The sequence below is a fragment of the Dyella choica genome, assembly GCF_003977665.1.
Classification (GTDB): Bacteria; Pseudomonadota; Gammaproteobacteria; order Xanthomonadales; family Rhodanobacteraceae; genus Dyella_B; species Dyella_B choica.
In genome coordinates, this window is the sequence record NZ_RYYV01000005.1 from 115344 (window position 1) to 173014 (window position 57671).

Here is a 57671-nt window from a genome sequence, read left to right on the forward strand (position 1 = left end):
AGCAACACCTGGTCGAGCAGCTGAGTGTGGCGGAGAACGGCCGTCTGGCGCTGATGCATCAAGCGCTGCAGCGTTTCCAGCACAACGATCGTGCCGGTGCGGAACAGGCACTCAAGGACGCAGATGCTCTGTTCCACGTCGACGAGGTAGCCAATAAGGTGGTCGCCGGTGCGTCACTGGCCCTGCAGCAACGCCGCGAAGCAGCTCGTAAGCAATCGGACGACAGCCGCCTGGTGCTTACCCTTACGTCTGCGGCGCAGTTGCTGATGCTGATGATCGTGGTGGTCGTCTCCGAGCGGCAGATTGGCCGGCGCTTGCGGGCCGAGGTGCGCGAACGTCAGGCCGTACAGCGTTCCCAGATGATCCTGCAGGCCGTGCGCGAACCGATCGCGCTGCTCGACCATAACCTGCGCAGTTTGTTGGTGAATGCGGCCTTCAGCGAGCTGTACGGCGTATCCGAGGAAAGCCGTGCGGAATACCTGGAAAACATCGGCCAGGGCGCCTGGGCCGACGAAGTGCTGCTGCAACGCCTGCGCGACGTGCTGCTGCGCGATCGCGAGCTGTGGGATTTCGAGCTCACCCAGCGCACCATCGACGGTGTCGAGCGGCACGTGGTGATCAACGCGCGCCGTCTGCAGCAGCAGGACAGCGATAGTCCAGTCCTGCTATTGACGGTCAGCGATGTCACGGCGCGTGCGCTGGTCGAGCAGCAAGTGAAGGAACTCAACCACCAGTTGGAAAACAAGGTGGCGCAGATTTCCGACGTCAACCGCGAGCTGGAGGCGTTCAGCTATTCCGTGTCCCATGATCTGCGCGCGCCGCTGCGGCATATCACGGCGTTCGCGCAGAAACTGGAAGATCATCTGGGCGAACAGGCCGACACCACCAGCCGGCATTACCTAGGGGTGGTGCGTGATGCCTCGCACCGAATGGCGCAGCTGATCGAAGACCTGCTGGTGTTCTCGCGCCTGGGCCGTGGCGCGTTGCGCCTGCAGGCGGTGGACATGCAGGCACTGGTGGAGGAAACCTGCACTCTGGCCGAGTCGGAAGTGCCCGGGCGTAGCATCGTCTGGCGAACCGATCCGTTGCCAACGGTGGTTGGCGACGAAAACATGCTGCGCACGGTCTGGCAGAACCTGATCGGCAATGCGGTGAAGTACACCGGCCAGCGTGAGATCGCGCATATCGACATTTCCGTGCGGCACGAGGACAGCGGTGATCACGAATTCACCGTCGCCGATGACGGCGCCGGCTTCGATATGCGCTACGTCGACAAGCTCTTCGGTGTATTTCAGCGGCTGCATAAGGCCAGCGAATTCCCCGGCAACGGCATCGGCCTGGCCAACGTGCGACGCATCGTGATGCGTCATGGGGGGCGGGTCTGGGCTGAAGGCGAACCGGGACAAGGCGCTCGCTTTCATTTCACGTTATCGGCCATCGAACCGCCACCCGCAGGGAGCGTCTGATCTCCATGAAGCCCCCCGCCCTGCGCCCCATTCTGCTGGTTGAAGACAGTCCGGTCGACGCCGAGATGACGCTGGACGCGTTGCGCCAGGCCCACCTGGCCAATCCGGTGATACATCTGGAGGATGGCGTGGATTGCCTCGACTGGTTGTACGCGCGCGGTGGCTTCGCGGGCCGGGAAGAGGAGGAGCCGGTCGTCATGCTGCTGGATATCAAGATGCCGCGCTTGAACGGACTGGACGTGCTCACGCAGATGCGTGCGGACGAACGTTTCCGCCATATTCCGGTGGTGATCCTGTCCTCGTCGCGCGAGGAGAGCGATCTGGCGCGCAGCTGGGATCTCGGAGTAAACGCTTACGTCATCAAGCCGGTGGACGTACAGCAGTTTTTCCTGGCGGTACGTACGCTCGGCCAGTTCTGGGCGGTGCTGAATCAGGCGCCGGAGCCAGGGTAAGGGGGCTCTGAGGCGTAGGCTGGGATGACCATCCCAGCATGGTCATGCATGCCACGTCCCGATGCTGGGATTGCCATTCCAGCCTACGTACTGTTTGCGGTTTACCACCCTCCCGATTGAAATATGATGATCGGGTCACTTGGAAAGCCTTTCGAATGCCGGACAAACCCAGTCAACAACGTTCGTTGCCCCGGATCCGGGTGCTGCAGGTCGAGGACAGCCCGCTCGACGCGGAACTGATGCTGACCGAACTGCAGGCCGACGGTATCGACTACGAGGTGCGCCTGGTCGACGATGAACCGTCGTACGTGGAGACGCTGAAATCTTTCAAGCCGCATATCGTGCTCTCCGATCTGAGCATGCCTGGCTTCTCGGGACAGCGCGCGCTGGAGTTGTTGCGCGAACACAGCGAGGACATTCCGTTCATTTACGTGTCGGCCACGCTGGGTGAGGAAGCAGCTATCGCGGCGCTGCGTGAAGGTGCCACCGATTACATCCTCAAGCAGAATCCGGCGCGGCTGGCCAGCGCCGTGCGTCGAGCCCTGCGCGAGGCAGACGAACAACGGGCGCGTGCCCGCGCGGAGGCGGAGCTGATCCGCATCCAGCGTTTTGAAAGCCTGGCCATGCTGGCTGGCGGCTTGAGTCATGATTTGCGCAATCTGCTGCAGCCGCTGCTGTTGGCCGGCGAAAGCCTGCAGGATTACCAGGATGATCCGCGTTTGGCACGGCTTGGTGCACTGGTGCGCGACTGTGGTCGGCGCGGACTGGAAATGGTGCAGTCCATGCTGTCGTTTGCGCGTGGAGCGCGCCGCGCCGAGCAGGTGAAGGTGCAGGCACTGATCGAAGCGCTGTCTCTGTTGTTGCAGGGCAGCGTGCCGCGCACGATAACGCTGGACATCGAAGTGACCGATCCGCAGCTCACCTTCGAAGGCAACCACACCGAGTTGCAGCAGTGCTTGCTCAACCTTTGCCTCAATGCGATGCAGGCGATGCCCCAGGGTGGCGTGCTGCGCGTGACCACCGGCAGGGTAAAGTTGGATGCGCGCTTTTTCCTGGAACACGAGGAGGCGCAACCTGGCGATTTCGTGCGCTTCTCGGTGAGCGATACCGGCATGGGCATGACCGAAGATGTACGCATGCGGCTGTTCGAACCGTTCTTCACCACCAAGGAAGGCGGCACCGGCATTGGATTGCACTCATGCCGCCGTATCGTGTACAGCCACGGCGGCGTCATGCGTATGGACAGCATCGTCGGTGAAGGCAGCTGTTTCGATCTATACATACCGTTGGTGCGTGCGGTCAACGAGGTCGCCGACCTTGGCCTGATTGAAAATGATGCCGCCCTGCACGGCAACGCCGAGCACGTGCTGCTGGTGGTGGAAGAAGCCGGCCAGCTCACGCTGCTGAGCGATACGCTCGATGCCTGGGGCTATGAAGTTCACGGCAGCCAGAGCGGTACCGCGGCGCTGCAGTGGATCGAAGCCTGCGGCTTGCCCGACCTGGTGGTGATGGACGGCGACATGAGCCTGTTCACCAGCGAGCGTACATTGGCGGCATTGAGCCAATATGGTTACCACCGCGGCGTGCTGGTGCTATGCCGTGCAGATGATCCGCCGGATACGGCGAAACTGCATATGCCGGACGGCAACCGGGTAAAGCGCTTGAACAAGCCGGTGGGGACGCGGGCGCTGTTGCATGCGGTGCGAGATAGCCTGCGCGAGGGCGGTAAGGGGAAAACGCGGCATTAGTGGCCTCACCCCTTTCGGAAGTCAACGGAAGGTCAGATCTTGCTAGAACGGAACGGCGATTTCAGCGTTAGTAGGACTTGTCCGAGTTCCGGTTACACAGCGCTTTCACGTTTAACATACAAAGATTGTGGGATGGCCCGATCGGTCAGGCCACATCGAGGAAACGAGAAGCATCACTTCTGACGGCAAGGGTAGGGCGCATGGAGAAGGGATCGTGGCGTATCGAAGGGTTGAAGCAGATTGCTGTCGCGCTCGGATTCGTGCTTGCCTATGAGGCGGCACATCCACTCTCTCCTCCGCAATTCGGCCTGGGCTCAGCGCTGAGATTGTTGTGGTTGCTGTTTTTACCCTATCGCTACTGGCCCGCATTGCTCGTCGGCGAGTTCGTACCCAATTTCCTGGCCGTCTATCCGTGCCTGGATCAATTCGGTGCGTTGTGGGTAGTGTTTCGAGCTAATCCGCCGCTCGCCTTCATGATGCCGATCGTGTGGTTCTGCCGTGCACGCCTGGCGCTCTTTCCAAGCAGGCGTTTGATTAACGTCAAGACGCTTCTAATTTGCGTCATAGCATGTTCGCTTGTGTTGACTGTGTACGGCAGTGTGGCGATGGTGTTGGCGCACATGCAACCTGATACTTTGCCACTTACGCCCGTAGTTGCTGTTTGTTATTTCATAGGCATTTACTTCGCCATGCTTGCCATCGTGCCATGGCCATTGATCGCGCGATTTGAGCTGCGTGCGGGCCGGTGGCATGACAAGTTCCTGCGTGCGCTGCGTAGTCGCCTGTTGCTTGAAGGTGTAGCGGTTCTACTTCCAGTAACGGTGTTGCTAGCCTTTTCAAGTTACCGCTCAAGTACCAGCTATGCGCAGTATATGTTGATGGCAATGTTCCTACCGGTCACGTGGCTTAGCCTGCGGCATGGTTGGCGAGGAGCTGCCTTGGGAAGCACTTTCACTCTTGTGTGTGCAGCCTGCGTATTGCCCAGCGAGATGCTCCAGGCGAACGTGCTGGTCGTCCAGACTGAGGTGTTCCTCGCTCTTACAATCACCGCTCTGTTTGTCGTGGGAGCGCGCATCACGGAGCAGGTGCAGCTAGGACGGTATGGGAACGATGACCGGTTACTGGCGAGGCAGAGTTACCAACAAGGCGAACAACGCCTTCGACAGACCGCTCACGCGCTGGACATCACTGCCGGGCGGCTTCATCTCTCGATCAGTCGTCTATTGCGGCAGATGCATCGTTTTCATCCCCACATCGAGAACGAAATCTACTATCAGCAGGCTATGGCTGCGCACCTGGAGGTGCAGCAGCTAGCCGAAAGCTTGCACCCAGCCGCGTGGCGAGAGCGTGGCTTGCCGGCTGCGCTGCAGGAGTCGATTGGGCGTGTCCTCGATGAGGCGGGTATCAGCTACCGTTGCGAAATCACGGGTCGGGGGTTTACACGCATGCACCCCGCATTGCTCGCTGCTGCTTATCGCGTTGCCTGCGAGGCTGTGGTGCATGTCAGTGGACGCCTAGCATGTTCCAGTGTCCGCCTTACGTTGCGCGGAGGTGAAACCCATCGCATGCGCTGGCTGGTGTTGCGCGTGGAGGGGGCGATGGACGATGCAAAAGTGGCACGCGCCATTCATAACGTGGTAGATCGCAGAAGCCTGGCCACCAAGCTCGGGGCTAGTGGTATGGACCGCCATCGGTTGCGGGAACAGGTACGTATATTTGACGGTGAGTTGCACTATTGCTGCAGGCCAGAGCGTGTGCGTTTGACCGTGCTGTTGCACGACGCACGGAAGGCGAGCACTGATGATGCAGCCTCCATGCGTCTATGGGTACATTGAGCTAAGGGGTTTGCGACGTGAAACCAGGGCCACTGCAGCCAGTTTGTGGGCAAAATTGAACTAAGAACGCTGTGGCGCCGTTGCTCTGCGTGGATGCCGTTACCGTTGTACTCGCATCACGGTAGACCACTTGTGCCGCCGATGGCGCGGGCGCCGTCGTTTCCGTGACATTCTGCGCATCCACGCCCATTGGCACGACGAACGTGACCCCGTCGACCAAGCCGATGACTGCATGGATAGTGCCGTTGCGGGTGAACTGCAGATATTTGATGCCGTGCAGGCGGAACTCATAAACGTCCCAGTCCGGGCTCCTGCTTACGTTGCGGGCATGTTCCGGCCAAGGCTGCCCCAGCTCTGGCTTGGTGTCGGTGGCAGGCGCATCTGTCTGCGCGTTGGCGATAGACGCCACGGCAAAAGCGATCAGGCTGGTTGATATGGCTTTCCCAATGAGCTTGCGCTGTGTGCGGGCCATGGTTTTTCCCTGGGTGATGGTAGCTGCCCTACCGGAAGCCCGAATGTATCAAATCAAGCATGTAAACCTGCATGAAGGTCTCACTGCAAGTCGCATCCATCGACCCGTCTGGGAAAGCCGTTCGGATGGGCATGTCAATCGCAAGCTTCTTCAAGGGCGTAGGCTGAGATGAAATCCCGGCCTACGCCGGCAGCAGGCATCAATCGATGCCCAGCTTCTTCAACTTGTAGCGCAATGCCCGGAACGTAATGCCCAGCTTCCGCGCCGCCGCGGTCTTGTTGTAGCGCGACTCTTCGAGCGCCTTCATGATCGCGCTGCGTTCGAGGTTGCTGATGTAGTCGTCCAGCGGCAGTTCGCTGGAAGGCGTTTGGACAGCTGGCGTGGCAGAGGGAGAATGCGCTGCTGCGTAGGCAGGTTGCGCGTGATGGGCGCTGTGCGCGGAAACTGCTGCTTCCGCGCCCTGGCGCGTGGGCCGCTGCGGCAGCATCAGATCGCTGGGCTCGATGCGGTCGCCATCGCACATGGCTACGGAGCGTTCGAGGATGTTCTCCAGTTCGCGTACGTTGCCGGGGAAGTCGTAGTCCTCCAGCGCCTGACGCGCTTCCGGCAGCAGGCGTACAGGGGTGCCTCCGCCGCTCTTCGCGGCCAGCTGGCGCAGCACGAAGTCGGCCAGCAACGGCACGTCGCCGCGGCGCTCGCGCAGGGGCGGAACGCGCAGTTCGATCACGTTGATGCGATAGAACAGGTCCTGGCGGAACTGGCCTTGCTCCACCAACGCGGCAAGGTTCTTGTGCGTGGCGGAAAGAATGCGCACGTCCACCGCGATTTCTTCCCGCGCGCCGATTGGGCGCACGGCTTTCTCCTGGATCGCGCGCAGCAGCTTCACCTGCATGTGCAAGGGTAGCTCGGCCACTTCGTCGAGAAACAACGTGCCGCCGTGCGCGGCCTGGAACAAGCCTTCCTTGTCGGCGACGGCGCCGGTGAAGCTGCCCTTGCGGTGGCCGAAGAACTCGCTTTCCATCAGCTCCGAAGGAATCGCGCCGCAGTTGACCGGCACGAACGGCCCGCTGGCGCGCGGACCTTGTTCGTGAATCAGCCGCGCCACCAGTTCCTTGCCCACGCCCGATTCGCCGGCGATGTAGACGGGGGCCTGGTTGCGGGCCAGCTTGGTGATGGTGTTGCGTACCTGCTGCATGGCGGACGAGTCGCCGATCAGCCGTTCGCTCGAACTGGACGCGGCCGGACTGGCGCCGCCGCCGGTGCGTTTTTCTTCCGCCAGCTTCAATGCGGTGCGCACCAGCCGGCGCAGCATCTGGATGTCCACCGGCTTGGATACGAAGTCGAAGGCGCCGGCCTTCAGCGCCGTGACGGCGGCATCCACGTTGCCGTAGGCGGTGATCATCGCCACCGGGGTTTCGTCATGCTCGGCCGCAATCAGTTCGATGATTTCCTGGCCGCTGCCGTCCGGCAGGCGCATGTCAGTGAAACACAGGTCGTAGCTACGCTCGGACAGCGCCTGACGCGCCTCCGCGACCGTACCGACGGCATCGACCTTCAGGTCCATGCGGCCGAGCGTGATCGTCAGCAGCTCGCGAATGTCGCGTTCGTCGTCGATGACCAGGACGGTCTGTTGGCTCATGTTCCGGGGGCGAAGGCTGGGTTTCCATTCAGGATACTCGCCGCACCCGCATTCGCAAAGCGCGGCGTGTTCGTATCCATCAATGGCTGAGGTGCGCGAGGAAGAACCTTACCATCACGCGGTAGGCGTCCTGGGATTCGGGCAGCTCCGGATCCGAGAAGAACGAGTGCCACATGCCTTCCCATACGTGAAGTTCAGTTTTCGCCCCCGCCTTGTCGAGCAATTGCTGGCTGGCCAGCACTGAACTCATCGCCATTTCGCGGGTGCCGGTAATCAGCAGCGTGGGGGGGAACCTGGCCAGCGGGACCGGTGACAAGCCTGGCTGCACTAGCGGATCGCGAGGGTTGGCACCGCGGAAATAGGGCAGGTCGGTAAGCATCAGGCGATGCGCCGGCACGCCCTGGCCGTTCAGCAACGGACCCATCAGGGACGAGTCGCCATCGATATCCAGGGCCGAAGCGCAGAACGTGCCGATCGCCGCGGGCACCGGCACTTTGTCGGTGATCAGCCGGGCCACCGATTCGGCGGTAAGGACGCCGCCGGCGGAGCAGCCATAAATGCCGATCTGCCTGGGTTTGTATTGCTTGAGCAACGCGCGATAGACCGCCTCGACGTCCTCGCTGGCGGCAGGGAAGGTATGCTCGGGGCCTTGCCGGTAGTCGACGGTGATCACCTTGATGCGGCCGATGCCCGCCACTGGAATGGCCTCTACCAGGCCGCCGCTGTGGGCGCCCCACAGGAACGCGCGCCGTGCAGATTGACCAGCACCCGGTGCTCGTTCTCCTTGGAGACGCCTTGTGCAGGCATCACCACGTCCGTGCCCACGCCGGCGATCGTTTCGCTGTGGATCTTCACGGCAAACATCTTCTCCAAGCGTGCGGCGCGGTTGCTGTTCAAGCGGTCATAAAAAGCGCGGCTAGGCTCGATCGGTCCCTCGATCGACGGCGGCGCCGGACCGTTCATCAGCTTTGGAAAGAAGGCGCGCGCCTCCGGCGACGCGAAGGCCGAGTAGGGGATGCTGAAGGCGGGAGAGGTGACGCTGCCGTCAGACTTGACGCTAGGTGAAGCGCCTTGCGCGGAAGCTGCCGCGCCAAGCAGAGTGGCCGCTGCAAGCCATAATTGGCGCGATACGCCCATAATCTCCTCCGATAAGCGTGGCGAAGGTTGGAAACGGACTCCAACCTCGTGATGAACGCGTGCGGGAAATTACGGCACGGCAGCCTTGGTCTTCGTGCCGGTCAAGATATCTTTCATCATGAGGTACACCCCGTTGGTCCAGCCAAAGCCGATCACGTTGGTGGTGTAGCCAGTACTGACCTTCACATCCGCGTTGCCACTGGCCATGTTGTATTTCTCGCGGATGGTGCCGTCGGCCGCCAGGCTGCGGTCGATGGTGGCGCTGAACTTGGCGGCGATGCGGTGCGCGTCGTCATGGAAGCCGTAGGCATCCAGGCCAGCCACGGCGAGCCAGTTGGTCGGCGCCCAGCCGAAGGGCGCATTCCATTGCGCGCCGCTGGGCCGTTGGTCCATCGCCAGGCCGCCGGGCAATTCGAAGGTGGAAAGCTTGCCGCGAACGGCGGCGCCCTGCTGCGGCGAGGCCGCGCCGGCCCACAGCGGGTAGAAGGTGGTGAGATAAGGCGCATCGGACGGCTTGCCCGCAATGAAGTCGTAATCGCGATACATGCCGAACTCCGGGCGCCACAGGTATTTGTCGATCGCTTGCTTGCGCTCGGCGGCAGCTTGTGCCCAGCGCTTCGCGTCATCGGCCTTGCCGAGCTGCTGCGCAAAATCGTGCAGGTCCATCTCATAGCGATAGAGCAGGCTGTTCAAGCTCACGTCGGCGTAGTGATGGGTGGAGCCTCCGAACGGACCGTAGTGGAAATTGGTATCGAAGCCGGATTCGCGCATCGCCCGATCACCGTGGTAGTAGTCGGCTGTCAGGCGATAGCCGCCCAGCCAATTGCCGGCGCAGACCTTGGAGGCGAGCACGTCGCAGCTTTCGGTTTTCAGGCGTTCGGCCTCGGCGGCATCCGGATGCCGGCTAGCCTTGATCAGATAGCCCGGGTTATCGGTGGGGTGCGCAATCAGCCACTTGATCACGCCGTTGTAGAATTCGCTGTCCTGGGCTTCCAGTACCGGCCCGCTGCCGAAGTCGTAGTAGCGAGCCAGGCCGGTGTTGCCGGCCAGATGCTCCGGCCGTGTCCAGATGTCATGATTGCGCACCGCCAACGGATAGGCTTTTTCCAGCCACGCGCGTTTCTCGCCGGTACCGGGGAAGCTGGCTGGATCATTGAGCACCGACACCATCATTTGGGTCAGGAACGGCGGTTGCGAACGACTGAGGTAATAGCTGCGGTTCGCGTTCAATACGCCGCCGTAGTACTGCACCTCGAACAGCGCGTTGTCGACCATATTGCGGGCCAGTTCGTTGCGATGGTCGGCCACCAGGCCCAGCAGGATGAAGTAGCTGTCCCAACCGTACATCTCGTTGAAGAAGCCGCCAGGTACCACGTAGGGATGCGGTAGATAGAGCAGGCCCTGCACGGGCAGCTTGGTCGCGTCGATGTCACCTAGCTGCTCGATACTGCGCGGCAGGGTGTGCACGTCGATATTGCAGCGCCTCTGGGCTTGCAAAAGATCTTGTGGTGCGGTGAATTTCGCCGGGACGTAGAGTACCGGACGGGCTCTTATCTTCGGATCGAGCAGCGATTTGCACTCGTCCTGGGAGCGCGTAAGCGTGCCCCAGGCTTTGTCGATGTAGGCGCGAGTCTTGGCCGGGTCGGGCTGGGCGGCGGAGGCGGTCGCGACCAGCGCCGAGGACAGCAGCAGCGCGAAAATTCCGCACTTGATGAAGTTGCGGCGGTAGGAGTTTTTCATGTGTATTCCCTATCCAATACGATCGACGTGGGGGGTAATCCAGCCCGCCAGGAGCCTTTCCGAGTCTCATGGTCATTCCGGCGAAGGCCGGAATCCAGTCTCAATATGCGTCCGAAGGACACAACACCTCTTAGGTTGAGTGCTTCGCACCACGTATTTAAACTGGATTCCGGCCTTCGCCGGAATGACGGTACTGCAAGATCGAGGTTCGTTGGCATAGGCGGGCGCCGTTATAAAGCCTTGCGCACCAATGTGGCTTTCCCTTGTACGTCCCGCTTCACCGTTATGTCGTACTGCTTGCCCTGAAAACTCACGCGCTTGAGCGTCAGCGAATTCCAGTCCGGCGGCAGGGTTGGCGAGTAGGCGGCATCCAAGCCCTTGTCATCGATGCGCAGCCCGGTGAGTCCGTAGATCATGCTTTGCAGGAAGCCCGCCGAGGTGGCGAGGATGTAGCCTGCGTTGTTTGCCACGGTTTCGGTGCGCACGTTGAACGGCGGCTTCAGGAAGCCGACCCGATTGCGCTCGATCCAGTCACCCGCGGATCTTGCATCGCCAAGCTCGGAAGCGCCAACGGCAAGCATCACCATCATCATCTCGTTCGGATCGTCGCCGTGTACCTTCAGTTCGTGCAGTTGGAACTCGAAATCATGGCGGCGCACGGTCTGCGACATCGGCAAATCGAGGTTCGGGTACATCAGCCAGGCCAGCGACGAGCCCATCCAGGTGATCTTGTCATGCGGGACGGATGCGTCGAAATCCAGATGACGCTGTTCCTGGTCGAGGAACGGGATGTACATCTTGGCGGCGATCGTCGACCACTCGGGATCGGCCGGCTCGTCGACTTTTTTTGCCGCTTCGATGGCGATCTGCAGTGCTTTGCGCGCGGCGGCGTTGGTGAAGGAATCATTGGGTACGTCGTCGTACGCTTCGTCGGGCGAAGTGACGTGCATGATTTCGTAGCGATCCGCTGCCTTGTTGTAAGTGACGCGGCTGGCCCAGAATTGGGCGACCTCACGGATCACGGGCCAGCCGTATTGCTTTAGCCAGGCGTCATCGCCGCTGGCGAGGTAGTACTGCCATTGCGCGATCGAGATATCGGCATTGACATGGATCTCGCGGTACACGCCATAAGCGAAGTGCGGGGTGTTGTCCACGCCGGTCTGCGGATCGGATTCCCATGGATACATCGTGCCCTTCGCGCCGTACCGGATAGCCCGTTCGCGCGCGGGCTGCATGGTGCGGTGGCGAAACATCACGATCGGCTTGGCGCGCTCGGGGTGCAGCAACAGCAGCGCAGGAAAGACCCAGGAGTCGCTGTCCCAGAAGGCGTGGCCGGCGTAGTTCGGCGTCAATGCGCAGGCGCCCATCGGCCAGGCGGTGCCGACGGTGCTGTTGGAGAGCAGGTAATACAGATCGGAGTGCACGGCTTTCTGTACGGCCGGGTTGCCGTCTATCACGATGTCCGACTTCCACAATTCATGCCACGCTGCCTGGTGTCTGGCGAGCAGGCTGTCGAAGCCGGTCTTGCGAGCTTGGCTTGCGAGCGCGACGTCGGCCTTGGCATCGCCGCCCCAGTCCTGGCGCGAGGCGGCAAGATACTTGGTGAAGGTATAGGTCATGCCTTGCTTGACCTTGGCCGTGATGTGCAGGGAGAGCAGCTCGGAAGTCTGGTCGAGCTTCACGCTCTGGATGGCCAGCGATTCCGGCAGTTCGATCGCCGCCGCCTCGGCCATGTTCAAGCCTTGCTTGGCGCGGCCGTCGAGCCACAACGTCATTTGCTTGGTGTCGCCATCGCTAGACAGAACGGCTGTATAGCCGGGATACCACACGGCGGCACGATCGGGTGTCGGCACCGGCTTGTTGTCGAGATTCTGGCCGCTCGCGATCACGCCGGCGATCATCTGGTCGCCGCTCATGCTGCCGATCGGAAAGCGCGGCTGATGCTCGGTCCACAGGCGGATCGGAAAGCTGAGTTCCACGTTGCCGTCGAAATGCGGCGTGATGGTGAACCGCGTGGCGGCCAGATGCGTATCGGCCTGGCTGACGAAGGTGGTGACCTTCACGTCGGTGGACTTGTTCGCATACTCGAAGCGATAGCCCGTCGTGAGCGTGCCGTCGTACATGTCGAGCGTTTGCGCGTAGCCCGCGAAGATTTTCTTGTCCAGGCGCGTGGCATTGATCCAGCCACCGCCCGGGTTGTAGTCGATCTCGCTCCAGCCCGGAATGGCTGCAGGCCGCGAAATGTCCCGCTGGTCGTAGTCCATGAACGCGACCATGTACGCGCGGGCGGGCTCGGTGCCGCGTGGCGAGGTCATGGTCGAGAAATAGCCGTTGGCCAGGTAGCCGGGGAAGTAGTTGCCGAAGTTGTCGGAGGACGCCGTAAGCACAAAGCTCGGGTCTGTGGCCGCGTAGGATGTGGAAGCGCCCGCGATGGCGGCGAGGAGCAGACCGGACAGGCGCAGGTGGCGAAAACTCATGGAAACTCCAGCGGTAGTTCTTGATGCCCCCTGACGGAAAGCGCTATTTGACGGCCAGGGTGATGCTTGCCGCGGCGCTGCCGGCGCGATCGGTTTCGCGCTTGAAGAAAAACAGTGTGACCAGGATCAGCAGCATCGGCACCAGCGAGAAGTAGAACGCATGGATGCCGTCGAAACGCGAAAACACGATCGCCGTGATGCGCGAGCCCAGCGTGCCGCCGAGGGCCGAGAAGATTACGATGAGGCCGGTCATCGCCGCGTGGGATGGCTTGGGCAGCGAGCTGAGCGCCACCGAGTTGATTACCGGGTAGATCGGCGCCATCAGTACGCCGATCAAGGGAATCAGGTAGGCCGCGATCGGTGCGTTCAGCCAGCCCACGTCGGCACGCGCTACCACGCCATGGGCCAGGGGCAGGGTGAGGGTAACCAGTAAACCCATCCCCAGCACGCAAATGTTCAATAGCGCATACCATTGCATGCGCCGCAGCAGTTGGCCGGCGACGATGCGGCCCACTGCCGAAGCGCCGGCGAGGATGGTCGCAACCTGGATGCTCATCGCATTGGGCAGCTTCAGGATCTCGTTGTTGAAGGTCGGCAGCCAGGTACTGAAGCTCTGCTCGATCAGCACATACAGAAACGCGGAAGCGAGGAACACGTAAACTAGCGGACGCAGGAACAGATGAAGCATTTCCGCCAGCGACCCGCGCATGCTCTTGGTTTCTTCGGTGCGTGCGGCCGACTCGTCCAGCCGCGACGTGGCCAGCAGAGTGATCACCAGCACGCAGAGCAGCGCCAGTATCCAGTAGACATTCAACCAGGATGGATTGGCCGGCCTGTCGCGATCGACGAAAGCGCTGAACAGCCAGCCGGCGAGCAGCACGCCGATCATGAACAGCCCTTCGATGGTATTGGTGAGCCGGCCATGCTCGTTGCGGTTGTCGGTCAGCAGGCCGATGGACGAATACACTGCCACCTTGGTCAACGCGAACGACACGCCCACGCAGGTGAACAACAGCTCGGTGGTGCGGAAGCCGGGATACAGCGGCATCAGCACACAGGCGCCGGCAACGATGCCGAGTGCGATCATCATCGCGCGCCGATAGCCAAGTAGAGGAAGGAACGATGCGACCAGGAAGGACGTGACGGCGATCGGCAGGTCCTTGAACAGTTCCAGCAAGCTCGCCTGCGGCTTGTCGACGCCGAAGGTAGAGATCGATTGCAGAATGACCGTGCCTACGCTGTTGAGCAGGATCGCGAACACCATATAGATCAGGGCGAGTGCGGCAATCATGCGGAATCGGTTCATGGCGACCTGCCTGGTGATCCATTGCATGGCGAAATAAAACCCCCTCACCGGCCGTAGTCACCGCAGCAGCGCAAGGTCCTTTGGACTAGCCGCGACGGCGACAGACAGTCGAACTCTACAACGTGTCATGGAAGGAAAGTCCATGGCCGGAGAGTAACGCCCGGCCATGGGTGCCCAAGGGAGGGGAGGGCGGCTAACCACCAAAACCCCCTCCCCGCAGGGAGGAGGGGGGACGCGTATCAGAAGTTGTATTTGATCTGACCCTGTATCTCGCGGCCTTCGATCGAGCGGGCCAGGATCACGCCGCCGGAGCTGGCAAAGCCGAACAGGCGGGCATTGCCTTCGGTGATGCCGATCTGATTGGTCAGGTTGGTTCCCTGCACGCTATACACCCAGTGCTGGCCCACGTTCGCCTGCACGCCGAAGCCCAGGTCGTAGTAGTTGCCCAGTGGCTGCTGCTGGATCAGGTCGCCGTAGCGGTCGCCCACGTATTCATAAGTGAGCCAGGCTTTGACGCTGCCCCAACTGGTCGGCAAGGTGTACGAGGGCGTCAGGCGGAACTGGAACTTCGGCTGGCGTTGCAACTGCATGCCGTTGATGCTGGTGCAGGCGTTGGCGCCGCTCTGCGTCTGATAAGAAAGGCAGCCAACGTAACGGTAGTAGTGGCCGTCCATCCAGTCGCCGGAGAAGGTGATCGCGGCATGTTCGATCGGCTTGACGGTGGTGGTGAAGTTCACGCCCTTGGTCTGCGAACCGTATACATAGGTCTGCTGTCCGGTATCGGTCGTGATGGTGTACGGCACGTTGTAGAACAGACGGCGGTAGGCGCTCACGTCGGCGTAAATCCAGTCGGCCTGGTACTTGAAGCCGACTTCGTAGTTCTTCACCTTCTGCACCGGCGTATTGGGCAGGCCGCGCAGATCGTCGAAACCGGGGAAGTGCACGCCAAGGTTCGCGCGGATGTAGGCGCTCATGTTCGGGTTGAACTCGTAGTTGGCGCCCAGTGTCCAGGACCTTTGCGTCTTCAGGTAATGGATGTACGACTCGCCGGGGACGAAGTATTGCGAGTTGTTGTTGTAGAGCGTGTACTGATTGTTATCCAGATCGCCCTTCGCCGTATTCTGCAGGCCGCCACTGGACTGCTGGCGCTCCACGCGGATGCCGCCGTCGATCAGCCAGTTGCCCACCTTCCAGGTATCGGTGGCGAAGAACGCGGTGTTGAAGCCGTTCCAGCGCTCACGCAGGCCGAAGGTGGAAACGGCGCTGACGAAGCCTTGCGGATCGGTGAGATTCCAGGTGTTGGCGCCATTGCTCAGCGACACCACGACCGGGCTTGGATTGTTGATGGCCTGCAGCAGCATGTTGTTGCCCAGGTACCAGATGTCGTGGTCGTTATAGACCGCGCTGTAGTTGCCCAGCGTCAGCGTATTGCCTTCGAACAGCTCCTTGCTCACGTGAAATTCGTTGCTGATGGCATTGATCCGCTTGTGCACGTACCACAGGCCTTGCACCGTGACATTCTGGTTCATGTCCGCCGCCTGGCCGTTGGTCAGGGTGGCGGTGGCGGTGAGGCCGGCCGGCAGGCCATCGGTGGTTTCCTGCTGGGCAATGTAGTTGGCCAGCGTCGTGGGGTTGGCGCCGGTGCTGAAGAATGAAATGGTGTTCATCTGGCCGGCGGTGAAGCCCAGCTTGTCGGAGATGGTCCAGCCGTTGCCGAAATCCCAGTCGAAATTGGCGCCGAACAGGTGGATATCCGCACCACGGCCCTTGGCCAGATTCACGTCTTGGCCGCCCGGCGTGCAGCCGGGGGTGGAGCAGGGTACGGTTTCGATGAATTCACGCTGGTCGGCCTTGCTGCCAAACGTACCGGTAAGCGCATCGAAGCCCGGATAGTTGGAAAAGTTGCCCTTGCTCGCATTGAGCAGCGGCATGTCGGTGACGAACTGGTTGTGGTCCTTCAGCCAGCGCGCATAGAACATCAGCGAGCCGCTGTCCCAATCGCGCGTAAGCGTGGCGGTGAGCTGACCACCGTTGTCGGCCGGGAACTGCGGATTGCGCACGCCGTCCGAACGGCGCCAGAAACCGCCGATGCTGGCATACCAGTTGTTGGCGAGCTTGCCGCCCAGATAGCCGTCGAGGCGATACAGGCCTTCCGATCCGAAGGTTACGCCGATATCGCCGGAGGGCACGTCCGTGCCTTCGCGCAAGATGAAGTTGGCGGTCACGCCGGGCTGGCCGTTGCCGTACAGCACGGACGGGCCGCCCTGCACAATCTCGGCGCGGTCAATGGTGTCATCCAGGCGGAACATGGACGAGTTTTCCATGAACGACAGCGTAGCTTGGGGAAACAGCGGTGTGCCGTTGAGCTGGTAGGTGGCATACGGTGCATCGCCACCGCCCGGGAAACCGGCGACCTCGATGTTGGCACCGGTCTGGCCGCCGGAGGATTCCGGGTACACGCCGGGCGAATTCTTCAGCAGGTCCGCTGCGCTCTTGGGGTTGGCTTCTCTTATCTGTTGTGCGGTCATCGAGGTGATCGAATAGCTGGCGTCGATCTTCTTGATGCCCGCGGTTGACGCCGTGCCGGTCACCACCACTTCCTGCAGGGTTTGCGCATTCTTGGCATTGGCGGCCTGCTGAGCGCCGGGGCTGGCCTTGGCCGCGGTGGTCGTCGTGGGTGTCGCCGTCGAACTTTGCGCCTGGCCGTTGTCCTGCGCCAAGGCGGCGCCTGATATGAGCGTGGCGGTAATGGCTGCCGATAACGCTACCCGTGTGAATGGCTTGGTCTTCATCAAACGTTCTCCCCAACAGTTTGTTTGTGATTCGGCGCGGCGTGACCGCGTCTGTTAGCCGCTTATGCCGTAAACAACCTGATGTCGAACGCGGCAACGTTCGGCACCAGCAGGTCCGCCTCGGCCAATGCCTGTGCCTGGCCCACACCCACAGCTTTCATTCCCGCTGCATGAATGCCGGCGATTCCTGCCGCGGCGTCCTCCACGCCGAGGCATTCGCTCGGCTCCAAGCCGAGGCCGCGCGCAGCGGCCAGGAAAATCTCGGGATCGGGCTTGGCGCGACCGATGTGGTTGGCGTCCACCACGTAGTCGAACAAGTCGGCGATGCCAAGCCTTTCCAGCAAAAGCGGTGCGTTGCGGCTGGCGGAAGCCAGCGCGGTCTTCAAGCCTGCGCGGCGCACCGATTCGATCGTGTGGCGCGCGCCGGGGAACAGGTGCTGAGGGCCGAAGGTCTCGATCTGCTGCCGGTAGTAGTCGTTCTTGCGCGAGGCGAGCGCTTCCTTCTCTTCCTCGGAATATGCGCGCGCTGTGCGCTCCAGCAGGATGTCGAGCGAACCGCGGCGATCGACGCCCTTGATCCGTTCGCCCACCGAGTCGTCGAACGCCACGCCGATCTCCGACGCGAGCCGCTTCCAGGCGGCGTGGTGAACGACTGCGGTATCGGCGATCACGCCGTCGAGATCGAAGATGACGCCCTTGAGCACAGATTGTGCCGGTGCATGCAGGGGAAGGCTGACGGTATGGCCAGCGTTTAGCCGCACCGTCTTGCCGCAGTGGGAGATTTCCAACTGTGCGCCTTCGGTGAGTGCGTATTCCACCCGGTCCTTGTTCACCGTGACGCGAACATGCTGATCGCGCCAGCGCACGCCGAAACGATAGCCGCCCCACGACGCAGGCAGCGTAGGTGCGAAGGCCAGGCGGCCGTCGGCGATGCGCATGCCGCCGAAGCCCCAGACCAGCGCCAGCCAGCTGCCGGCCATCGCCGCCATGTGCACGCCGTGCGAGGTGTTGCCGTGCAGGTTGTCCAGATCGACGCGCAGCGTGTCGAGGAAATAGCTGTATGCCTTTTCCGCGTAACCCACTTCGGCGGCGACCACGCTGAATGTGGAAGCCGATAGCGTGGAGTCGTGCACGGTGACGCCTTCGTAGTAATCGAAGTTGCGCCGTTTGGACGCCTTGTCGATGGCGTTGCCGGCGAGCACGAAGGCTTGCAGCACGTCGGCCTGCTTGCACACCTGGTGGCGATAGATCGTCAGCGGATGCAACTGCAGCAGCAATGGCCGGTGACCATGTTCGCTCTGACGCGCGATCGGCAAGCGCGGCTTGTCGAGGAAGTCGTCGTCCTGCGGAAAGATGCCCAGTTCAGCATCCACTGGCAGATACATCGCATCGGCGGCGCTCAGCCACGCGGCGATTTCCTGGTCCGACAGGTCCAGCTGCATGGCTATGCGGGCGTAGTCATGCGGACGTTCGCGTTCCAGTTGCGAAGCGATCGAAGCGGCGTAGCGTAGATGCTGCTGCGCCATGTGATTGGTGTAGTAATTGTTGTCGACCAGGGCGGTGTATTCGTCCGGACCGGTTACCTGGCAGATGCAGAACGCGTTGCCGCGGCGAGGGTTGTAGCTGCCCACGTGTTGCCACAGGCGCGCGGTCTCGAACAGCATCTCGGCGCCGCCGTGCACCAGGAAATCGATATCGCCGGTGGCTTCCATATAAAGGCGGATCGCGAAGGCGATCGCCGCATTGATGTGGTATTGCGCCGAACCGGAGGGGAAATAGGCCGAGCATTCATCGCCGCTGATCGTGCGCCACGCGTACAGTGCGCCGGCTGGATGGTTCATCTCGCGCGCGTGATTGCGTGCGCGGTCGAGCGTGCGAACTCGGTATTGGAGCATGCTGCGGGCGCGCGAGGGCGACGTGCACGCGAGCACGGGCAGGATGAAGGCTTCCGCATCCCAGAAATAATGCCCTTCGTAACCTTCGCCGGTGAGGCCCTTGGCCGCGGCGCTGCCACTGCCATCCTGCGGCGTGGACTGCATCAAATGGAACAGGTTGAAGCGTAGCGCCTGCTCGACCGCCGGATCGCCATGGATTTCCAGGTCCGCGTCTTGCCAGAAGGCAGCATAGGCCCGTGCCTGGTCCGAGCGATGGGTGTCGAAATCCACGCTCAGCGCGCGTTCGAGCGTCGTGGCGACGCTATCGAGCAGGGACGCTTCGCTGTCGCCTCCTTCGGGGCGGCTCCAGGCATAGGCCACAAATTTTTCCAGCACTACGCTGTCGCCTGGACGCAAGTCCGCCACGTAGTGTTGCTGCACGCTGCCATCGTCTTCGATGATCGTGCGGGCGAAGGCAAGGCGGGTTTGCATCACGCGATGGCGCTGGCCGCAGGCGAGGCGGATATGACTGTTCTGGGTGCGCTGGCAGATCGAGGCCAGCGTTGGGTCGGCATCGGAAGCCGTAATGCTCAGGCCGCCCTTCATGCGTGTACCGATACGCGGATCGTCGCCCTGTTCGGCGGCGTTGACGCTGGCTACAAGGGCCGATTCCAGTGTGATCGGGCCGCTGTAATCCACGGATGTAACGCGGTAGTGGATGCACAGCAGGTTTGGCGTGTCGAGGGGAACTATGCGCTCGGCCTGGATCTCAAGGGTGGCGCCGCCAGGGGAGCGCCAGCGCAGTGTTCGTTCCAGGCGGCCGGCGCGCAGGTCCAGTGCTTGTTCGAACGCCAGCCATTCGCCTTTGCGCAGATGCACCGGCGCATCGCCCAGGCGTAAGCCGATGCGCACGCCATCCGGCACCGGGATGCGCGTATCGGTGCTGCGGGCAAAGCCGGGAAAGCGTTCGTGGTATTCGATCGGCGTGCGCTCCCAGACGCCGGTCAGGAAGCTGCCCTGCGTAGGGCTGTGGTCTTCTTCCAGGCCGCCGCGGACGCCCAGTGTGCCGTTGGCCAAGGCGAACAGGCTTTCCAGCTTGGCCCGTTCGAGTCCCAAGGGGCGCTGCGCATGGACTACCCGCCATGGAGAGGCCTGGTCCGCCGGTTCCACGGCTATCGCTTGCGCATCGTGGCTCTGCACGCATTCTCCCCTAGGCATCTTCGGATGGGTCTTGGCAGCGGCCGCCCCGGCCGTGATGGGCGAGGATAGGATCGAATGATATCGATATCAAGATATCGATATCATTGTTGCGTTGCACCGTGAAGCAACCGCCGGCGTGACGGAAATGGGGCCGGTGCGGGTCCGCATTGGAGGAACCAACAGTCCTCGGGCACACTTGCCGAGCCGTACCGATCACTGCACCGATGCACTCATCAGGGGATCACCGCTTGACGCAGGCCAAGAAAAAACAACCCCTTGCGCAACGCCCTAGTCTCACCATGGCCGATCTGGCCGAGCTGGCGGGGGTGTCCAAGATCACCGTGTCACGGGCCTTGAGCGAGAGCCCCCTGGTCAATGCCCAGACCCGTGAACGGGTCCAGGCCTTGGCGCGCAAGCATGGCTACAAGTTGAACGTCAGCGCCCGCAATTTGCGCCTGCGCCGCAGCCAAACGGTGGCAGTGATCGTGGAAATGAAGCCATCCTCCGAGCGCACCATGTGGGATCCCTATCCTTTGTCGTTGCTCGGCGGCATTTCTCAGGAGCTCACCTCGGCCGGCTACAGCGTGCTGCTCACCACCCGGCAGGGCGCATCCCACGCCGCTGTGCAAGCCGCGGATGGCCTGATTCTGCTGGGCCAGGGCGTGCGCCAGGATGCGGTGCGCCTGTATGGCAAGCTGGGTTTGCCGATGGTGGTGTGGGGAGCGGCTGGCGAGGGTGGGGACAACCATACGGTCGTTGGCAGCGACAATCGCCAAGGTGGCGTCATCGCGGCCGAACGCTTTCTTTCCATCGGCCGGCGGCATCCAGTGTTCATCGGCAACCCCGATCACCCCGAGATGGCGCAACGCCTGTTCGGCTTCGTCGACGAACTGGCCCGGCATGGCATCAAGCCGCTGCTGTTGCGCAGGGACGATTTCACGCTGGAGTCGGGCGTCGACGCGGTGCGCTCGCTGGCGGCGCGCAAGGTACGCTTCGATGCTATCTTCGCCTGCAGCGACTTGCTGGCGATGGGGGCGATCCGCGCCCTGGTCGAACTTGGGCAATCCGTGCCGAATGATGTATCCGTGATCGGCTACGACGATACCCCGCTGGGTGCGAGCTTCCTGCCGCCCTTGAGCAGCGTGCGCCAGAACTGGCAGGAAGGTGGCGTGCTGCTTGCACGCAAGGTGCTGGCGATGATTCACGGGCAGCCGGTGCAGTCGCAGATGATGGCGACCACCTTGGTGGTGCGCTCGACGTAGGCTTATGTTGCTAAACCCAGCATCGCCATGCATGCCACCGCGCGATGCTGGGATTGTCATCCCAGCCTGCGGGTCAAGCCGCCGGCTCGATCCGCACCGGCGGTGTCAGCACCAGTCTGAAACAGCTGCCGCCGCCGGCTACTCGTACATATTCCAGCGCCGCCTGGTTCGCCTCCGCCATCTGTCGCGCCAGATAAAGCCCCAGCCCGGTGCCGTACTCGTGCGTGGTGTAGAACGGCTCGAAGATCTGGGCCGCCACTTTCGGCGCGATGCCGGGGCCGCGGTCGATCACTTCCAGGATCGGTACACCGTGTTCGCCGTGCCGCACCACCACCAGTACCCGGGCCGGCTCGCCGGGCATGCGGCCGTAGCGCAAGGCGTTCTGTACCAGGTTCCATACCACTTGATGCAACTGTTGCGAGTCGGCTACCGCGATCACCGGCTGCGCGCTGTTGTCGATCACGCGCAGCGAATCGTTGCCGAGGTCGTTGCCCTGCTTGTATTCGTCGACGAAGCCGTGCGCCCAGTCACCGAGGTTCAGCGATTCGGGGCGCGAGCGTTCGCGTCGCGACAGCTGCAGAATGTTCTCGATGATGTCGTTTAGGCGGCTGCAGTGGTTGTTGATGATCTCCACCATACGCAGATCCGTGGAGCTGATCTCGTTGGATTCGGCCAGCAATTGCGCAGAGTAGCGGATGGCGGCGAGCGGATTGCGGATTTCGTGCGCAATCGATGCCGAAAGCCGCCCCAGCGAGCCGAGCGTGAGTTCTTCCGCGCGACGCGACACCAAGGAGGTGTCGTCCAGGAAGATCAGCACCAGCGAATCGTCGTTTGGTGCCAGGCGGCTGAAGCGGGGTACCACCTCCGGCACGCCATCGGCCAGCTGCGTGGCGGTTTCGTCCAGCTTGCCCGAGGTGATCCAGTGGTACAGGCGCCGCGACAGTTCCGGCGCCACGCGGCCCAGGTCGCGCTGGTCAGAAGAAGGGTTGCCCAGCAGCATCCAGGCCGATTCGTTGATCTGGTGGATGCGATTGGCATCGTCCACCAGCATCACCCCGGTTTTCATGCGGCGGATGATCAGTTCGTTGACCTGGGCCAGGTTGACCAGGTCGATGCTGCGCTGCTCGGCCAGCGCTTCGCTGGCGCGCAATTGCCGGCCGAGCACGTTGCAAAGCACCACGATCGCGAAATAGGCCATGCCGAACAGGCCTGATTCCAGGAAGTCGCGGTCGTCGCCTGGCGTGGGGCCGGGATGCGGCAGGGAAAACAGGGTGCGGCCGAGCACCCCCAGCGTGGCCAGCGCGGCAAGGAACAAGGCCATTCGCAACGGCAGCAGCAGTGCGCCAGCGGCAAGGTTCACCGCGAGCATCATGGCGATGCCGATGCGCGCGTCATTCATCGCGATGATCGCCAGCACCGCCGCGACGATGTCCACCAGCAGCGTGCCCAGGACGCCCAGCCAGCCCAGCGCCTTGGTCAGATGGGTGATCGAGACGACCGCCAGGGCGAACAGCAGGTAGCCGGCGGCCACCAGGCGGGCCAGGTCGCCGTTGTTCAGGTGGGGCCAGCCCGAACTGCTGGGGGTGAAGGCGAGCCCGACATAGACCAGGGCCTGGGCGAGCCGGAAATAATTCAGAAACAGCAGTTCGTGGCGGGTGGTCGTACTGTTGGGCGTATCGGCGATCGCGCGGCTGGACACGGGTTCGAACACTCGCGAAGAGTAGTGGCTGCGACTACCCCTCTCCACTCCGGGAGAGGGCCGGCTTGGGGGCAATTTTTCCGATAGAACAACATCGAAGCAAGCTTCGATGCAGCACTTTCGCAAGAGCGGCCCCTCACCCCCAATCCTCGCCCCAAACGGGGAGCGGAAGCAAACGCCGTTGGCCGCCCCTTTCCATCCCACCCCGCTTCCGCGAAAATAGCAGGCCGTATTGCGCGGTTTTCCCCATGTCGAGGCATGGTCACGGCGCACTGCACGCCGGTAGTGCGTATCACCGCCGTCCGTTCTCCCAAGTCTGTGCCGTGGCTACCGCGCAGGCTCGATCCCTCCCCATTCACTCGAGGTAGCGAATGAATTTCCACGAGTACCAGGCCAAAGAGCTGTTCGCGCAGTACGGTATCGCCGTGCCGCCGGGCAAAGTCGCAAGTTCCCCCGACGCCGCCGTCGACGCCGCCAAGCACCTGGGCGGTTCGCAGTGGATGGTCAAGGCCCAGATCCACGCAGGTGGCCGCGGCAAGGCCGGCGGCGTCAAGTTCTGCAAGAGCCTGGACGACGTCCACGCCGCCGCGAAGGGCATGCTGGGCAAGAACATGGAAACCTATCAGTCCGCCGGCCGTGCACTGCCGGTGAACCTGGTGCTGGTGACCGACGCCACCAACATCGCCAAGGAATTGTATCTGTCGATCCTGGTCGACCGTGACAGCAAGGCCGTTACGTTCATCGCGTCCAAGCACGGCGGCGTGGACATCGAGCAGGTGGCGCGCGAAACGCCCGAAGACATCCACACCGTGGTGGTGGATTTTGTCGAGGGCCTGCAGCCGTACCAGTGCCGTCAGCTTGGCTTTGCGATGGATCTCAATCCCAAGCAGGTCACGCAGCTCACCAAGATCATGCTGGGCCTGTACAAGCTGTTCAACGAGAAGGACCTCTCGCTGGTCGAGCTCAACCCGCTCGCCATCCTCGAAGACGGCAACCTTGCCGCCCTCGACGGCAAGGTGAACTCCGACGACAACGCCGAGTTCCGTCACCCGGACCTGGCCAAGATGCGCGACCTCACCCAGGAAGACGCCGCCGAAGCGGCCGCCGTGCAGCACAACCTCAACTACGTGACCATGGACGGCAACATCGGCTGCATGGTCAACGGCGCCGGTCTGGCCATGGCCACCATGGACGTGATCAAGCTGGCGGGCGGCGAGCCGGCCAACTTCCTCGACGTCGGCGGCGGCGCCACCAAGGAGCGCGTGACCGAGGCGTTCAAGCTGATCCTCTCCTCCGACAAGGTGAAGGCCATCCTGGTCAACATCTTCGGCGGCATCGTGCGCTGCGACCTGATCGCCGAAGGCATCATCGCCGCGGTGAAGGAAGTGGGCCTGAAGATTCCGGTGGTGGTGCGCTTGCAGGGCACCAATGTGGAGAAAGGCCGCGAACTGCTGGCCAATTCCGGCCTGGCGATCACGCCGGCCGATGATCTCAACGACGCGGCGAAGAAAGCCGTGGCTGCCGCGAAGTGAGGAGCGATTAAACCATGAGCGTTTTGGTCAACAAGAACACCAAGGTGATCGTGCAAGGCTTCACCGGCCAGCAGGGCACCTTCCACGCCGAACAGGCGATCGACTACGGCACCAAGGTGGTCGGTGGCGTGACCCCGGGCAAGGGCGGCACCGAACACATCGGCTTGCCGGTCTTCAACAGCGTGGCCGAAGCGGTGGATGAAACCGGTGCCGACGCGTCCGTCATCTTCGTGCCGCCGCCGTTCGCCGCGGATTCCATCCTCGAAGCCATCGACGCCGGCGTGCGCGTGATCGTGACGATCACCGAAGGCATTCCGGTGCTCGACATGCTGCGCGTCAAGAACGTGCTGGCGCAGCATCCGGAAACCGTGCTGATCGGGCCGAACTGCCCCGGCATCATCACGCCGGACGAATGCAAGATCGGCATCATGCCGGGTCACATCCATAAGGCAGGCAAGGTCGGCATCGTGTCGCGTTCCGGCACGCTCACCTATGAAGCCGTGTTCCAGACCACCAACGAAGGCCTGGGCCAGTCCACCTGCATCGGCATCGGCGGCGACCCGATCAACGGCTTGAACTTCATCGACTGCCTGAAGCTGTTCCAGGACGACCCGCAGACCGAAGGCATCATCATGGTCGGTGAGATCGGCGGCAGCGCCGAGGAAGAAGCGGCGGAATTCATCGGCGAATACGTCAAAAAGCCGGTGGTGTCCTTCATCGCTGGCGCCTCGGCTCCGGCCGGTAAGCGCATGGGCCATGCCGGCGCCATCATCTCCGGCGGTAAGGGCACGGCTGCGGCCAAGTTCGCCGCACTGGAGAAGGCGGGCGTAACCACGGTGAAGTCGCCGGCGGATCTCGGCAAGACGCTGGCGGGTTTGCTGAAGAAGTAATCGGCGGTGTTGCATTGATCGCCAAAAAAAGGCCGCGGCAACGCGGCCTTTTTTTCATGCATGCTCTTGTTCCGCAGCTCATCCATTACCATGTAGCGCCAGTCGAACCTGGATAAGCAACACATGGCCGTTCTTCGTCTGGCGCTGGCCCAATACGATTTCCCCGTCGGCGCCGTCGCCGCCAATACCGCCAAGGTCCGCGAGATGATGCTGCGCGCCCGCGAAGGGGGGGCATCGCTGGCGGTGTTTCCCGAACTGACGATCAGTGGCTATCCGCCCGAGGATCTGCTGCTGCGCCCGAGCTTTCTCGCTGCGTGCCAGGATGCCATTCAGGAGCTTGCCGCAGGGACCAACGGGCTGGCCGCGATCGTGGGGTTTCCGCATAGCCTGGGCGAGGTATACAACGCCGCGGCGCTGCTGCGCGGTGGCGAGATAGCGCAGATCACGCACAAGCAGATTCTGCCCAACTATGGCGTGTTCGACGACAAGCGTTATTTCCGTCCCGGCCGCACCAGCGCGGTAACGATGATCGATGGCGTGCGCGTGGGGTATATCGTTTGCGAGGACGTCTGGCAGGCCGAACCGGCGGCCGCTGCCGCGGCGGCGGGGGCGGAGCTGATCGTGGTGATCAACGCCTCCCCTTGGGACGATGTCAAGCAGGCTGCACGCGAAGAAGTGCTGGTCGCGCGCGCGAAGGAAACCGGCTGCGCTCTGGTCTATCTCAACCTGATCGGCGGGCAGGACGAGGTCGTCTACGACGGCGGTACGGTGCTGGTGAACGGCGATGGCAGCGTTGCCGCGCGGGCGCCGTCATTCGTCGATGCGCTGCTGTGGGCGGAATTCGATGCTTCCAGCCGCACTCTGCGTGCCCTTGATTGGCCCGCCATCGAGGACACGTCGCGTGAAGCCACACTTTATGCCGCGCTGGTGCGCGGCATTCGCGACTACATCGACAAGAATGGCTTCAGCGGCATACTGCTGGGTCTTTCCGGCGGCATCGACTCGGCGCTCACCTTGGCGCTGGCGGTGGACGCGCTAGGTGCGGACCGCGTAACGGCGGTCATGATGCCGATGCGCTACACCTCGCAACTCTCGCTCGAAGGGGCACGGGGACAGGCGGAGCGGCTGGGCGTGGACTATCACGTGATCAGCGTCGAGCCGGTGTATGAGGCCTTCATGGCCCAGCTGACGCCCGTGTTCGCAGGCAAGAAGGCGGATGTTACGGAAGAAAACCTGCAATCGCGCACCCGCGGCGTGATGCTCATGGCGCTTTCCAACAAGCACAGCCGCCTGCTGCTGGCCACCGGCAACAAGAGCGAGATGGCGGTGGGCTACGCCACGCTGTATGGCGACATGTGCGGAGCATATGCACCGCTCAAGGATGTCTACAAGACCGAGGTCTACCGCCTGTCGCGCTGGCGCAACCTGGCCGAGCAGCGCAAGCACGGGGCGGATGCGTGGATCATTCCGCCGGCGGTGATCGAACGTCCGCCTTCGGCCGAACTGCGCGACAACCAGACCGACCAGGATTCCCTGCCGCCGTATGACGAGCTTGACGCGATCCTCGCCCGCTTCATCGAAGAGGAGCAGTCGCAAGCGGAGATCATTGCCGCGGGTTTCGACGAAAACACCGTACATCGCGTGGTGCGGCTGGTGCTGGTGAACGAATTCAAGCGGCGCCAATCGGCGCCGGGTCCGCGCGCCACGACGCGTGCGTTCGGACGCGAGCGGCGTTACCCCATTACCTCGGGCTGGAAATGACATAGGCCGGGATTGTCATCCCGGCCTACAAAAAAAGCCGGTGGCTTTGCGCCCACCGGCTTTTTCAATTCACAGCTCGCTGGCTCAGTAGTGACCGGAGAACGGAATCATCTTGCGCAGGATCGACGGCGAATGGGGCCAGCGCGCGTCTTTCAGGTACGGATGGTCCGGATAGTTGAGCGTAAGCACCTGGCGCACCTGGTCGGCCTGCTGCTTCTGATCCAGCGCCAGGTAGCTGCGGCACAGGATCGCCAGGGCGTCGCCGGCTTCCGGGGATTCCTGGTAGTGCTCGATCACGTACTGCGCACGATCGGCCGAAGCCACGTACGCCTTGTTGCGCAGGTAGAACTTGGCCACGTTGATTTCGTACTGCGCCAGCACATTGCGCAGGTAGATCATGCGCTGGCGTGCGTCCGCCGCGTACGCACTATCGGGGAAGCGGCGGCTGAGTTCGGCGAAATCGTCGAACGACTTCAGGTTGTAGCCCTGGTCGCGGCGCGTTTGCTTGCCGATTTCCTGGCTGGTGAAAGTGCGCTCGATGATGCCGGCAGTGCGGTCAAAGTTGATCAGGCCGCGCAAGTAATAGGCATAATCCACATGTGGATTGAGCGGGTTCGACTTGATGAAGCGGTTGACCGTGGAATAGGCGTCGTCGGGCTTGTTGTTCTTATACTGCGCGTAAGCCATTTCGAGCTGGGCCTGCTCATTGAACGGGCCGGACGGGAAACGGGCGATCAGACGCTGGTACGCTTTCTCGGCCGCCGAGTAGTCGGCATGGATCAGATCGTTATGGGCCAGGGCGTAAAGCTGCGGCAGCGGCAAGGTATCGAGCTGGTCGCCGCCGTGACGGAACCACGAGCAAGCGCTCATCGTCAGTGCCAGAACGAGCACGATCAATGCTTTAAGGATAGTTGTCGGGGCGGCCGGCAGCTTGGTTACGCGCATGAGTTAGAGGTTCAGATGTTTGAGCGAAAAGGGATCATAGCCGAAACCGGCACCCGGCCGGGGGATCAACAATGACGGGTTCCATCATCCGTCACGAGGCGGTCGTGCCCCTGTCCGCCGCCGGTCGCAGGTTCGACCAGGCTTTGGCCGAGATGTTCCCGGACTACTCCCGTTCGCGCCTTACCGCGTGGATCAAGTCCGGTGCGGTGCTGCTGGACGGCGCCCCGGCCGTGCCGCGCCATTTGCTCAAGGGCGGAGAGCACGTGCGGCTGGAGGCAGAACTGGAAGTCGAGGTCTCCAGCGCCCCGGAAGCCATCGCCCTGGACCTCGTCCATGAGGACGATTACCTGCTGGTACTGAACAAGCCGGTCGGCCTGGTCGTGCATCCGGGCGCCGGCAACCCGGCCGGCACTTTGCTGAATGCGCTGCTCCACCACGAGCCGAAGCTGGCCGAGCTGCCACGCGCCGGCATCGTGCACCGCCTGGACAAGGACACCTCCGGCCTGATGGTGGTCGCCAAGACCCTGGCCGCCCACACCGCCCTGGTCGACATGCTGTCTCGCCATGAAGTCGAGCGCCAATACGAAGCCATCGTGCTGGGCGCCTTGATCGCAGGCGGCACGGTCGACGCCCCGATCGGTCGCCACCATAGCGACCGCCTGCGTCAGGCCGTGCGCGACGAGGAAGACGGCAAGCATGCCATTACGCACTACCGCCTGCGCGAGCGCTTCCGTGCCCATACGTTGATTCAGTGCAACCTGGAAACCGGACGCACACACCAGATCCGCGTGCACCTGGCGCATATCGGTCATGCCTTGGTGGGCGATTCGCTGTACGGTGGCAGCCTGAAGCTGCCCAAGGGCGCAACGCCGGAGCTGGTGACGGCCTTGCGTGGCTTCCGCCGGCAGGCGCTGCATGCGGAGCGCCTGTCGTTCGAACATCCCATCACTGGAGAGTCGGCAAGTTTTTGCGCGGCGCGTCCGACCGACATGGATGCGCTGGTTGCAGCGCTGCGTGACGATTCGGCTGCGCACGAATTGAGTTCGCGCTGACCAGGCGAGCAGGTAGGCTACTTTCTTTGATGTGGGCGGATTTGTAATGTTGCCGGCAAGCGATACCTGGGTCTTCCCGGAATGGCCTGCGCCGCGCGGGGTGCAGGCGGCGGTTTCCACGCGCGAAGGACCGGGCGTTTCGCAGCCGCCGTTCGGGCGTTTCAACCTTGGCCTGCGTAGTGGCGAAGGCGAGCAGACCGTGCGCAGCAACCGCAGTGCATTGCGCCAGTCGCTGGCCTTGCCGGCAGAGCCGCGCTGGTTGCGGCAGGTGCATGGTGTCACCGTGGCGGAGCTTGGTCCTCTGCCCAGTCCGCACGAGCCGGAGGCGGATGCCGCGGTTTCGCATCTGCCCGGCACAGTGCTGGCCGTTCTCACGGCCGATTGCCTGCCGGTGTTGTTCTGCACCGAAGACGCCGGCAGCATCGGCGTTGCGCACGCCGGCTGGCGCGGGCTGGTTGCCGGGGTGCTGGAAGAGACGATTGCGCAAATGCAGCGGCCGGCGAACAGTCTGCTGGCCTGGCTGGGGCCATGCATCGGAGCTGTTTCCTATGAGGTGGGTGAGGAAGTACGCAAGGCTTTTCTTCATCACGATCCCGCCGCGGCATCGGCCTTCGCGCTGACCCGTCCCGGCCATTGGACGTGCGATCTGGCAGCCTTGGCCCGGCAGCGCCTCGCCGCCGCGGGCGTCACCCGGATTTATGGCGGCGGTTTCGATACCCGCGCCGATCAGCGCTTCTATTCCTACCGGCGCGAAGGTGCGCGCAGCGGGCGATTCGCGAGCCTGATCTGGCTGCAGCCGTAGGTTTGCACCCCAACTTACGGCTTAATGCCTGACCATCCCATGCTTGAATAGCCAAGCCCCGTCCGCATCTTTTCGGTCAGTGGCGGCACGTCCGCCAAAACTTTTTGGGGACTATTCCTGATGCGAATGGACAAACTCACTTCGCGTTTCCAGCAGGCGTTGGCCGATGCGCAATCGCTGGCGGTGGGACGCGATCACAACATGCTTGAGCCGGTGCACGTCATGGCGGCCTTGCTCGACCAGCAGGGCGGGTCGACCGCACCACTGCTCACTCAGGGGCACGTCAACGTGCCGGCATTTCGCCAGCGCGTGTTCGAACTGGTCGACCGGCTGCCGAAAGTCAGGGGGCAGGAAGGCAGCATCCACGCCGGCAACGAGCTGACGCGCCTGCTCAATCTCACCGACAAGCTCGCGCAGCAACGCGGCGACCAGTTCATTGCCAGCGAGCTGTTCGTGCTGGCCGCACTGGAAGACAAGGGCGAGCTTGGCGCCGCCTTGAAGGCGGCGGGGGCCACCAAGGCAAACCTGGAGGCAGCCATCGACAAGCTTCGCGGCGGCGAAAAGGTGCAGAGCGAAAACGCCGAAGAGCAGCGCCAGGCGCTGGAGAAATACTGCATCGACCTTACCGCCCGGGCCGAAAGCGGCAAGCTCGACCCGGTGATCGGTCGCGACGAGGAAATCCGTCGCGTGATCCAGGTGCTGCAGCGTCGCACCAAGAACAATCCGGTGCTGATCGGCGAGCCCGGCGTGGGCAAGACTGCGATAGTCGAAGGCCTGGCGCAACGAATCATCAAGAATGAAGTGCCCGAAGGGCTGCGCGACAGGCGCGTGCTTGCGCTCGACATGGGCGCGTTGATTGCCGGCGCGAAATTCCGCGGCGAGTTCGAGGAACGCCTGAAGGCAGTGCTCAATGACCTGGCCAGGAACGAAGGCCAGATCATCCTGTTCATCGACGAATTGCACACGATGGTCGGCGCCGGCAAGGCGGAAGGCGCGATGGATGCGGGCAATATGCTCAAGCCCGCGCTGGCGCGTGGTGAACTGCATTGCATCGGCGCCACCACGCTTGACGAATACCGCAAGTACATCGAGAAGGATGCCGCGTTGGAGCGCCGCTTCCAAAAGGTGTACGTGGGCGAGCCGAACGTGGAAGACACGATCGCGATCCTGCGCGGTTTGAAGGAGCGCTACGCCATGCATCACGGCGTGGAGATCACCGATCCGGCCATCGTCGCCGCGGCCACCCTGTCGAACCGCTACATTACCGATCGCCAGTTGCCGGACAAGGCCATCGACCTGATCGACGAGGCTGCCTCGCGCATCCGCATGGAAATCGACTCCAAGCCGGAAGAACTCGATCGGCTGGAGCGCCGCCTGATCCAGCTGAAGATCCAGCGCGAAATGCTGAAGAAGGAAACCGACGAGGCTTCCAAGAAGCGCCTGGCCGATCTGGATAGCGACATCGAGAAGCTGGAGCGCGAATTCTACGACCTCAACGAAGTGTGGAAGTCGGAAAAGGCCGCATTGCAGGGCGCTACCAAGGTGAAGGAGCAGATCGAGCAGGCGCGCGTGGAGCTTGAGGCGGCGCAGCGCCGGCAGGACTACGCCAAGATGAGCGAAATCCAGTACGGCCGCCTGCCGGCACTGGAGAAACAGCTGGACGCAGCGCAGGCTGCTGAAAAGCAGGAATTCAAGCTGGTGCAGGACCGTGTGACGGAAGAAGAGGTGGCCGAAGTCGTCTCGCGCTGGACCGGCATTCCGGTCAGCAAGATGCTGGAAGGCGAGCGTGACAAGCTGCTGCACATGGAAGCATCGCTGCACAAGCGCGTGGTGGGCCAGGACGAGGCCGTGCATGCGGTGTCCGATGCCATCCGTCGCGCGCGCGCGGGCCTGTCCGATCCGAATCGTCCGTACGGCTCGTTCCTGTTCCTGGGCCCCACCGGCGTGGGCAAGACGGAGCTGTGCAAGGCACTGGCCGAATTTCTGTTCGACACCCAGGAAGCGATGGTGCGCATCGACATGAGCGAGTTCATGGAGAAGCATTCCGTGGCCCGCCTGATCGGGGCGCCTCCGGGCTATGTCGGCTACGAGGAAGGCGGTTATCTCACCGAGGCGGTGCGCCGCCGTCCCTACAGCGTGATCCTGCTGGATGAGGTGGAAAAGGCGCATCCAGACGTGTTCAACGTGCTGCTGCAGGTGCTGGACGATGGCCGCCTTACCGACGGCCAGGGCCGCACCGTGGATTTCCGCAATACGGTGATCGTGATGACCTCCAACCTGGGCTCGCAGTTGATCCAGGAAAATGCTGGCGAAACGGAAGCGGACTACCTGCAGATGAAAGCCGCGGTGCTTGGCGTGGTGCAGGCGCACTTCCGGCCGGAATTCATCAACCGCCTGGATGAGCTGGTGGTGTTCCGCCCCCTGGAGAAGCAGCAGATCCGCAAGATCGCGCTGATCCAGCTGACCTACCTGGAGAAACGCCTGGCCGAGCGGCAGCTCAAGCTGGAAATCGACGACAAGGCGCTCGATCTGCTGGGCAACGTCGGCTTCGATCCGGTCTACGGCGCGCGTCCGCTCAAGCGGGCGATCCAGCAGCAGTTGGAAAATTCGCTGGCCAAGGCAATCCTGGAAGGGCGCTTCGTATCAGGCGATACGATTGCGGTGGGTGCGGAAGGCGGGCATCTGGTTTTTCATCGGCACGCCTGATGCGCTGATCCTTCCGCTCTCCTACAGAGGGCGGGGCAGGGGGGCAGATCTGCGCAGGCCCCCCTGGGGGCGTCATTCCCGCGAAAGCGGGAATCCATCTTCGCTTTGCACCAGAGCAAATGGGTTCCCGCTTTCGCGGGAATGACGGCTCGAAGGATACTCGCGCAAAAAAAATCCCGGCGCGAGGCCGGGATTTTTGTGCGTACACCGCACAAGTGCTTGGCAGTGGGCTTGTTGAGTCACCAGTGATAGATCACTTTGGTGTAATAGTAACGCCCATTGAAGCCCGCGGGTGAAAAATTTGAGTAAGGAATGGTGCCGTTGACGTTGTTGGCGGCAATCGCCTTGTCCGGATAGCTGTTGCTGGCGTTGTCCACGCCCAGCGTAAAGGTCCAGTCGTCCAGGTTGTAGCTGCCGGCCAGGTCCAGCACCCACTGCGGACTGTAGGTCTGGTTGAGCAGGTACGAGCTGTTGCTGTAGGCAGTGAAGTTGCCATAACGGGTGAGATTGCCGTTGAACACCCAATGGCCCAGCGTGTAGTTCTCGTTGAGAATCAGCTTGCTGCGCGGCGTGGAGTTGGCGAGCAGGCCTTTGATGTCGCGATAGGTCACGCGCTGCAAATGCAGCCCCAGCGCGTCCAGTTGCGCTGGATTGGGCGCCACGTGCGTCACCTGCGTGCGGTTGTAGTTGTAGCTCAGGGTGCTGTCCAGCACGCCGGCATTGCCGAAGTTGGAGCGGAAGCTGGCCACCAGATCGCCGCCTTGGGTGCGCGTGTCCACGGCATTGGTGAAGTACTGCGCCGAGCTGTAAGCCACGTCGGTGACGCCGTTCGCGGCCAGATAAGCCACGATCGCCGGCTTGTTCAGGCCGCTCAGGGTGCTGGAAAGCACGATCCGGTGGTAGACGTTGATCTGGTAGAGGTCGAAGGTCAGTGTCAGCGGATCGATCGGGTTGAATACCGCGCCTACGGTGTAGTTGTGCGAGCGTTCCGGCCGAAGCGCTTGCGCACCCAGCAATTGCGCCACCGAATTGCCGACCGGCAGCAGGCCGGTCTGATAGATGCCAGGCGCTACGCCCGGGCCTGCGCTGCTCGGCGTGAGATACAGCGAACCGATCTGGGAATAGTCTTCCTGGGCGAGCGACGGCGCGCGGAAGCCGCTTGACACGCTGGCGCGCAGTGCAAAGCGGTCGGTAAAGTCATAGCGTCCGGCCAGGGCGCCGGACACCGTATTGCCGAAATCGTTGTAGTGCTCATGGCGCACGGCGAACGAGGTGCCAAGCTTGTCCGTGAGGTTGGTTTCCAGGCTCACGTACTGGGCCACATCACTGCGGCTCCACGAGCCGGTGTTTACCGGGCTGTAGCCGCTGAAGCCCTGGGCGCCGCCGCCTACGCCGGAGCTGCCCACGTAGTAGGAACTCGGATCTCCTGCGCTGATCCGGTAGGTGTCGCGTTGATACTCGCCGCCGAAGGCGAGCGTCACCGGGTTGGGTAGCCAGCCCAGGTTGAAGTCCTTGGCGATGTCGACATCCGCCAATTGCTGCGCGGACGAGACGATGCCGTCGAAGAAGCGGGTGGGCGTAAAGCCGAAGTCGTGCAGGAAAGCGTAGTTGGCGGTGTGGATGGTGTCGAGCGATACGCGGTTGCCGCCGTAGTTCGCGCTTACATCCCAGCGCCAGCCGCCGCTGGTGGTGCCGCGCACGCCGGCTACCAGCGACCGGTCGGTGCTGCGAGGCTGCAGCAGTGGCTGATAGCCTCCTGCATAAAGTGACGTGAGCGCTGCCTTCACCGAGGACGGATAGCCGAACGGATTGCGGTACAGCTCATCGGAATCGGCCTTGCGGGTACGATAGCTGCCGAACGCGTAGAACTGGATGTTGCTGGTGATGTCGTACTGCGAGTTCAGGAAGATGCTGTGCTGACTCACCGCCGGATCGCCGAACACCTGCTTCTCGCCCAGTTGCGGATAGCGGACGTCGGCGCCGCCGTGATTGGTCGGATCCTGATGCCCACTGTCCAGGGTGATGCGCAACCAGCCCTTGTCGCCGTTCAAGGGAATGCCGAAGTTGGCCGAACCGTCCCATTGCTTGCCGCCACCGCGCTGGTAACGGCCGCCGTTCAGTTCGATCGAGCCGCCTTTGTCGCCGTGCTTCAGGATGATGTTGATCACACCGGCAAGGGCGTCCGATCCGTACTGTGCGGATGCGCCGTCGCGCAGCACTTCGATGTGGTCGATCGCGGCCACGGGAATGGTGTTGAGGTCCACCGCGGCCGAGCCGCGCCCGATGGTGCCATTGACGTTCACCATGGCACCGCTGTGCCAACGCTTGCCATTCACCAGCACCAGCACCTGGTCTGGCGCAAGGCCGCGCAGCTGCGCGGGACGCTGCGCGTCGGTCGCGTCGGTGGCTGCGGGACGCGGGAAATTCAAGGAGGGAATCAGGCGCGCCAAGGCCGTGGACAGTTCGTTGGTGCCGGTGCTTTGCAGTGCCGAAGCGGGCACCACGTCGATCGGCGACAGCGAAGTGCTGTCGGTGCGGTTCTGCGCGCGCGTGCCGGTCACGATCACCGCCTGCAGATTTTTCGCATTGTTGGAAGGGGTGGAGGTATCGCTTTGCGAAGTGTTCTGCGCGTTGGCAGTGGAAGCGAGCGCGAGCAGAAGGGAGGCAGTGAGCAGCTTGGTGGCGATTTTGCCGGTGCGGTTCTTCCGAGACCCGCCCCGATAGGGCCGGTTATTGCCGTCATTCATGGATGGTTCCCCGATTTTTGTTATTGCTGCGCGGCAGCAATTGCAGATTAGTGACAATGCCGCCCGGCATCAATCAGCAATCGAACGAAAAACATTCCAAATGGAAATATCCATGCCGGACATGGGCTTGCCCCTTTTTGTAGGCTGGGATGGCAATCCCAGCATCGTATGTGCTGTGTACATGGCGATGCTGGGTTTCCCAACCCAGCCTACGATTGCCATCCCAGCCTACGCCGAAGGAGTGCGTTCAGAGGGTCCCTAGGCATGCTGTAACGCACGTTCTAAGATGCGGCGGCCTGAGGTGACTGCCGAGAGACTTGGCGGTTGAAACGGGAATCCGGTGCGCTGCTTGCGCAGTCATGCCGGAGCTGCCCCCGCAACGGTAGGCGAGCAATACGATCCACAACTGCCACTGTGCTGATGCATGGGAAGGCGTGGATCGGAGGGATAAGCCTCTGCTCGCAAGCCCGGAGACCGGCCACAGGCTGAAACCGTACAGGCGGAGGGCCTGCGTCGGGGCCGCTGCGTAAGTACCGGTGCCGCGTTTGCCTTCCTCCTGTCGCCTGTAACGCCTGGGCTTGATGCCATGGCATGCGGAGGAACCTATGAGCGAGCAACCATCGCGCGATCCGATGACGCCGGAAGAGCGGCATCGCGAACGCATGCAGCGCAAGAAGGAACTGGTCGATCGCAAGATCGCACGCGCCACCATCGACCGCGGCGTGCTGGTGGTGAACACCGGCAATGGCAAGGGCAAGAGCTCTTCCGGCTTCGGCATGCTGGCGCGTTCGCTGGGACACGGTTTCCAGTGTGGCGTGGTGCAGTTCATCAAAGGCACCTTCTCGACCGGCGAAGAAGCCTTCTTTCGCCACTTTGCTGGCGAGCAGCTCGACTACCACGTGATGGGTGAGGGCTTTACCTGGGAAACCCAGGACCGTGCACGGGATATCGCGGCAGCGCAGGCGGCGTGGAAGATCGCCGCGGGGATGCTGGCCGACCCGGCCTATGACTTCGTGCTGCTGGATGAACTGAACATCGCGCTGGTCAAGCAGTATGTCCAGCTCGAGCAGGTGCTCGAAGCCGTTGCCGCCCGGCCGCGGCGCCAGCACGTGGTGATCACCGGGCGCGGTGCGCCGGAAGGGCTGATCGCCGTAGCGGATACGGTGACCGAGATGCGAGTGGTGAAACATGCCTTTGATGCGGGCATCAAGGCGCAGCAGGGCATCGAGCTGTGACCATGCGCCGCTGTCCTGCCCTGTTGGTTTCCGCACCCGCCTCCGGGCAGGGCAAGACATCGGTGACTTCAGCGCTGGCGCGCTGGCACGTGCGACAAGGGCGACGCGTAAGGGTGTTCAAGACCGGCCCGGATTTTCTCGATCCCCTGGTGCTGGCACGTGCGGCAGGCACTCCGGCCTATCAGCTGGATTTGTGGATGTGCGGCGAAGCGGATGTGCGCCGGCGTCTGTTTGAGGCCGCCGCAGAGGCCGACCTGATCCTGGTGGAAGGTGTGATGGGTTTGTTCGATGGCGCGCCTTCCAGTGCCGATCTCGCGCAGCAACTGGGCTTGCCGGTGCTGGCGGTGATCGATGGTTCGGCCATGGCGCAAACCTTCGGTGCGCTCGCCTGTGGCCTGGCGACCTATCGCGAAGGGTTGTCGATGCATGGCGTGGCGGCCAATCGCATCGGCAGTGCTTACCACGCGCAGTTGTTGCAGGAGAGTCTGCCGCCTTCGCTGCATTGGCTGGGGGCCTTGCCGCGCGAAGACCAGCTCGCATTGCCGGAACGCCATCTGGGTCTGATCCCGGCAGGCGAGTTGTCCGACCTCGATGCGCGGCTCGACGGCTTGGCGCAAGCATGGGCGCAACATGCGGCGACCGCGCTGCCGCCACCCGTTGCATTCGAAGCGCAGGCCGCCGCCGCGGTGCCGCCGCTGTTGCAAGGCAAGCGCATTGCGATAGCGCACGACGATGCATTCTGCTTCGTGTATCCGGCCAATCTGGATCTGTTGCGCGCAGCGGGCGCGGAACTGTGCTTTTTCTCGCCTGTAGCCGGCGACGCGCTGCCTGGCTGCGATGCGGTGTGGCTGCCTGGCGGCTATCCGGAATTGCATCTGGCGGCCTTGTCGCAGCGCCATGATCTGCATGCCGCGTTGCGCGCACATCGTGATGCCGGCAAGCCGATGCTCGCCGAATGCGGTGGCTTGCTGTTTGCGCTGGACTCGCTGGCGGACTCGGACGGCCACGCCGCAAGCATGGCCGGCCTGTTGCCAGGGCACGCTGCAATGCAGTCACGACTGGCCGCACTGGGCCTGCAAGGCGCGGCGCTGCCGGAGGGCGAATTGCGCGGACATACGTTTCACTACGCGCAGGCATCCATCGATGCCGTGCCGCTCGCGCATGCGTTCAACCCGAACCATGGCCCGTGCAAGGAAGCGGTCTATCGCGACCGGCGGCTTACCGCCAGTTTCGTGCATTTCTATTTTCCCTCGAACGCGCTGGCCGCATTGCAGTTGTTCCTGCCATGAGTACCGTGCTGGCCATGCTTGCCGCCGTATGGCTGGACCGTTTGCTCGGTGAGCCGCGACGTGCGCATCCGCTGGTGGCCTTCGGCCGCATGACAAGTTGGGTCGAGCAGCATTTCTACGCAGACCTGCGTGCAAGCGGATTGCTTGCCTGGTCGCTTGCTGTGCTGCCATGCGTGGCTCTACTGACGATAGTGCAGCGAGTCGCACCCGTGTGGCTTGCCTGGTGCATGGATGTGGTCGTGCTCTACGCTGCGCTGGGTTTGCGTAGTCTGCGCGAGCATGCGCAACCGGTAGCGCATGCACTTGCAGCGGGCGAAATGGAGCAGGCCCGCAAGGCAGTGGGACGGATGGTCAGTCGTGACACGGCAGCATTGGCTGCCGGTCAGGTCGCTGCGGCAGCCACGGAGTCGGTGCTCGAAAACGGCAACGATGCGGTGTTCGGCGCCTTGTTCTGGTTCGCCGTCCTGGGTGCGCCCGGCGCGCTGCTCTACCGTTTGGCCAATACGCTCGACGCCATGTGGGGCTATCGCACGCCACGTTACGACCGTTTCGGCTGGGCCGCGGCGCGTATCGATGACGTACTGAATTTCATGCCTGCGCGGCTCACGGCTTTTACGTACGCCTTGTGCGGGCATTTCGAGGGTGCGATGCGTTGCTGGCAAACGCAGGCATCGCAATGGGACAGCCCTAACGCCGGGCCGGTCATGGCAGCAGGTGCGGGTGCGCTGGGGGTGAGGTTGGGTGGCGCTGCGCCTTATCACGGGGTGTGGGAGGCGCGGCCTGAACTGGGGGTAGGGGGCGCGCCGGACGCGGATGCTGTCCATCGCGCGTTGCGCTTGTTGCACCGGGGCGTCGTGCTTTGGCTCGCTGTCGCATTGTTGTTGGGCCTGGTGCTGCAAGGAGGCCTGCATGCTTGAGCACGGCGGCCGCTTGCGGCGCGCGGCGCATGAATACGGTATTCCGTTGGAAGCTTGGCTGGATCTGTCGACCGGCATCAGTCCTTTTGGGTGGCCGGTGCCGGATATCCCATCCGCTGCCTGGCGGCGCCTGCCCGAGGACGATGATGGCCTGGCCGAGGCGGCGCGTGCGTACTACGAAGCGCCGCAGCTATTGCCAGTAGCCGGTTCGCAAGCCGCCATCCAGGCGCTGCCGTGGCTGCGCGCTACATCGCACGTAGGGATCATTGCGCCGGGTTATGCCGAACATGCGCATGCATGGCAACGCGCGGGCCATCACGTGAAGACCCTGGCTGCAAGGGAGCTGCTGGCGAACATCGGTGCTTGGGATGTGCTGGTGCTGATTCATCCCAACAACCCTGGCGGCGATCGTTTCGCTGTGGAAGAACTGCTGATGGCGCATGCCGAACTGGCAGCGCGCGGTGGCTGGCTGGTGGTCGATGAGGCGTTCATGGACGTAGCGCCGCAGCAAAGCCTGTGCCGGTATACCGATCGCGCGGGTCTCGTCGTATTGCGCTCGGCGGGCAAATTCTTCGGCTTGGCAGGCGCGCGTGCCGGCTTCGTATGCGCATCGCCTGCCTTGCTTGAGTCACTGCAGGAACAATTGGGTCCCTGGGCATTGAGCGGGCCTGCTCGTTACGTATTACGGCAGGCGCTGACCGATCGCGCGTGGCAGGCGTCGGCACGCGTTCGCCTCTTGCGAACGAGCGAAAGGCTGGCGGTGTTGCTTGCTCGACATGGCTTGGCTCCTGCGGCAGGGTGCGGCTTGTTTCAATGGTGTCGGCACGATACTGCCGCTCGTATGCACCGCGCACTCGCCGAGCGCGGCATTCTTACCCGCCTGTTCGACGGGCCGCCAAGCCTGCGCTTTGGCCTGCCTCCTGACGAGGCTGCGTTCGAGCGTCTCGATCAAGCTTTGGCGGAGGTGTTGCGATGACCGCGCGCGTGCTGATGGTGCAGGGCTGTACGTCCGATGCAGGCAAGAGCACGCTGGTGACGGCATTGTGCCGATGGGCGTACCGCCGGCGCTTGCGCGTTGCGCCGTTCAAGCCGCAGAACATGGCGCTGAATTCGGCCGTGACGATGGACGGCGGAGAGATCGGGCGTGCGCAGGCCGTCCAGGCGCAGGCATGCGGACTGGAGCCAATGGTCGATTTCAATCCCGTGCTGCTGAAACCAAACAGCGATGTCGGCGCGCAGGTCATAGTTCACGGCCGCGCTGTGGCGAATATGGATGCGCGCGACTATCACGACTACAAGCGCCGTGCCTTCGAGGCGGTAATGGCATCACACGGGCGGCTGGCCGAGGCCTATGATGCCGTGATCGTCGAAGGCGCGGGCAGTCCCGCTGAAATCAACCTGCGCGATGGCGATATCGCCAACATGGGCTACGCCGAAGCAGTCGATTGCCCGGTGATCCTTGTCGCCGATATCGATCGTGGCGGTGTGTTCGCCCATCTCGTCGGTACGTTGGCCTTGCTGTCGTCCAGCGAGCGGGCGCGGGTGGCTGGCTTCGTGATCAACCGCTTTCGTGGCGATCTGGCTTTGCTGCAGTCGGGACTGGACTGGCTCGAACGGGAAACCGGCAAGCCGGTGCTGGGCGTTTTGCCTTATCTACCAGGCTTGCACCTGGAAGCCGAGGATGCTTTGCCGCAAGCGCAGCCGGAAAAAATGGCCGCGCCGTTGCGTGTGGCGGTGCCGGCCTTGCCGCGCATCAGCAACCACACCGATTTCGATGCATTGCGTGCGCACCCCGGTGTCGGCCTGCATTTCGTCGGCCTCGGGCAATCCCTGCCGGCTTGCGACCTCGTCATTCTGCCCGGCTCCAAATCCACGCGTGCCGACTTGGCCTGGTTGCGTGCGCAGGGCTGGGACGAAGCCATCGCACGACATCTGCGCTATGGCGGCAAGGTGCTGGGGATCTGCGGCGGCCTGCAGATGCTGGGACAAGCTGTGCACGATCCGCTGGGTATCGAAGGCGAGCCCGGTTCCAGCGCGGGGCTGGGCTGGCTCGATCTGGAAACCGCACTGCAGCCGCAAAAGCAGTTGTGTCGCGTGCAGGGTAGGCTGGCGTTTGCCGAGGCCCGCGTGCAAGGCTACGAAATCCATTGCGGCATCAGCCGGGGCGCGGGCCTGGCAAGCCCGTTCGCGCGCCTCGATGACGGGCGCAGTGACGGCGCGATTTCTGCGGATGGGCAGGTGATGGGCAGCTACCTGCACGGCTTGTTCGACGATCCGCAGGCTTTGTCCGCTTTGCTGCAATGGGCGGGTATGCGCCATGCCGCCGAGCTGGATATGCGAGCCTTGCGCGAAGCCGGAATCGAGCGCCTGGCGGATATGGTCGACGCGCATTTGCAGACGAATCTGCTCGAGCAATGGCTGGGGGTCACCGCATGCGTAGCCTGATACTCGGTGGCGCCCGCTCCGGCAAGAGCGCTCTGGCAGAACGCCTGGCCGTCGATAGCGGGTTGGAAGTCGTCTACATCGCCACCGCGCAGGCCGGTGATGGGGAAATGGCGGCGCGCATCGCCCATCATCGCGCGCGACGCCCACAGCAATGGTTGTGTGTGGAAGAGCCGGTTCATCTTGCCGGCGTGCTGCGCGAGTACGCGCGCGAGAATCGTTGCATCCTGGTCGATTGCCTTACGCTATGGCTCAGCAATCTGCTAGGCGCTGCGGATGAGCCGTTTTTTGCACGCGAGCGCGCCCGCCTGCTGGAGGCTTTGCCCGCTTTGCCCGGTGAGCTGCTGATGGTCAGCAACGAAGTCGGTCTTGGCATCGTGCCGCTGGGTGAATTGACGCGGCGCTTCGTCGACGAAACTGGCCGGCTGCATCAAGCAATGGCCGCGCTCTGCGAGCGAGTCGTGTTCGTGGCCGCAGGCCTACCTCTTGTCCTCAAAGGAACCATGCCATGAGTCTCGATTGGCTTTTCGCCCCTTGTGCGCAGCCCGCGGTCGAACAGACCGAAGCGGCGCGAGCGCATCAACTGCAATTGACCAAACCGCCGGGTTCGCTCGGCCAGCTGGAAGCGATAGCCATCCAACTCGCTTCCTTGCAGCGCACTGCCCAGCCGTCGGTGGATCGCGTGTGGATCAGCGTGTTCGCCGCCGATCACGGCGTGGCGGAGGAAGGCGTATCCGCCTTCCCGCAAGCCGTGACGGGCGAGATGGTGCGCAATTTTGCCAGTGGCGGCGCGGCGATCAGCGTGCTGGCGCGCAGCCTGGATGCCTGGCTGGAGGTGGTGAACCTGGGAACGGTGAATGATCCGGGCGAGATTGCGGGGGTGCGCCGCGCGATCATCGCGCCATCCACAGCGAATTTCTGTGTTGGGGCGGCCATGACCGAGGCACAGCTGGATGCGGCCCTCGAGGTTGGCGCGCAAAGCGTGCGAGCCGCGCAAAGGGCGGCGATACAACTGTTTATCGCGGGCGAAATGGGTATTGCCAACACGACGTCGGCGACAGCGCTGGCAAGCGCCCTGCTAGATGAGCCGCCTTCCTGTCTTGCCGGCGCCGGCACCGGCCTCGACGCAGCGGGGATCCAACACAAGGTAGCGGTGCTGGAGCGTGCGTTGGCGTTGCACGCCAACGCAAACAGCGTCCTGGAACAATTGCGTTGCCTCGGTGGCTTCGAGATTGTCGCGCTGGTGGGCGCTTACGTGGCGGCGGCGCAAGCTGGCATCCCGGTGCTGGTTGATGGCTTCATCAGCACCGCAGCCGCTTTGGCTGCGGCAACGATCCAGCCGGAGGTACGCCCCTGGCTGTTGTTTGCGCACCGCTCGAAGGAGCACGGCCACGCCCGTTTGTTGATAGCGTTGCAGGCAGAGCCGTTGGTCGATCTGGGCCTGCGCCTGGGTGAAGCCAGTGGAGCCGCTACCGTGGTACCTCTGCTGCGCCTGGCTTGCGCCTTGCACAACGGCATGGCTACTTTCGAACAGGCCGGCGTATCCAATGCCGATTGACTTGCTCCGCCATGGCGATACCGGGCAACGCAGCTACCGTGGCCAGCTTGATGATGCCTTGAGCGAGCTGGGCTGGTCGCAGTTGCGCGCGGCGGTTGAAGGGCGCGCATGGGATGGCATCGTTTCGTCATCGCTCCAGCGCTGCGCGGCGTTCGCGCAAGAGTTGTCGCTGGAGCGCGGCTTGCCATTGCGCATTGATGCACGACTTGCCGAATATCACTTCGGTGCATGGCAGGGCATGCCGATCGAGCAAATCGCGCAGGAGCAGGGCGATGCATTGGCGCGCTTCTGGGCCGATCCGGTGCAGCATCCGCCGCCGGGTGCGGAAACGTTTGCTGAATTTCACGATCGCCTGAGCGGGGCGCTCGACGACATCGCGGCGGATGCCGCGGAGCAACGAGTGCTGGTGATCACCCACGGTGGCGCGATTCGCCTGTTGCGTTGCCGGGCCGAGCGGCGCAGCTATGGCGATATGGCCAACATCGAAGTTCCGCATGCCTCGTTGCATCTCTTGCCCTGGCCGATGGCGGTATCCGCCTGATGCGCGCGCTGCTGCTGGCGATCGGCTTTCTTACACGGCTGCCGGTGCCGGCCCATGCGTATGACGATGCGCAGGCCAAAGCTGCGTCGCTGGCCTGGTACCCGCTGGTCGGGCTGTTGCTAGGCCTGCTGCTGGGGGTGCTGGCGTGGTTGCTGCGCGACACGCCCAGTTTGCTGGCAGCAGCCCTGCTGGCAGCGGCCTGGGTGGCGCTGACGGGCGCATTGCACCTGGATGGCCTGGCTGACAGCGCCGATGCCTGGATCGGCGGCATGGGCGATCGCGAGAAAACCCTGGCGATCATGAAGGATCCGCGCTCCGGTCCTGCCGGGGTGGTGGCCCTGGTGTTGGCGCTGCTGCTTAAATTCTCGGCCCTGGCCAGCCTGGGGCCGGCGCCATGGGCAGCGTTGCTGCTGACGCCGACCTTGGCGCGGGCAGGGCTTACCGCTTTGTTTCTCACTACCCCCTATGTGCGCAGCGGCGGACTGGGCTCGGCCTTGTCGGGCGCGCCTAGCCGGGCGTGCGGGCTCGCCTTGCTGCTCACTGCGGTGGGATGCGTGCTGTTTGGCAGCCGCGGCTTGCTGGCGTTTTTAGTGACCGCAGCCGTATTCGGACTATGGCGGCAGGCTTGTATGACCCGGTTGGGCGGCTGCACCGGCGATACGGCCGGCGCGCTGGCGGAGATGTTGGAGGTAGCGTTGCTAGTGGCTTTGGCCGTACGCTGAGGCAGGCCGTTGAAACCGGCCGTTCCGTCCCGATAATCACCCGCGACCATCGGCCCCGATGGCGTTTGCGCAGTCTTTCCCATGCCTATCTACGAATTCCAATGCAATGCCTGCGGTCATCGCTTCGATCGCCTGCAGAAACTGTCCGACCCCGATCCCTCCCACTGCCCCGATTGCGGTCAGCCGCAGGTGCAGCGCCAGCTCAGCGCGCCGCAGTTCCGTCTTGCCGGCGGTGGCTGGTACGAAACCGACTTCAAGAAGGACGGCGACAAGAAGCGCAACCTCGCCGGCGATGCCGGCACCGCCACAGCGTCTCCTGCATCGTCTGCGGAACCGAGTTCCAGTCCGTCGCCCGCACCAGCCCCGGCTCCGGCTCCGACGACGGCATCGACGACCTGACACAGACCGCAGTGCGGCCCCAACCTCGCCATGTGCCCGGGAATGCTAAGCTTCCGGGCCTTTTCCACGCTGATTCGCCGCCCCGGCGGCCCGGAGCATCAAGCGCATGCGCACGCATTACTGCGGCCTCATCAACGAGTCGCTGGTCGGACAGACCGTCACCCTGTGCGGCTGGGTCAACACCCTACGCCTGCAGAGCCACGTAGCTTTCGTCGACCTGCGCGACCATGAGGGCATCGCCCAGGTGGTGATCGAGCGCGAGAATGCCGACGCTTTCGCCGTGGCCGGCGAGCTGGGCTACGAGTATTGCCTGCGTGTCACCGGTAGCATCCGCAAGCGCCTCTCGGCCAACGACAAGCTGAAGACCGGCACGGTGGAACTGCTGGCCGAGCAGGTGGAGATTCTCAACGTCGCGAAGGATCTGCCGTTCGCCCTGCACGAGAACCCCAACGAGGACATGCGGATGACTTACCGCTACCTCGACCTGCGCCGTCCGGACATGCAGCAGACGATCCGCACCCGTATCCGACTGGTGCAGGCGTTGCGCCGTTACCTGGATATGCGCGGCTTCCAGGACCTGGAAACGCCGATTCTGACCAAGGCCACCCCGGAGGGCGCGCGCGACTACCTGGTGCCCAGCCGCGTGCACCCAGGGCAGTTCTACGCGCTGCCGCAGTCGCCGCAGCTGTTCAAGCAGATCCTGATGATGGCCGGCTTCGACCGCTACTATCAGATTGCCCGCTGCTTTCGTGACGAAGACCTGCGTGCCGACCGCCAGCCGGAATTCACCCAGCTCGACATGGAGTTCGCCTTCGTCGAAGAGCAGGACGTGCAGGGCTTCGTGGAGGCGATGATTCGCCAGGTGTTCAAGGAGGTGATCGGGGTGGAGCTGGGCGATCCCTTCCCGCGTATGACCTGGGAAGAGGCGATGCGCCGCTATGGTTCGGACAAGCCCGACCTGCGCATTGCGCTGGAGCTGGTCGATGTGGCTGACCTGCTCAAGCATGTTGAATTCAAGGTATTCGCCGAGCCGGCCAACGACCCGGCCGGCCGCGTGGCGGCGCTGCGCTTGCCGGGCGGGGCAGCGCTCAGCCGCAAGGAGATCGATCAGCTCACCGAATACGTCGCCAAATACGGTGCGAAGGGGCTGGCCTGGATCAAGGTGGAGGATCTCGCCAAAGGGCGTGATGGCATCAACTCGCCGGTGGCGAAGTTTCTGGACGACGCCGCGCTCGATGCGGTGCTCAAGGCTACCGGCGCACAGTCGGGCGACATGCTGTTCCTCGGCGCCGGCAAGTGGAAGACGGTCACCGATTTCATGGGCGCGCTGCGCCTGAAGGCCGCCAAGGACCGCGGCCTGGTGGAAAACAGCTGGAAGCCGCTGTGGGTCACCGACTTCCCGATGTTCGAGTACGACGAGGAAGAACAGCGTTTCGTCGCCCTGCATCACCCCTTCACGGCGCCGAAAGTGGACGACATCGCTGATCTGCGGGCGAATGCGGCGGGCGCGGTGAGCCGCGGCTACGACATGGTGCTCAACGGCAACGAAATCGGCGGCGGTTCGATCCGTATCCATCGTCCGGACATGCAGAGCGCGGTATTCGAGCTGCTTGGCATCGGCGCGGAAGAGGCGCAGATGAAGTTCGGCTTCCTGCTCAAGGCGCTGAAGTTCGGCGCGCCGCCGCACGGGGGTATCGCATTCGGCATCGACCGCATCGCCGCGTTGATGGCGGGCACCGAATCGATCCGCGACGTGATCGCGTTCCCCAAGACCACCAGCGCGCAGGACCTGATGACTGACGCGCCGTCGTTGGTCAACGATGCGCAATTGAAGGAACTGCATGTAGCGGTGGCCGTTGCGGAAAACGCGAAAGGCTAAGTTTCGATAGCCGCGATATTCCATGACCGAACACGTCATCCTGCTGCACGGCCTGTGGATGCGCGGCTTTGCGCTGGGCTTGCTGCATCGCCGCCTGATGGAAGAGGGTTTCCGCGTCCATCGCTTCGACTACATGAGCGTGGCGGCGAAGCAGGAGCGCGTCCTGGCCCGGTTGCACGCGAGCATGCTCGATTACGTGCCCGGCCCGGTGCACCTGGTCGGGCACAGTCTGGGTGGCCTGCTCGCCCTGCGCGCCTGCCTGGAGGCGCAAGACCTGCCGCCTGGACGCGTTGTCTGTCTTGGTTCACCCTTGAAGGGCAGCGCTGCGGCGCGCGCCTTTGCCCGTCTGTGGCGCGGCGGCGAGGTATTGCTGGGGCCTAACCGCGAACTGCTGGAACAGGGGCTGGAAGCCTGGAAAGGGCCACGCGAGGTGGGCGTGATCGCCGGCAACATGCCGATCGGCCTGGGCGCCATGCTCAGCCAGATCCCTGGTGACCACGACGGCACGGTGGCGGTGCAGGAGACCATGGTGCCGGGGCTGGCCGCCCATTGCGTGGTGGAAACCAGCCATACGGGGCTGCTGTTTTCGGCGGAAGTGGCGCGGCTGACGGCCAGTTTCCTGCGCGAAGGCCGTTTCGATCCCACTGCGAGGGGCCTCTTGTAGGCTGGGATGACCATCCCAGCATCGCTTGGCTGCTTGCTTGGCCATGCTGGGTTTCGCAATCCAGCCTACGCACTTCTGTTAGATCCCAACAAAGCCATGCATATCAGCATGTTGGGATTTACGCGCTCCGCAACGGCGATTCCATTCCCGCTTTCACACGAGGAGAGCAGGAAGGGAGATGGCGCAATGCAGTAAAATCCCCCGCTTTCCACATTCAGACCCAAGCCAGGTATCCCCATGGGTAGAGGCCCGTCCATCGAAGGTCGCAAGAATGCCGAAGACGCCAAGCGCGCCAAGGTGTTCACCAAGCTGATCCGCGAAATCACCGTAGCCACGCGAGCCGGCGTGCCCGATCCCGCGCTCAACCCGCGCCTGCGCACGGCTGTGGACAAGGCGCTGACCGCCAACATGTCCAAGGACACCATCGAGCGCGCGATCAAGCGCGGCTCCGGCGCCGACGGCGGCGCCAAGATGGAAGAGCTGCGCTATGAAGGCTACGGCCCGGGCGGTATCGCGCTGATCATCGAGTGCTTCACCGACAACACCACCCGGACCGTCGCCGATGTGCGCCACGCGCTCACCAAGCACGGCGGAAACCTTGGCACCAGCGGCTCGGTGGCGTTCCAGTTCACTCGCTGCGGCGAGCTGGTGTTTACCACCGGCGGTGACGAAGGGAAGGAAGAAAAGATCCTGGAAGCCGCGCTCGATGCCGGCGCCGACGACGTAGTCAACGAGAACGGCGAAAGCACCGTCATCTGCGCGCCGGAAAATTTCGAAGCCGTGCAGCAGAAGCTGGCCGAGGCCGGCCTCGACGCGCAGCACGCCGGCGTGGTGATGCGGCCCAACAACCGCACTGCAGTGGTGGGTGAAACGCTGGAAACACTCACCGACCTGCTGGAAAAACTCGATGCCCTCGACGACGTGAGCGAGGTGTATCACAACGCATTGCTGCCGGCTGAGTGACAGGCTTTCGGGCCCCGCTTCTCAATGATCCGTCCTCAATGATTCGTTCTCAATGATCCGTATCATCGGCATCGACCCAGGCAGCCAGCGCACTGGCATCGGCATCGTGGATGTCGATGCCGCAGGCAAGCTGTCGCATGTTTTCCATGGCGCGCTGATGGTGGCTGGCGAAGAGGATTTCACGCGGCGCCTGAAGCGCATTTTCGAAGGCGTGGACGAGATCATCAGCCTGCATCATCCGGTGGAGTGCGGCATCGAGCGTGTGTTCATGGCGCGCAATCCCGATTCAGCGCTCAAGCTCGGACAGGCGCGTGGCGCTGCGATCTGCGCGGTGGTCAATCGAGGCATTGCGGTGCATGAGTACGCCGCCACCGAGGTCAAGAAGGCGGTGGTCGGCGGCGGCCGCAGCGACAAAACCCAGGTACAGCATATGATCGGCGTACTGCTCGGCCTCAAGGGCCCGATCCAGGCGGATGCGGCCGACGCGCTGGCGATAGCCGTGGCGCATGCGCATACACGCTCCAGTCTTGAACGCGTGGGAATTCCGCGCACCGCATGGAGGCGACGCCGGTGATCGGACGACTCAGGGGCATACTTGTTTCAAAGCAGCCGCCGTGGCTGCTGGTCGAGGTCGGCGGCGTGGGTTACGAGTTGGAAGCGCCCATGTCGACCATTTATGACCTGCCGGCCACCGGCAAGGAAGTCACGCTGCTGACTCACCACGCGGTGAAAGAAGACAGTGTGGCGCTGTACGGCTTTCTGCACGAATCGGAGCGGGTTTCCTTCCGCAACCTGCTGAAGGTCAGCGGTATCGGCGCGAAGACCGCGCTGGCCGTACTGTCGGGCGTATCCACCCAGGATTTCGCCCGGCTGGTGCAGGCGGGCGACGTAGTGGCGCTTACCAAGATCCCGGGCATCGGCAAGAAGACGGCCGAGCGCATCGTGGTGGAGCTGCGCGATCGCGTGGACGGCCTCGGTGTAAGCCTGCCTGGCCTTGCGGCGGCGGGGGCTCCAGCCGATCCGGCCGCCGAAGCCACCGTGGCGCTGCAGCAGCTTGGCTACAAGCCGGCCGAAGCAAGCAGGCTGGTGCAAAAAGCGGTCGAGCCAGGCGACAGCGCCGAAACCATTATTCGCAAGGCGCTACGCGCCGCACTGGGGAGTTGAATCGTGGGGACTCATCAAGGATTGAGCGAAGCCGATGCCAAGAAGCGACTGGCTGCGCTGTCGCTGGGCGCGATCGGCGTGGTGTACGGTGACATCGGCACCAGCCCGCTGTACACCCTGCAGACCACGCTGAGCCATGATGGCATGCATCCCACGCCGGAGAGCATCTACGGCGTGCTGTCACTGATCTTCTGGGCGCAGATCATCGTGGTGTCGCTGAAGTACGTGCTGTTCATCATGCGCGCCGACAACAAGGGCGAGGGCGGCATCATGGCGCTGATGGCACTGGCGCTGCGTGGCGTGGGTGGCCAGCCCAAGCTGCGCTGGCTGCTGGCGATCATCGGCATCTTCGGCGCTTCGCTGTTCTACGGTGACGGCGTGATCACGCCGGCCATCTCGGTGTTGTCCGCCGTGGAAGGCGTGAAGGTGGCGGCACCCGGATTGGCCCGCTGGGTGGTGCCGGTCACGGCGGTGATCCTGTTCTTCCTGTTCGCGCTGCAGCGGCACGGCACCGACCGCGTGGGCAGGCTGTTCGGTCCGGTGATGGTGATCTGGTTCATCGTCATTTCCGTACTTGGCGTGCGCATGATTCTGACCGCGCCGCAGGTGTTGTACGCGCTCAATCCCTACTACGGTGTGCGTTTCTTCATGACGCATGGCATCCAGGCGTTCGTCGCGCTGGGCGGCGTGGTGCTGGCCCTGACCGGCGCCGAGGCGCTGTATGCGGACATGGGGCACTTCGGCAAGCGACCGATCCGGCTGGCTTGGTTCAACTTCGTGCTGCCCGCGCTGGTACTCAACTACTTCGGGCAAGGTGCACTACTGCTCAACGATCCCGGCGCCATTGACAATCCGTTCTTCAAGACCGTGCCTTCGATGCTGCTGTATCCGATGATCGCACTGGCCACGGTGGCGACGGTGATCGCTTCGCAGGCGGTCATCTCCGGCGCGTTCTCGATGACGCGCGAAGCGATGTCGCTGGGCTATTCGATGCGCATGCCGGTGGTGCATACCTCGCGCGAGATGTCCGGCCAGATCTTCGTGCCCTGGATCAATGCGTTCCTGTTGGTGATGGTGCTGCTCGCCGTGCTCGGCTTCCGCAGCTCCGACAGCCTGAGCGCGGCTTATGGCATAGCGGTGACCGGTACCATGACCATCACCACCGTGCTGGCCTTGTTCGTGGCGCGCCACCAATGGGGCTGGCGCGTGCCGGTCCTACTCATCGTCGGCGCCATCCTGCTCACCATCGACATCTCGTTCTTTGCCGCCAACCTGATCAAGGTGGAGTACGGCGGCTGGTTCCCGCTGGTGCTGGGTCTTGGCGTCTTCATCATCATGACCACCTGGCGCCGCGGCCGCGAGCTGGTGGTGCGTGAGATCAAGCAGGGCGGCCTGGCGCTGTCGCCCTTCATCGACAACATCACCGAGCATCCGCCGCTGCGCGTGCCGGGCACTGCGGTGTTCCTCACTGCGAACCTGCAGGCCGTGCCGCATGCGCTGCTGCATAACCTCAAGCACAACAAGGTGCTGCACGAGCGCAACGTGATGCTGACGGTGGATATGCTGGAAATGCCGGTGGTGGATGCGGGAGAACGGATTCATCTGTCGCCGCTGGGCAGCGATTTCTACAGCCTTGAACTGCGCTTCGGCTTTGCCGAGGACCCGAACATTCCGCTGGTGCTGTCCAAGTGCGCCAAGAGCGGCCTGCCGTTCGACCTGATGGACACCACCTTCTTCCTGTCGCGCGAGAACATCGTCGCCGACAAGCGCCGCCCTGGCATGGCGCTGTGGCGTGACCGGCTGTTCGCTTTCCTCTCGCGTAATGCGTTGCCGGCGACGGCGTTTTTCCAGATTCCCGGCAATCGCCTGATCGAGTTGGGCACGCAGCTGGAGATTTGACGAAAGCGGGAAGCGTGGCTGCCGCGTAGGCTCAGGATGCCAATGGTAGGCTGGGTTGCGAAACCCAGCATTGCCATGCACGCACCCGCAGCGATGCTGGGATTGTCATCCCAGCCTACCCACTAAACCCCTGCGCTCAGCCATAATCGCATCATGTCCGATCACCGCATCATCACTGCCGCCTCTCAGCTCGACGATGAAGCGCTGGAGGCTTCGATCCGCCCCAAGCGGCTCAACGAATACCTGGGTCAGCAGGCGGTGCGCGAGCAGCTGTCGATCTACATCGAAGCGGCGAAGCGGCGCGGTGGCGCGCTCGATCATGTGCTGATCTTCGGGCCGCCCGGCCTGGGCAAGACCACGCTGAGCCATGTCATTGCCAACGAACTGGGTGTGAACCTCCGCTCCACTTCCGGTCCGGTGCTGGAGCGCGCCGGTGATCTGGCCGCGCTGCTGACCAATCTCGAAAAGAACGACGTGCTGTTCGTCGACGAGATCCATCGCCTTTCGCCGGTAGTGGAGGAAGTGCTCTATCCGGCGATGGAGGATTTCCAGATCGACATCATGATCGGCGAAGGTCCGGCCGCGCGTTCGATCAAGCTGGATTTGCCGCCGTTCACCCTGATTGGCGCCACCACGCGCGCGGGTCTGCTGACCGCGCCCTTGCGTGACCGTTTCGGCATCGTGCAGCGCCTGGAGTTCTATTCGCCCGATGAACTCGCCGCGATCGTGCGCCGCTCGGCACGCATCCTCGGCATCCCCTGCGAAGTGGATGGCGCGCAGGAAATCGCGCGGCGTTCGCGTGGTACGCCGCGCATCGCCAATCGCCTGTTGCGCCGCGTGCGCGACTACGCGGAAGTGCGCGCAGGGGGACAGATCACGCGCGCGGCGGCACAGGCCGCGATGGAGATGCTCAAGGTCGACGCCGAGGGTTTCGACGAGCTGGACCGCCGCCTGCTCGCCACCATCATTGAGAACTTCGATGGCGGCCCGGTAGGCGTGGAGTCACTGGCTGCCGCGCTCAGCGAAGACCGTGGCACGCTGGAAGACGTAGTCGAACCCTATCTGATCCAGCAAGGCTTCCTGGTGCGCACGGCGCGTGGCCGCATGGCCAGCGCCAAGGGCTGGCGGCACCTCGGGCTTACGCCACCCCCGCGACAGCCGCAGCCGGGCGATTTGTTCCAGGGCGGTCCCGATGTCTGATTCCCAGCCCTTTGCCTGGCCGGTACGCGTGTACTGGGAAGACACCGACGCCGGCGGCGTGGTGTACCACGCCAGCTATCTGCGCTTCATGGAGCGGGCCCGCACGGAATGGCTGCGCCGGCTGGGCGTCGATCAGCTGGCGTTCAAGCAGGCGACCGGGCTGGCCTTCATGGTGCACCGGATGGAGATCGATTTCCTCCGGCCCGCCCTGCTGGACGATGAACTGGCGGTGGCGGTGGAAGTCAAAGAACGGCGTTCAGCCAGTATTCTTTTCGCACAATCGATTACCCGGGCGGATGGCGCCGTGCTGATCCAGGCGCAAGTACGTGCGGCTTGCGTGGATCTGGCAAGGATGCAGCCGGCCCGGATCCCGGAAGACATCATAGGCCGGATCGGTCAGGGTTGATCCCTGTTCGGCCCCAAGCCAGGTAATAGCCCTACGCGGTGGAGAGCCCCCAACCCATGAACGGTGGATTGAACGTATTTGAGATCGTTTCGGACGCAAGCTGGCCAGTGAAGCTGGTGATGCTGGCGTTGCTGGTGTTCTCCTTCCTGTCCTGGGTGATCATCCTGCGCAAGTATGCGCAGCTCAAGGCCGCGATGCAGAACGCCGAATCCTTCGAGGAGCGCTTCTGGTCCGGCGCAGACCTGGCGCAGCTGTTCCGCGAAGTGAGCAACAACGGCGGCGACACCGGCGGCATGGAGAGCATCTTCGAATCGGGCTTTCGCGAATTCGTGCGGCAGCGCCAGCGCCGCGGTGCCGATGTGCGCACGGTGATCGAGGGGTCCGAACGCGCGATGCGCGTGGCCGGCACCAAGGAGGTCGGCACGCTGGAGCGCAACCTGGAATTCCTCGCCAACGTGGGCTCGATCAGCCCGTATGTGGGCCTGTTCGGCACCGTGTGGGGCATCATGGGCGCCTTCCAGGGCCTGGGTGAAATGAAGGACGTCACCATTGCCGTGGTGGCGCCGCACATCTCCGAGGCGCTGATCGCCACCGCTATGGGCCTGTTCGCCGCGATTCCGGCCGTCTGGGCGTACAACCGCTACGCCAACAAGGTGGAGCGTGTCGCCTCGCGCTACGAGGTGTTCCAGGAAGAATTCTCCTCGGTGCTGCAACGGCAGATCCAGATCGACGAAAACCACTGACGAGGCCGCGACCATGCTCAGTTCCGCGCGCCACAAGCGTTTAAAGCTCAAATCCGAGATCAACGTCGTGCCCTACATCGACGTGATGCTGGTGCTGCTGATCATCTTCATGGTCACCGCGCCCATGCTCAACGCCAACGTCGATGTCAACTTGCCGCAGGCCAACGCCAAATCGCTGCAGGACAAGAAGGAGCCGGTGATCGTCTCGGTAGACAACCAGGGCCACATGTACCTCACCCTGGGCACCACCAAGAAAGAGCCGATCGAAGCGGATGCGCTCAAAGTTAAGGTTGGCGCGTTCGTCAAGCAGAATCCGGACGTGAGCGTGCTGGTCGCGGGCGACCGCGACGGCAAGTATGAAGGCGTCTATCAGGTGTTGGCCTTGTTGCAGCAGGCTGGCGTAGCCAAGGTCGGTTTGATGAGTGCGCCGGAGTCGGGCAGCCCGAATGGAAGACCGTAATCCCAAGGGCACGCCCCTGGCGGTCGTGCTATCGGCCGTGCTGCATCTGGGCATCGTGGCCTTTCTGTTCCTGGCCATGTTGCCGTGTACGTCGTACGAGAAATTCCTCACCGAACTGCATCTGCCCAACCCGATCACCTGTACGCCGCCGCCGCTACAGCTTAGCGGTCCGGTGATCGAGGCCACGCTGATCGGCAATACCGCTGCGCCGCCGCCGAAGTCGGAGAAGGTGAAGCCGGTACCGAATACGGTGCCGCCGCCGCCCTCCGTGCCGCCGCCGCCGCCCCCGCCGGTAGTGGTGCCCAAGCCGAGCCCGTTGCCGCCGCCGCCGGAACACCCGGACGTGGTGGACCAGGAAAGGGTGACGCAAGAGGGCCTGCAGAAGGCAGAAAACGCCAAGAAGGAGCAGGAGGAGAAGCAGCGCCAGCGTCAGGCTGAGCTGGACGCCCAGGCGGCCAAAAAGAAGGCCGAGCAAGAGAAGGTCGACGAGCTGTTCAAGCAGCTCGACAATGCTTCGGCGCAGACGCAGAAGTTGGACAACAAAGCCAAGCAAGCGAAGCAGCAGATGGCTGATCTGAAGAACGCCAAGGTCAATGGCTTGGAGAATCTGCCGAACGCGGACCAGCGCATGACCGGCAACAACTCCAATAGCACGCTGATGTCGCAATACCTGGCGGCAATTCGGAACACCGTCACGCAGAATTGGATCAGGCCGGATAACATGCCGAACGCTCCGTGCGTGGTTCATATCGTGCAGAGCCCCGGTGGCAACGTGATGAGCGCCAGGGCATCGTCCAGCTGTCCGTATGACGCGGCCGGCAAGAAATCCGTAGAAGATGCCGTACTACGCGCGCAACCGCTGCCTTATCAGGGCTTCGAAAGCGTGTTCCAGCGCGAACTCGACTTTACTTTCACTCCGCAGTGAGCATTCCCATGCGCAGATCATCCCGATCACTAGTTACCCTCATCCTGCTGCTGATCGCGGCCTTGGTTACGGGGCCGGCCTTTGCACAGGCGTTGAACGTGCAAATCGTCGGCGGCACCAAGTCGGCCACACCGGTGGCCGTAGTGCCCTTCGCCCAGCAAGGTGCACCGCTGCCCACCGACATTGCCGACGTGATCCGCAACGATCTCAACCGCTGCGGCAAATTCCGCTCGCTGGCGGTGAGCGAAATCGTCGAGCAGCCGAACCAGGGCTCGGACATCAAGTTCGCGACCTGGCGCCTGCTCAAGCAGGACTACATCGTGATTGGCCGCATCAAGGATGCCGGCAACGGCATGGTGACGGTGGAATACGAACTGTGGGACGTCAACCGCCAGCAGCGCCTGCTGGGTGAGGCCATGTCGCCCGCTTCCACCAGCGATCTGCGTAATGTCGCGCACCAGATCGCGGACAAGATCTTCCAGCAGATCACCGGAATCCCTGGAGCGTTCTGGACACGCATTGCCTACGTGACCATGGTCGGCAGCGGCAACAGCGCCAACTATTCGCTGATCGTGGCCGACTCGGACGGCTACAACCCGCAGGTGGTGGCCCGCTCGCACGAGGCGCTGCTGTCGCCCAAGTGGTCGCCGGATGGCAGCCGCATCGCCTACGTGTCGTTCGAAAGCGGCAACTCGGCGGTCTACATCCAGAACATCGGTACCGGGGCTCGCCAGCTGATTTCGGGCCGCGCCAAGGGCATCAACAGCGCGCCGGCCTGGTCGCCGGATGGCACCAAGCTTGCCTTGTCCCTGTCCTATACCGGCAATCCCGAGATCTACGTGATGGACCTGGGCAGCCGCCAGGAGACCCGCCTGACCCGCAGCATGGCCATCAATACCGAGCCGGTTTGGGCGGCGGATGGCCAGAGCATCTATTTCACCTCAGACCGCTCCGGCAAGCCGCAGATCTACCGCGTCTCGGCCGGTGGCGGCACGCCCGAGCGCATCAGCTTCCAGGGCCAGCAGAATCTGGACGCCTCGGTCAGCTATGACGGCAAGCAGATTGCCATGGTGCAGGCCAACGGGAACGTGTATCGTATCGCCATCGTGGACCAGAGCCTGGGTGGGCAGCTGCGCTTCATCTCGCCGGGTCCGATTGACGAATCGCCAAGTTTCGCGCCAAACGCCAGCATGTTGATCTACGCCGCCACCGATGGAGCTCGAGACGTGCTGTATGCCGTTTCGAATGACGGCATGGTGCGTCAGCGTCTGGCGCTCGCCGATGGCAACGTCCGCGAGTCGGCCTGGGGACCTTATCGCAAGCAGTGATCCGACCCGGCCGTGCGACCCTAAAACCACGGCCGGATGACCCGAAGAGGGCCTGGGGTACGAGAGTGCTCCGGCCATGACCGGCGTGGTGGTTTGCCATGCCTGTTTTACTGGCCTGTGCAGTACAATGCGTGGCCATGGTTTGAAAGTGCAAGAAAAAATAAAACAACAGCCGGTATACCGGCGATGGCTGTCCCGTAACCGCAATCGTCATTGACTGTCGGAAATCAAACCCGTTTGAAGGAACGTCACCCATGAATAAGACCGCTCGTATCGCCCTGGTCGCCCTGCTCTGTGTCGGTGCGGCCGCCTGTACCAAGAAGCAGGAAACGAAGCCCACGACTCCGCCGCAGGAAACCCAGGCGGTCACCCCGGCCCAGCCCGGCGCTAACAAGTACACCGCGGCCGACCTCGACACCGACGCTTGCCTGAAGCAGCGCGTTGTCTACTTCGACTTCGACAAGGACGAAGTGAAGCCGGAGTTCCAGCAGATCATGCAGTGCCATGCCAAGTTCCTGCAGGACGTGCCGACCTCGCGCATGCGCCTGGAAGGCAACGCCGACGAGCGTGGTACGCGTGAATACAACCTCGGCCTGGGCGAGCGTCGTGCCAACGCCGTGTCCAGCGCGCTGCAGGCCAACGGCGGTTCCGCCAGCCAGGTCAGCGTGATCAGCTACGGCAAGGAAAAGCCCGTGTGCCGCGAGCACAATGAGGATTGCTGGAGCAAGAACCGTCGCGTTGAGATCGTCTACACGGCGACCTGATGGTGATTCGGTTGGCTAAGCGTTTCTCAGCCAATCTCAGCATGGCGGGCGCCCTGGCGTCCGCCATGCTGTTTATGGCGCCCGCGCACGCCCAGAGTTCTCCCATGAGCCTGGCCGACCGCGTCGCGCGTCTGGAACAGCAACAGCAAGGCCAGGACCAGAACAAGGTCAATCAGCTCAATCAACTGCAGCAGATGCAGTCGATGATGCAGCAGATGCAGGGCCAGATCGAAGAACTGCAGCATCAGGTGCAGTTGCTGCAGGATCAGACCAAGACCCAATACGGCGACCTGGACAGCCGTGTCGGTCGAATCGAAAAGCAGGGCAGCGCCAGCCCGGCGCCCGCAACCACCAGCCTGGCCCCAGCAAACGTATCGGTGCCCGGCAACGCGGCTTCCGTTGCGCAACCGGCAGCGCCTGCGGCTCCGGCCGAATCGGCCGCCGAGAAAGCCGCCGCCCTCAATGCCTACAACACCGCGTTCAAGTCGCTGCGCGCAGGCGATTACGTAGCCTCGTCGCGCGGCTTTCGCGAGTTCATCCAGAAATATCCCAACGACACGCTTACGCCGAATGCGTTCTATTGGCTGGGTGAGTCGTACTACGCCACCACCAACTACCAGGTTGCCGTGGAAGCGTTCA

General features: G+C 63.1%; 48 protein-coding genes and 1 riboswitch (2 of these 49 cut by a window edge). Of the genes, 36 read left to right on the top strand and 12 right to left on the bottom strand.

All coding sequences use genetic code 11. The features are described from left to right. The 4 genes from EKH80_RS08205 to EKH80_RS08220 all read left to right on the top strand — a co-directional run. On the top strand, positions 1 to 1466 hold the 3' portion of the coding sequence (locus EKH80_RS08205) for a sensor histidine kinase (protein WP_126684444.1). Its footprint begins 301 nt before the window's first position; 1466 of the gene's 1767 nt are visible here — the last part of the coding sequence; its start codon lies beyond the left edge, outside the window; the stop codon is at positions 1464 to 1466. A gap of 5 nt (positions 1467 to 1471) precedes the next feature. Then, positions 1472 to 1918, top strand: a complete 447-nt coding sequence (locus EKH80_RS08210; RefSeq protein ID WP_126684256.1) for a response regulator — start codon at positions 1472 to 1474, stop codon at positions 1916 to 1918. Between the two features lie 155 nt (positions 1919 to 2073). Continuing rightward, positions 2074 to 3666, top strand: coding sequence for a hybrid sensor histidine kinase/response regulator (locus EKH80_RS08215; RefSeq protein WP_196240354.1), 1593 nt, complete (start codon positions 2074 to 2076; stop codon positions 3664 to 3666). 200 nt (positions 3667 to 3866) lie between these two features. Continuing rightward, positions 3867 to 5501, top strand: a complete 1635-nt coding sequence (locus tag EKH80_RS08220; protein WP_126684257.1) for an MASE1 domain-containing protein — start codon at positions 3867 to 3869, stop codon at positions 5499 to 5501. Position 5502: 1 nt separating this feature from the next. On the opposite strand, the gene EKH80_RS08225 is transcribed toward EKH80_RS08220, so the two are convergent. The 9 genes from EKH80_RS08225 to pgmB all read right to left on the bottom strand — a co-directional run bounded on the left by EKH80_RS08225 (position 5503) and on the right by pgmB (position 20138). Continuing rightward, a complete protein-coding gene (locus tag EKH80_RS08225; protein ID WP_126684258.1) occupies positions 5503 to 5973 on the bottom strand; it encodes a hypothetical protein in 471 nt (156 codons plus the stop codon). A 199-nt stretch (positions 5974 to 6172) separates the two neighbouring features. Next, complete coding sequence (locus EKH80_RS08230; RefSeq protein ID WP_126684259.1) at positions 6173 to 7612, bottom strand: sigma-54-dependent transcriptional regulator; 1440 nt, start codon at positions 7610 to 7612, stop codon at positions 6173 to 6175. A 79-nt stretch (positions 7613 to 7691) separates the two neighbouring features. Continuing rightward, on the bottom strand, positions 7692 to 8309 hold the full coding sequence (locus EKH80_RS24100; protein WP_230473499.1) for an alpha/beta hydrolase fold domain-containing protein: 618 nt from the start codon (positions 8307 to 8309) through the stop codon (positions 7692 to 7694). 11 nt (positions 8310 to 8320) lie between these two features. Next, the gene (locus EKH80_RS24105) at positions 8321 to 8749 is read right to left on the bottom strand and encodes a hypothetical protein (protein WP_230473500.1); all 429 of its coding nucleotides are present in this window, start codon (positions 8747 to 8749) and stop codon (positions 8321 to 8323) included. A gap of 69 nt (positions 8750 to 8818) precedes the next feature. After that, positions 8819 to 10489: a trehalase family glycosidase gene (locus EKH80_RS08240; protein WP_126684260.1), complete on the bottom strand. Its 1671-nt coding sequence runs from the start codon at positions 10487 to 10489 to the stop codon at positions 8819 to 8821. Between the two features lie 230 nt (positions 10490 to 10719). Further along, entirely contained in the window at positions 10720 to 12966 is a 2247-nt protein-coding gene (locus tag EKH80_RS08245; RefSeq protein ID WP_126684261.1) for a glycosyl hydrolase family 95 catalytic domain-containing protein, read from the bottom strand. A 43-nt stretch (positions 12967 to 13009) separates the two neighbouring features. Further along, complete coding sequence (locus tag EKH80_RS08250; RefSeq protein ID WP_230473501.1) at positions 13010 to 14272, bottom strand: MFS transporter; 1263 nt, start codon at positions 14270 to 14272, stop codon at positions 13010 to 13012. 239 nt (positions 14273 to 14511) lie between these two features. Further along, positions 14512 to 17064 (bottom strand): TonB-dependent receptor, encoded by a 2553-nt coding sequence (locus tag EKH80_RS08255; protein WP_126684262.1) that lies wholly within the window; start codon positions 17062 to 17064, stop codon positions 14512 to 14514. A gap of 62 nt (positions 17065 to 17126) precedes the next feature. Then, on the bottom strand, positions 17127 to 20138 hold the full coding sequence (pgmB, locus tag EKH80_RS08260; protein ID WP_230473502.1) for a beta-phosphoglucomutase: 3012 nt from the start codon (positions 20136 to 20138) through the stop codon (positions 17127 to 17129). 299 nt (positions 20139 to 20437) lie between these two features. Between pgmB and EKH80_RS08265 the strand changes: the two genes are divergently transcribed. Continuing rightward, on the top strand, positions 20438 to 21400 hold the full coding sequence (locus EKH80_RS08265) for a LacI family DNA-binding transcriptional regulator (RefSeq protein WP_126684447.1): 963 nt from the start codon (positions 20438 to 20440) through the stop codon (positions 21398 to 21400). Positions 21401 to 21473: 73 nt separating this feature from the next. Here EKH80_RS08265 and EKH80_RS08270 read toward each other — a convergent pair whose 3' ends face one another. Next, positions 21474 to 23099 (bottom strand): sensor histidine kinase, encoded by a 1626-nt coding sequence (locus EKH80_RS08270; protein ID WP_126684264.1) that lies wholly within the window; start codon positions 23097 to 23099, stop codon positions 21474 to 21476. Between the two features lie 371 nt (positions 23100 to 23470). On the opposite strand from EKH80_RS08270, the gene sucC reads away from it, so the two are divergent. The 3 genes from sucC to EKH80_RS08285 all read left to right on the top strand — a co-directional run bounded on the left by sucC (position 23471) and on the right by EKH80_RS08285 (position 27282). Further along, a complete protein-coding gene (sucC, locus tag EKH80_RS08275) occupies positions 23471 to 24631 on the top strand; it encodes an ADP-forming succinate--CoA ligase subunit beta (RefSeq protein WP_126684265.1) in 1161 nt (386 codons plus the stop codon). Positions 24632 to 24645: 14 nt separating this feature from the next. Then, positions 24646 to 25521 carry a succinate--CoA ligase subunit alpha gene (sucD, locus tag EKH80_RS08280; RefSeq protein WP_126684266.1) on the top strand — a complete coding sequence of 292 codons (876 nt, stop codon included), beginning with the start codon at positions 24646 to 24648 and terminating at the stop codon, positions 25519 to 25521. Positions 25522 to 25644: 123 nt separating this feature from the next. After that, complete coding sequence (locus EKH80_RS08285) at positions 25645 to 27282, top strand: NAD+ synthase (RefSeq protein ID WP_126684267.1); 1638 nt, start codon at positions 25645 to 25647, stop codon at positions 27280 to 27282. An 84-nt stretch (positions 27283 to 27366) separates the two neighbouring features. On the opposite strand, the gene EKH80_RS08290 is transcribed toward EKH80_RS08285, so the two are convergent. Next, positions 27367 to 28227, bottom strand: coding sequence for an outer membrane protein assembly factor BamD (locus EKH80_RS08290; RefSeq protein WP_126684268.1), 861 nt, complete (start codon positions 28225 to 28227; stop codon positions 27367 to 27369). A 71-nt stretch (positions 28228 to 28298) separates the two neighbouring features. Between EKH80_RS08290 and rluD the strand changes: the two genes are divergently transcribed. The 3 genes from rluD to clpB all read left to right on the top strand — a co-directional run bounded on the left by rluD (position 28299) and on the right by clpB (position 32787). Beyond that, a complete protein-coding gene (rluD, locus tag EKH80_RS08295) occupies positions 28299 to 29279 on the top strand; it encodes a 23S rRNA pseudouridine(1911/1915/1917) synthase RluD (protein WP_126684269.1) in 981 nt (326 codons plus the stop codon). A gap of 46 nt (positions 29280 to 29325) precedes the next feature. Next, positions 29326 to 30081 (top strand): peptidoglycan editing factor PgeF, encoded by a 756-nt coding sequence (gene pgeF, locus EKH80_RS08300; RefSeq protein ID WP_126684270.1) that lies wholly within the window; start codon positions 29326 to 29328, stop codon positions 30079 to 30081. A 120-nt stretch (positions 30082 to 30201) separates the two neighbouring features. After that, positions 30202 to 32787, top strand: coding sequence for an ATP-dependent chaperone ClpB (gene clpB, locus EKH80_RS08305; protein WP_126684271.1), 2586 nt, complete (start codon positions 30202 to 30204; stop codon positions 32785 to 32787). A gap of 239 nt (positions 32788 to 33026) precedes the next feature. Here clpB and EKH80_RS08310 read toward each other — a convergent pair whose 3' ends face one another. After that, positions 33027 to 35534: a TonB-dependent receptor plug domain-containing protein gene (locus tag EKH80_RS08310; protein WP_126684272.1), complete on the bottom strand. Its 2508-nt coding sequence runs from the start codon at positions 35532 to 35534 to the stop codon at positions 33027 to 33029. On the opposite strand from EKH80_RS08310, the gene EKH80_RS08315 reads away from it, so the two are divergent. From EKH80_RS08315 to ybgF, 25 genes are all read left to right on the top strand, one after another. Next, positions 35533 to 35796 (top strand): hypothetical protein, encoded by a 264-nt coding sequence (locus tag EKH80_RS08315; protein WP_126684273.1) that lies wholly within the window; start codon positions 35533 to 35535, stop codon positions 35794 to 35796. The two genes, EKH80_RS08310 and EKH80_RS08315, sit on opposite strands and share 2 nt — an antisense overlap. A gap of 20 nt (positions 35797 to 35816) precedes the next feature. After that, positions 35817 to 36031, top strand: a riboswitch (cobalamin riboswitch). Between the two features lie 135 nt (positions 36032 to 36166). Continuing rightward, positions 36167 to 36769, top strand: a complete 603-nt coding sequence (cobO, locus tag EKH80_RS08320) for a cob(I)yrinic acid a,c-diamide adenosyltransferase (protein WP_126684448.1) — start codon at positions 36167 to 36169, stop codon at positions 36767 to 36769. A 2-nt stretch (positions 36770 to 36771) separates the two neighbouring features. Beyond that, positions 36772 to 38058, top strand: a complete 1287-nt coding sequence (locus tag EKH80_RS08325; protein WP_230473503.1) for a cobyrinic acid a,c-diamide synthase CobB — start codon at positions 36772 to 36774, stop codon at positions 38056 to 38058. Continuing rightward, positions 38055 to 38975: an adenosylcobinamide-phosphate synthase CbiB gene (gene cbiB, locus EKH80_RS08330; protein WP_126684275.1), complete on the top strand. Its 921-nt coding sequence runs from the start codon at positions 38055 to 38057 to the stop codon at positions 38973 to 38975. Before EKH80_RS08325 ends, cbiB begins: the two co-directional genes overlap by 4 nt. Then, positions 38968 to 39951 (top strand): threonine-phosphate decarboxylase CobD, encoded by a 984-nt coding sequence (gene cobD, locus EKH80_RS08335; protein ID WP_126684276.1) that lies wholly within the window; start codon positions 38968 to 38970, stop codon positions 39949 to 39951. Before cbiB ends, cobD begins: the two co-directional genes overlap by 8 nt. Further along, positions 39948 to 41420, top strand: coding sequence for a cobyric acid synthase (locus EKH80_RS08340; RefSeq protein ID WP_126684277.1), 1473 nt, complete (start codon positions 39948 to 39950; stop codon positions 41418 to 41420). Before cobD ends, EKH80_RS08340 begins: the two co-directional genes overlap by 4 nt. After that, positions 41408 to 41929, top strand: coding sequence for a bifunctional adenosylcobinamide kinase/adenosylcobinamide-phosphate guanylyltransferase (cobU, locus tag EKH80_RS08345; RefSeq protein ID WP_126684278.1), 522 nt, complete (start codon positions 41408 to 41410; stop codon positions 41927 to 41929). The genes EKH80_RS08340 and cobU overlap by 13 nt, the downstream gene beginning before the upstream one ends. After that, on the top strand, positions 41926 to 42975 hold the full coding sequence (gene cobT, locus EKH80_RS08350) for a nicotinate-nucleotide--dimethylbenzimidazole phosphoribosyltransferase (RefSeq protein WP_126684279.1): 1050 nt from the start codon (positions 41926 to 41928) through the stop codon (positions 42973 to 42975). Before cobU ends, cobT begins: the two co-directional genes overlap by 4 nt. Next, positions 42965 to 43516, top strand: coding sequence for a histidine phosphatase family protein (locus tag EKH80_RS08355; protein WP_126684280.1), 552 nt, complete (start codon positions 42965 to 42967; stop codon positions 43514 to 43516). The genes cobT and EKH80_RS08355 overlap by 11 nt, the downstream gene beginning before the upstream one ends. After that, positions 43513 to 44238, top strand: a complete 726-nt coding sequence (locus EKH80_RS08360; protein ID WP_126684449.1) for an adenosylcobinamide-GDP ribazoletransferase — start codon at positions 43513 to 43515, stop codon at positions 44236 to 44238. Before EKH80_RS08355 ends, EKH80_RS08360 begins: the two co-directional genes overlap by 4 nt. A gap of 81 nt (positions 44239 to 44319) precedes the next feature. Continuing rightward, entirely contained in the window at positions 44320 to 44637 is a 318-nt protein-coding gene (locus tag EKH80_RS08365) for an FmdB family zinc ribbon protein (protein WP_126684281.1), read from the top strand. Between the two features lie 106 nt (positions 44638 to 44743). Then, positions 44744 to 46516 carry an aspartate--tRNA ligase gene (gene aspS / locus EKH80_RS08370; RefSeq protein WP_126684282.1) on the top strand — a complete coding sequence of 591 codons (1773 nt, stop codon included), beginning with the start codon at positions 44744 to 44746 and terminating at the stop codon, positions 46514 to 46516. 22 nt (positions 46517 to 46538) lie between these two features. After that, on the top strand, positions 46539 to 47180 hold the full coding sequence (locus EKH80_RS08375) for an alpha/beta fold hydrolase (RefSeq protein WP_126684283.1): 642 nt from the start codon (positions 46539 to 46541) through the stop codon (positions 47178 to 47180). Between the two features lie 237 nt (positions 47181 to 47417). Continuing rightward, the gene (locus EKH80_RS08380) at positions 47418 to 48143 is read left to right on the top strand and encodes a YebC/PmpR family DNA-binding transcriptional regulator (RefSeq protein ID WP_126684284.1); all 726 of its coding nucleotides are present in this window, start codon (positions 47418 to 47420) and stop codon (positions 48141 to 48143) included. A 52-nt stretch (positions 48144 to 48195) separates the two neighbouring features. Further along, on the top strand, positions 48196 to 48717 hold the full coding sequence (ruvC, locus tag EKH80_RS08385) for a crossover junction endodeoxyribonuclease RuvC (protein WP_196240356.1): 522 nt from the start codon (positions 48196 to 48198) through the stop codon (positions 48715 to 48717). Next, positions 48714 to 49307 carry a Holliday junction branch migration protein RuvA gene (gene ruvA, locus EKH80_RS08390; RefSeq protein ID WP_126684285.1) on the top strand — a complete coding sequence of 198 codons (594 nt, stop codon included), beginning with the start codon at positions 48714 to 48716 and terminating at the stop codon, positions 49305 to 49307. The genes ruvC and ruvA overlap by 4 nt, the downstream gene beginning before the upstream one ends. 3 nt (positions 49308 to 49310) lie before the next feature. Beyond that, entirely contained in the window at positions 49311 to 51206 is a 1896-nt protein-coding gene (locus EKH80_RS08395; protein ID WP_230473504.1) for a potassium transporter Kup, read from the top strand. Between the two features lie 153 nt (positions 51207 to 51359). Further along, a complete protein-coding gene (ruvB, locus tag EKH80_RS08400) occupies positions 51360 to 52406 on the top strand; it encodes a Holliday junction branch migration DNA helicase RuvB (protein WP_126684286.1) in 1047 nt (348 codons plus the stop codon). Continuing rightward, positions 52399 to 52812, top strand: a complete 414-nt coding sequence (gene ybgC / locus EKH80_RS08405; RefSeq protein WP_126684287.1) for a tol-pal system-associated acyl-CoA thioesterase — start codon at positions 52399 to 52401, stop codon at positions 52810 to 52812. Before ruvB ends, ybgC begins: the two co-directional genes overlap by 8 nt. Positions 52813 to 52868: 56 nt before the next feature. Beyond that, positions 52869 to 53555: a protein TolQ gene (tolQ, locus tag EKH80_RS08410; RefSeq protein WP_126684288.1), complete on the top strand. Its 687-nt coding sequence runs from the start codon at positions 52869 to 52871 to the stop codon at positions 53553 to 53555. Between the two features lie 13 nt (positions 53556 to 53568). Then, entirely contained in the window at positions 53569 to 54015 is a 447-nt protein-coding gene (gene tolR / locus EKH80_RS08415; protein ID WP_126684289.1) for a protein TolR, read from the top strand. Beyond that, a complete protein-coding gene (gene tolA / locus EKH80_RS08420) occupies positions 54002 to 54940 on the top strand; it encodes a cell envelope integrity protein TolA (RefSeq protein WP_126684290.1) in 939 nt (312 codons plus the stop codon). The genes tolR and tolA overlap by 14 nt, the downstream gene beginning before the upstream one ends. 8 nt (positions 54941 to 54948) lie before the next feature. Then, positions 54949 to 56268 carry a Tol-Pal system beta propeller repeat protein TolB gene (gene tolB / locus EKH80_RS08425; RefSeq protein WP_126684291.1) on the top strand — a complete coding sequence of 440 codons (1320 nt, stop codon included), beginning with the start codon at positions 54949 to 54951 and terminating at the stop codon, positions 56266 to 56268. 254 nt (positions 56269 to 56522) lie between these two features. Then, complete coding sequence (gene pal / locus EKH80_RS08430; protein WP_126684292.1) at positions 56523 to 57032, top strand: peptidoglycan-associated lipoprotein Pal; 510 nt, start codon at positions 56523 to 56525, stop codon at positions 57030 to 57032. Between the two features lie 104 nt (positions 57033 to 57136). After that, positions 57137 to 57671: the 5' portion of a tol-pal system protein YbgF gene (gene ybgF, locus EKH80_RS08435; RefSeq protein WP_329955475.1), read on the top strand. The gene runs 200 nt beyond the window's last position; only the first 535 of its 735 coding nucleotides appear in the window; the start codon lies at positions 57137 to 57139; its stop codon lies off the right edge, out of view.

Excerpts from the sequence above, each read along its gene's own strand:
- EKH80_RS08215 (WP_196240354.1), top strand. The coding sequence starts at position 2,074 with ATGCCGGACAAACCCAGTCAACAACGTTCGTTGCCCCGGATCCGGGTG.
- ruvC (WP_196240356.1), top strand. The coding sequence starts at position 48,196 with ATGATCCGTATCATCGGCATCGACCCAGGCAGCCAGCGCACTGGCATC.
- EKH80_RS08220 (WP_126684257.1), top strand. The coding sequence starts at position 3,867 with ATGGAGAAGGGATCGTGGCGTATCGAAGGGTTGAAGCAGATTGCTGTC.
- cobD (WP_126684276.1), top strand. The coding sequence starts at position 38,968 with ATGCTTGAGCACGGCGGCCGCTTGCGGCGCGCGGCGCATGAATACGGT.
- tolA (WP_126684290.1), top strand. The coding sequence starts at position 54,002 with ATGGAAGACCGTAATCCCAAGGGCACGCCCCTGGCGGTCGTGCTATCG.
- cobT (WP_126684279.1), top strand. The coding sequence starts at position 41,926 with ATGAGTCTCGATTGGCTTTTCGCCCCTTGTGCGCAGCCCGCGGTCGAA.
- cobU (WP_126684278.1), top strand. The coding sequence starts at position 41,408 with ATGCGTAGCCTGATACTCGGTGGCGCCCGCTCCGGCAAGAGCGCTCTG.
- ruvB (WP_126684286.1), top strand. The coding sequence starts at position 51,360 with ATGTCCGATCACCGCATCATCACTGCCGCCTCTCAGCTCGACGATGAA.
- EKH80_RS08240 (WP_126684260.1), bottom strand. The coding sequence starts at position 10,489 with ATGAAAAACTCCTACCGCCGCAACTTCATCAAGTGCGGAATTTTCGCG.
- EKH80_RS08230 (WP_126684259.1), bottom strand. The coding sequence starts at position 7,612 with ATGAGCCAACAGACCGTCCTGGTCATCGACGACGAACGCGACATTCGC.
- EKH80_RS08310 (WP_126684272.1), bottom strand. The coding sequence starts at position 35,534 with ATGAATGACGGCAATAACCGGCCCTATCGGGGCGGGTCTCGGAAGAAC.
- aspS (WP_126684282.1), top strand. The coding sequence starts at position 44,744 with ATGCGCACGCATTACTGCGGCCTCATCAACGAGTCGCTGGTCGGACAG.
- tolB (WP_126684291.1), top strand. The coding sequence starts at position 54,949 with ATGCGCAGATCATCCCGATCACTAGTTACCCTCATCCTGCTGCTGATC.
- EKH80_RS08225 (WP_126684258.1), bottom strand. The coding sequence starts at position 5,973 with ATGGCCCGCACACAGCGCAAGCTCATTGGGAAAGCCATATCAACCAGC.
- clpB (WP_126684271.1), top strand. The coding sequence starts at position 30,202 with ATGCGAATGGACAAACTCACTTCGCGTTTCCAGCAGGCGTTGGCCGAT.
- tolR (WP_126684289.1), top strand. The coding sequence starts at position 53,569 with ATGCTCAGTTCCGCGCGCCACAAGCGTTTAAAGCTCAAATCCGAGATC.
- pal (WP_126684292.1), top strand. The coding sequence starts at position 56,523 with ATGAATAAGACCGCTCGTATCGCCCTGGTCGCCCTGCTCTGTGTCGGT.
- EKH80_RS08355 (WP_126684280.1), top strand. The coding sequence starts at position 42,965 with ATGCCGATTGACTTGCTCCGCCATGGCGATACCGGGCAACGCAGCTAC.
- pgeF (WP_126684270.1), top strand. The coding sequence starts at position 29,326 with ATGTTGCCGGCAAGCGATACCTGGGTCTTCCCGGAATGGCCTGCGCCG.
- EKH80_RS08380 (WP_126684284.1), top strand. The coding sequence starts at position 47,418 with ATGGGTAGAGGCCCGTCCATCGAAGGTCGCAAGAATGCCGAAGACGCC.
- tolQ (WP_126684288.1), top strand. The coding sequence starts at position 52,869 with ATGAACGGTGGATTGAACGTATTTGAGATCGTTTCGGACGCAAGCTGG.
- rluD (WP_126684269.1), top strand. The coding sequence starts at position 28,299 with ATGACGGGTTCCATCATCCGTCACGAGGCGGTCGTGCCCCTGTCCGCC.
- EKH80_RS08210 (WP_126684256.1), top strand. The coding sequence starts at position 1,472 with ATGAAGCCCCCCGCCCTGCGCCCCATTCTGCTGGTTGAAGACAGTCCG.
- EKH80_RS08290 (WP_126684268.1), bottom strand. The coding sequence starts at position 28,227 with ATGCGCGTAACCAAGCTGCCGGCCGCCCCGACAACTATCCTTAAAGCA.
- cbiB (WP_126684275.1), top strand. The coding sequence starts at position 38,055 with ATGAGTACCGTGCTGGCCATGCTTGCCGCCGTATGGCTGGACCGTTTG.
- EKH80_RS24105 (WP_230473500.1), bottom strand. The coding sequence starts at position 8,749 with ATGGGCGTATCGCGCCAATTATGGCTTGCAGCGGCCACTCTGCTTGGC.
- EKH80_RS08255 (WP_126684262.1), bottom strand. The coding sequence starts at position 17,064 with ATGAAGACCAAGCCATTCACACGGGTAGCGTTATCGGCAGCCATTACC.
- EKH80_RS08245 (WP_126684261.1), bottom strand. The coding sequence starts at position 12,966 with ATGAGTTTTCGCCACCTGCGCCTGTCCGGTCTGCTCCTCGCCGCCATC.
- sucD (WP_126684266.1), top strand. The coding sequence starts at position 24,646 with ATGAGCGTTTTGGTCAACAAGAACACCAAGGTGATCGTGCAAGGCTTC.
- EKH80_RS08285 (WP_126684267.1), top strand. The coding sequence starts at position 25,645 with ATGGCCGTTCTTCGTCTGGCGCTGGCCCAATACGATTTCCCCGTCGGC.
- ybgC (WP_126684287.1), top strand. The coding sequence starts at position 52,399 with ATGTCTGATTCCCAGCCCTTTGCCTGGCCGGTACGCGTGTACTGGGAA.
- EKH80_RS08265 (WP_126684447.1), top strand. The coding sequence starts at position 20,438 with ATGGCCGATCTGGCCGAGCTGGCGGGGGTGTCCAAGATCACCGTGTCA.
- EKH80_RS08365 (WP_126684281.1), top strand. The coding sequence starts at position 44,320 with ATGCCTATCTACGAATTCCAATGCAATGCCTGCGGTCATCGCTTCGAT.
- EKH80_RS08250 (WP_230473501.1), bottom strand. The coding sequence starts at position 14,272 with ATGAACCGATTCCGCATGATTGCCGCACTCGCCCTGATCTATATGGTG.
- EKH80_RS08315 (WP_126684273.1), top strand. The coding sequence starts at position 35,533 with ATGGATGGTTCCCCGATTTTTGTTATTGCTGCGCGGCAGCAATTGCAG.
- EKH80_RS08325 (WP_230473503.1), top strand. The coding sequence starts at position 36,772 with ATGCGCCGCTGTCCTGCCCTGTTGGTTTCCGCACCCGCCTCCGGGCAG.
- EKH80_RS08375 (WP_126684283.1), top strand. The coding sequence starts at position 46,539 with ATGACCGAACACGTCATCCTGCTGCACGGCCTGTGGATGCGCGGCTTT.
- EKH80_RS08340 (WP_126684277.1), top strand. The coding sequence starts at position 39,948 with ATGACCGCGCGCGTGCTGATGGTGCAGGGCTGTACGTCCGATGCAGGC.
- sucC (WP_126684265.1), top strand. The coding sequence starts at position 23,471 with ATGAATTTCCACGAGTACCAGGCCAAAGAGCTGTTCGCGCAGTACGGT.
- cobO (WP_126684448.1), top strand. The coding sequence starts at position 36,167 with ATGACGCCGGAAGAGCGGCATCGCGAACGCATGCAGCGCAAGAAGGAA.